Annotated in this window: 63 protein-coding genes and 2 pseudogenes (1 of these 65 running past the window's edge); 37 read left to right on the top strand and 28 right to left on the bottom strand. The window is 29.9% G+C overall.

Going from position 1 to position 56852, the window contains the following annotated elements:
- Positions 1 to 2344: the 3' portion of a DNA translocase FtsK gene (locus FBF15_RS07535; protein ID WP_038816708.1), read on the top strand. The gene continues 497 nt to the left of window position 1, outside the view; the window shows 2344 of its 2841 coding nt (coding positions 498-2841); the start codon falls outside the window, past its left edge; it ends in the stop codon at positions 2342 to 2344.
- 85 nt (positions 2345 to 2429) lie between these two features.
- On the opposite strand, the gene rpsO is transcribed toward FBF15_RS07535, so the two are convergent.
- Entirely contained in the window at positions 2430 to 2702 is a 273-nt protein-coding gene (gene rpsO, locus FBF15_RS07530; protein WP_002852579.1) for a 30S ribosomal protein S15, read from the bottom strand.
- Between the two features lie 174 nt (positions 2703 to 2876).
- Between rpsO and FBF15_RS07525 the strand changes: the two genes are divergently transcribed.
- From FBF15_RS07525 to FBF15_RS07505, 5 genes are read left to right on the top strand one after another with little or no spacing between them, the layout of a single operon-like run.
- A complete protein-coding gene (locus FBF15_RS07525; RefSeq protein ID WP_002852609.1) occupies positions 2877 to 3287 on the top strand; it encodes an RrF2 family transcriptional regulator in 411 nt (136 codons plus the stop codon).
- On the top strand, positions 3274 to 5448 hold the full coding sequence (flhA, locus tag FBF15_RS07520) for a flagellar biosynthesis protein FlhA (protein ID WP_002872165.1): 2175 nt from the start codon (positions 3274 to 3276) through the stop codon (positions 5446 to 5448). The genes FBF15_RS07525 and flhA overlap by 14 nt, the downstream gene beginning before the upstream one ends.
- Positions 5449 to 5456: 8 nt before the next feature.
- Positions 5457 to 6503, top strand: a complete 1047-nt coding sequence (locus FBF15_RS07515) for a DHH family phosphoesterase (RefSeq protein WP_002859543.1) — start codon at positions 5457 to 5459, stop codon at positions 6501 to 6503.
- Positions 6487 to 6729, top strand: coding sequence for a hypothetical protein (locus tag FBF15_RS07510; protein ID WP_002852415.1), 243 nt, complete (start codon positions 6487 to 6489; stop codon positions 6727 to 6729). The genes FBF15_RS07515 and FBF15_RS07510 overlap by 17 nt, the downstream gene beginning before the upstream one ends.
- Positions 6726 to 7358: a hypothetical protein gene (locus FBF15_RS07505; protein ID WP_002852437.1), complete on the top strand. Its 633-nt coding sequence runs from the start codon at positions 6726 to 6728 to the stop codon at positions 7356 to 7358. Before FBF15_RS07510 ends, FBF15_RS07505 begins: the two co-directional genes overlap by 4 nt.
- Here FBF15_RS07505 and FBF15_RS07500 read toward each other — a convergent pair.
- Positions 7336 to 7486, bottom strand: a pseudogene (locus FBF15_RS07500) (hypothetical protein). The gene FBF15_RS07505 and the pseudogene FBF15_RS07500 overlap by 23 nt on opposite strands.
- A 207-nt stretch (positions 7487 to 7693) precedes the next feature.
- Here FBF15_RS07500 and FBF15_RS09735 point away from each other — a divergent pair.
- On the top strand, positions 7694 to 8155 hold the full coding sequence (locus FBF15_RS09735; protein ID WP_242633119.1) for a cytochrome C: 462 nt from the start codon (positions 7694 to 7696) through the stop codon (positions 8153 to 8155).
- 149 nt (positions 8156 to 8304) lie between these two features.
- Complete coding sequence (locus FBF15_RS09730; protein WP_002868140.1) at positions 8305 to 8682, top strand: c-type cytochrome; 378 nt, start codon at positions 8305 to 8307, stop codon at positions 8680 to 8682.
- Positions 8683 to 8716: 34 nt separating this feature from the next.
- On the opposite strand, the gene FBF15_RS07480 is transcribed toward FBF15_RS09730, so the two are convergent.
- From FBF15_RS07480 to FBF15_RS07465, 9 genes are all read right to left on the bottom strand, one after another.
- Entirely contained in the window at positions 8717 to 9358 is a 642-nt protein-coding gene (locus FBF15_RS07480) for a thiol:disulfide interchange protein DsbA/DsbL (RefSeq protein ID WP_002867467.1), read from the bottom strand.
- Positions 9359 to 9441: 83 nt separating this feature from the next.
- The gene (locus tag FBF15_RS09725) at positions 9442 to 9612 is read right to left on the bottom strand and encodes a hypothetical protein (RefSeq protein ID WP_020246986.1); all 171 of its coding nucleotides are present in this window, start codon (positions 9610 to 9612) and stop codon (positions 9442 to 9444) included.
- Positions 9585 to 9719, bottom strand: a complete 135-nt coding sequence (locus FBF15_RS09925; protein WP_257406546.1) for a hypothetical protein — start codon at positions 9717 to 9719, stop codon at positions 9585 to 9587. The genes FBF15_RS09725 and FBF15_RS09925 overlap by 28 nt, the downstream gene beginning before the upstream one ends.
- The gene (locus FBF15_RS09720) at positions 9707 to 10072 is read right to left on the bottom strand and encodes an aryl-sulfate sulfotransferase (protein ID WP_198508586.1); all 366 of its coding nucleotides are present in this window, start codon (positions 10070 to 10072) and stop codon (positions 9707 to 9709) included. The genes FBF15_RS09925 and FBF15_RS09720 overlap by 13 nt, the downstream gene beginning before the upstream one ends.
- 10 nt (positions 10073 to 10082) lie before the next feature.
- On the bottom strand, positions 10083 to 10235 hold the full coding sequence (locus FBF15_RS09920) for a hypothetical protein (RefSeq protein ID WP_002864840.1): 153 nt from the start codon (positions 10233 to 10235) through the stop codon (positions 10083 to 10085).
- A 227-nt stretch (positions 10236 to 10462) separates the two neighbouring features.
- Positions 10463 to 10594 (bottom strand): hypothetical protein, encoded by a 132-nt coding sequence (locus FBF15_RS09915; RefSeq protein WP_002852428.1) that lies wholly within the window; start codon positions 10592 to 10594, stop codon positions 10463 to 10465.
- 47 nt (positions 10595 to 10641) lie between these two features.
- A complete protein-coding gene (locus FBF15_RS09715; protein WP_032596526.1) occupies positions 10642 to 10878 on the bottom strand; it encodes an aryl-sulfate sulfotransferase N-terminal domain-containing protein in 237 nt (78 codons plus the stop codon).
- A gap of 35 nt (positions 10879 to 10913) precedes the next feature.
- Positions 10914 to 11714 carry a protein-disulfide oxidoreductase DsbI gene (dsbI, locus tag FBF15_RS07470; RefSeq protein WP_002867468.1) on the bottom strand — a complete coding sequence of 267 codons (801 nt, stop codon included), beginning with the start codon at positions 11712 to 11714 and terminating at the stop codon, positions 10914 to 10916.
- Positions 11711 to 12373 carry a thiol:disulfide interchange protein DsbA/DsbL gene (locus FBF15_RS07465; protein WP_052773682.1) on the bottom strand — a complete coding sequence of 221 codons (663 nt, stop codon included), beginning with the start codon at positions 12371 to 12373 and terminating at the stop codon, positions 11711 to 11713. Before FBF15_RS07465 ends, dsbI begins: the two co-directional genes overlap by 4 nt.
- Before the next feature lie 627 nt (positions 12374 to 13000).
- Here FBF15_RS07465 and FBF15_RS07460 point away from each other — a divergent pair.
- The 3 genes from FBF15_RS07460 to FBF15_RS07450 are packed head-to-tail and all read left to right on the top strand — an operon-like array spanning position 13001 to position 16402.
- Entirely contained in the window at positions 13001 to 14065 is a 1065-nt protein-coding gene (locus FBF15_RS07460; protein WP_002860519.1) for a tyrosine-type recombinase/integrase, read from the top strand.
- Positions 14055 to 15839: a bifunctional anthranilate synthase component I family protein/aminotransferase class IV gene (locus FBF15_RS07455; RefSeq protein ID WP_032592108.1), complete on the top strand. Its 1785-nt coding sequence runs from the start codon at positions 14055 to 14057 to the stop codon at positions 15837 to 15839. Before FBF15_RS07460 ends, FBF15_RS07455 begins: the two co-directional genes overlap by 11 nt.
- Complete coding sequence (locus FBF15_RS07450) at positions 15836 to 16402, top strand: aminodeoxychorismate/anthranilate synthase component II (RefSeq protein WP_032592110.1); 567 nt, start codon at positions 15836 to 15838, stop codon at positions 16400 to 16402. The genes FBF15_RS07455 and FBF15_RS07450 overlap by 4 nt, the downstream gene beginning before the upstream one ends.
- Here the strand turns inward: FBF15_RS07450 and FBF15_RS07445 are convergent.
- Positions 16389 to 17262, bottom strand: a pseudogene (locus FBF15_RS07445) (DMT family transporter). The gene FBF15_RS07450 and the pseudogene FBF15_RS07445 overlap by 14 nt on opposite strands.
- Positions 17263 to 17356: 94 nt before the next feature.
- Between FBF15_RS07445 and fspA1 the strand changes: the two are divergent.
- The 3 genes from fspA1 (at position 17357) to FBF15_RS07430 (ending at position 20264) form a co-directional block, all read left to right on the top strand.
- Positions 17357 to 17785 (top strand): flagellum-secreted nonflagellar protein FspA1, encoded by a 429-nt coding sequence (gene fspA1, locus FBF15_RS07440; protein WP_002860516.1) that lies wholly within the window; start codon positions 17357 to 17359, stop codon positions 17783 to 17785.
- A gap of 65 nt (positions 17786 to 17850) precedes the next feature.
- Complete coding sequence (murA, locus tag FBF15_RS07435; protein ID WP_002857102.1) at positions 17851 to 19107, top strand: UDP-N-acetylglucosamine 1-carboxyvinyltransferase; 1257 nt, start codon at positions 17851 to 17853, stop codon at positions 19105 to 19107.
- The gene (locus FBF15_RS07430; protein WP_002860515.1) at positions 19104 to 20264 is read left to right on the top strand and encodes a molybdopterin molybdotransferase MoeA; all 1161 of its coding nucleotides are present in this window, start codon (positions 19104 to 19106) and stop codon (positions 20262 to 20264) included. The genes murA and FBF15_RS07430 overlap by 4 nt, the downstream gene beginning before the upstream one ends.
- A 21-nt stretch (positions 20265 to 20285) precedes the next feature.
- Here the strand turns inward: FBF15_RS07430 and lepB are convergent, their stop codons facing one another.
- Entirely contained in the window at positions 20286 to 21134 is an 849-nt protein-coding gene (lepB, locus tag FBF15_RS07425) for a signal peptidase I (protein ID WP_002860514.1), read from the bottom strand.
- Between the two features lie 9 nt (positions 21135 to 21143).
- The gene (folD, locus tag FBF15_RS07420; protein ID WP_002860513.1) at positions 21144 to 21992 is read right to left on the bottom strand and encodes a bifunctional methylenetetrahydrofolate dehydrogenase/methenyltetrahydrofolate cyclohydrolase FolD; all 849 of its coding nucleotides are present in this window, start codon (positions 21990 to 21992) and stop codon (positions 21144 to 21146) included.
- Positions 21993 to 22071: 79 nt separating this feature from the next.
- Here folD and FBF15_RS07415 point away from each other — a divergent pair, with 79 nt between their 5' ends.
- The 7 genes from FBF15_RS07415 to FBF15_RS07385 are packed head-to-tail and all read left to right on the top strand — an operon-like array spanning position 22072 to position 28051.
- Positions 22072 to 22419, top strand: coding sequence for a c-type cytochrome (locus FBF15_RS07415; RefSeq protein WP_002852485.1), 348 nt, complete (start codon positions 22072 to 22074; stop codon positions 22417 to 22419).
- A complete protein-coding gene (hemL, locus tag FBF15_RS07410) occupies positions 22416 to 23690 on the top strand; it encodes a glutamate-1-semialdehyde 2,1-aminomutase (protein WP_002866940.1) in 1275 nt (424 codons plus the stop codon). The genes FBF15_RS07415 and hemL overlap by 4 nt, the downstream gene beginning before the upstream one ends.
- Complete coding sequence (locus FBF15_RS07405; RefSeq protein ID WP_002852414.1) at positions 23687 to 24016, top strand: AtpZ/AtpI family protein; 330 nt, start codon at positions 23687 to 23689, stop codon at positions 24014 to 24016. The genes hemL and FBF15_RS07405 overlap by 4 nt, the downstream gene beginning before the upstream one ends.
- Positions 24016 to 24519 (top strand): hypothetical protein, encoded by a 504-nt coding sequence (locus tag FBF15_RS07400; RefSeq protein ID WP_052773683.1) that lies wholly within the window; start codon positions 24016 to 24018, stop codon positions 24517 to 24519. The genes FBF15_RS07405 and FBF15_RS07400 overlap by 1 nt, the downstream gene beginning before the upstream one ends.
- Positions 24497 to 25684 carry an MFS transporter gene (locus FBF15_RS07395; protein ID WP_052773684.1) on the top strand — a complete coding sequence of 396 codons (1188 nt, stop codon included), beginning with the start codon at positions 24497 to 24499 and terminating at the stop codon, positions 25682 to 25684. The genes FBF15_RS07400 and FBF15_RS07395 overlap by 23 nt, the downstream gene beginning before the upstream one ends.
- Positions 25677 to 27773, top strand: a complete 2097-nt coding sequence (locus tag FBF15_RS07390) for a flagellar hook-length control protein FliK (protein WP_002888648.1) — start codon at positions 25677 to 25679, stop codon at positions 27771 to 27773. The genes FBF15_RS07395 and FBF15_RS07390 overlap by 8 nt, the downstream gene beginning before the upstream one ends.
- Positions 27770 to 28051: a FlhB-like flagellar biosynthesis protein gene (locus FBF15_RS07385; RefSeq protein ID WP_002852641.1), complete on the top strand. Its 282-nt coding sequence runs from the start codon at positions 27770 to 27772 to the stop codon at positions 28049 to 28051. Before FBF15_RS07390 ends, FBF15_RS07385 begins: the two co-directional genes overlap by 4 nt.
- On the opposite strand, the gene FBF15_RS07380 is transcribed toward FBF15_RS07385, so the two are convergent.
- Entirely contained in the window at positions 28048 to 28848 is an 801-nt protein-coding gene (locus tag FBF15_RS07380; RefSeq protein ID WP_002859524.1) for a phosphatidylserine decarboxylase, read from the bottom strand. The genes FBF15_RS07385 and FBF15_RS07380 overlap by 4 nt on opposite strands.
- Positions 28845 to 29969 carry a metallophosphoesterase gene (locus tag FBF15_RS07375; protein WP_002859523.1) on the bottom strand — a complete coding sequence of 375 codons (1125 nt, stop codon included), beginning with the start codon at positions 29967 to 29969 and terminating at the stop codon, positions 28845 to 28847. Before FBF15_RS07375 ends, FBF15_RS07380 begins: the two co-directional genes overlap by 4 nt.
- Before the next feature lie 86 nt (positions 29970 to 30055).
- Between FBF15_RS07375 and gltX the strand changes: the two genes are divergently transcribed.
- From gltX to FBF15_RS07360, 3 genes are read left to right on the top strand one after another with little or no spacing between them, the layout of a single operon-like run.
- Positions 30056 to 31351, top strand: coding sequence for a glutamate--tRNA ligase (gene gltX, locus FBF15_RS07370; RefSeq protein ID WP_038816991.1), 1296 nt, complete (start codon positions 30056 to 30058; stop codon positions 31349 to 31351).
- Positions 31352 to 31353: 2 nt separating this feature from the next.
- Positions 31354 to 31635 (top strand): YggT family protein, encoded by a 282-nt coding sequence (locus FBF15_RS07365; RefSeq protein ID WP_002852501.1) that lies wholly within the window; start codon positions 31354 to 31356, stop codon positions 31633 to 31635.
- Complete coding sequence (locus FBF15_RS07360) at positions 31632 to 33257, top strand: lytic transglycosylase domain-containing protein (protein ID WP_002902999.1); 1626 nt, start codon at positions 31632 to 31634, stop codon at positions 33255 to 33257. Before FBF15_RS07365 ends, FBF15_RS07360 begins: the two co-directional genes overlap by 4 nt.
- On the opposite strand, the gene FBF15_RS07355 is transcribed toward FBF15_RS07360, so the two are convergent.
- A complete protein-coding gene (locus FBF15_RS07355; RefSeq protein WP_002868152.1) occupies positions 33154 to 33639 on the bottom strand; it encodes a hypothetical protein in 486 nt (161 codons plus the stop codon). The genes FBF15_RS07360 and FBF15_RS07355 overlap by 104 nt on opposite strands.
- Positions 33640 to 33734: 95 nt before the next feature.
- On the opposite strand from FBF15_RS07355, the gene mobB reads away from it, so the two are divergent.
- Genes mobB through FBF15_RS07330 form a run of 5 tightly spaced genes read left to right on the top strand, consistent with a single transcriptional unit; the run spans position 33735 to position 38101 of the window.
- Complete coding sequence (mobB, locus tag FBF15_RS07350; RefSeq protein ID WP_002852644.1) at positions 33735 to 34226, top strand: molybdopterin-guanine dinucleotide biosynthesis protein B; 492 nt, start codon at positions 33735 to 33737, stop codon at positions 34224 to 34226.
- A 1-nt stretch (position 34227) separates the two neighbouring features.
- Positions 34228 to 35070 carry a class 1 fructose-bisphosphatase gene (locus FBF15_RS07345; protein WP_002868153.1) on the top strand — a complete coding sequence of 281 codons (843 nt, stop codon included), beginning with the start codon at positions 34228 to 34230 and terminating at the stop codon, positions 35068 to 35070.
- Positions 35063 to 35260, top strand: a complete 198-nt coding sequence (locus FBF15_RS07340; RefSeq protein ID WP_165434623.1) for a hypothetical protein — start codon at positions 35063 to 35065, stop codon at positions 35258 to 35260. The genes FBF15_RS07345 and FBF15_RS07340 overlap by 8 nt, the downstream gene beginning before the upstream one ends.
- Before the next feature lie 9 nt (positions 35261 to 35269).
- Entirely contained in the window at positions 35270 to 37156 is a 1887-nt protein-coding gene (metG, locus tag FBF15_RS07335) for a methionine--tRNA ligase (protein WP_002868154.1), read from the top strand.
- Positions 37157 to 37159: 3 nt separating this feature from the next.
- On the top strand, positions 37160 to 38101 hold the full coding sequence (locus tag FBF15_RS07330; protein WP_052773685.1) for a hypothetical protein: 942 nt from the start codon (positions 37160 to 37162) through the stop codon (positions 38099 to 38101).
- Here the strand turns inward: FBF15_RS07330 and FBF15_RS07325 are convergent.
- Positions 38093 to 38545, bottom strand: coding sequence for a methylated-DNA--[protein]-cysteine S-methyltransferase (locus FBF15_RS07325; protein ID WP_038816682.1), 453 nt, complete (start codon positions 38543 to 38545; stop codon positions 38093 to 38095). The two genes, FBF15_RS07330 and FBF15_RS07325, sit on opposite strands and share 9 nt — an antisense overlap.
- Before the next feature lie 54 nt (positions 38546 to 38599).
- Here FBF15_RS07325 and FBF15_RS07320 point away from each other — a divergent pair, with 54 nt between their 5' ends.
- The 5 genes from FBF15_RS07320 to trmA are packed head-to-tail and all read left to right on the top strand — an operon-like array spanning position 38600 to position 45990.
- Complete coding sequence (locus FBF15_RS07320; protein WP_165434622.1) at positions 38600 to 41146, top strand: bifunctional aconitate hydratase 2/2-methylisocitrate dehydratase; 2547 nt, start codon at positions 38600 to 38602, stop codon at positions 41144 to 41146.
- Positions 41147 to 41205: 59 nt separating this feature from the next.
- Complete coding sequence (locus FBF15_RS07315) at positions 41206 to 42444, top strand: ankyrin repeat domain-containing protein (RefSeq protein WP_038816684.1); 1239 nt, start codon at positions 41206 to 41208, stop codon at positions 42442 to 42444.
- On the top strand, positions 42441 to 43190 hold the full coding sequence (locus FBF15_RS07310; protein ID WP_038816685.1) for an SDR family NAD(P)-dependent oxidoreductase: 750 nt from the start codon (positions 42441 to 42443) through the stop codon (positions 43188 to 43190). Before FBF15_RS07315 ends, FBF15_RS07310 begins: the two co-directional genes overlap by 4 nt.
- The gene (locus FBF15_RS07305) at positions 43187 to 44920 is read left to right on the top strand and encodes a Na+/H+ antiporter NhaC family protein (RefSeq protein WP_038816686.1); all 1734 of its coding nucleotides are present in this window, start codon (positions 43187 to 43189) and stop codon (positions 44918 to 44920) included. Before FBF15_RS07310 ends, FBF15_RS07305 begins: the two co-directional genes overlap by 4 nt.
- The gene (gene trmA / locus FBF15_RS07300) at positions 44917 to 45990 is read left to right on the top strand and encodes a tRNA (uridine(54)-C5)-methyltransferase TrmA (protein WP_002856892.1); all 1074 of its coding nucleotides are present in this window, start codon (positions 44917 to 44919) and stop codon (positions 45988 to 45990) included. The genes FBF15_RS07305 and trmA overlap by 4 nt, the downstream gene beginning before the upstream one ends.
- On the opposite strand, the gene FBF15_RS07295 is transcribed toward trmA, so the two are convergent.
- Positions 45977 to 46393 (bottom strand): membrane protein, encoded by a 417-nt coding sequence (locus tag FBF15_RS07295; protein WP_002856751.1) that lies wholly within the window; start codon positions 46391 to 46393, stop codon positions 45977 to 45979. The genes trmA and FBF15_RS07295 overlap by 14 nt on opposite strands.
- A gap of 118 nt (positions 46394 to 46511) precedes the next feature.
- On the opposite strand from FBF15_RS07295, the gene FBF15_RS07290 reads away from it, so the two are divergent.
- Together FBF15_RS07290 and ilvA are read left to right on the top strand one after the other, a co-directional pair.
- Positions 46512 to 46925, top strand: coding sequence for a CoA-binding protein (locus FBF15_RS07290; protein WP_002856772.1), 414 nt, complete (start codon positions 46512 to 46514; stop codon positions 46923 to 46925).
- Positions 46925 to 48136 (top strand): threonine ammonia-lyase, encoded by a 1212-nt coding sequence (gene ilvA / locus FBF15_RS07285; protein WP_038816835.1) that lies wholly within the window; start codon positions 46925 to 46927, stop codon positions 48134 to 48136. Before FBF15_RS07290 ends, ilvA begins: the two co-directional genes overlap by 1 nt.
- Here ilvA and truA read toward each other — a convergent pair.
- The 7 genes from truA to glmU are packed head-to-tail and all read right to left on the bottom strand — an operon-like array spanning position 48133 to position 54379.
- Positions 48133 to 48858 carry a tRNA pseudouridine(38-40) synthase TruA gene (gene truA / locus FBF15_RS07280; protein WP_002852636.1) on the bottom strand — a complete coding sequence of 242 codons (726 nt, stop codon included), beginning with the start codon at positions 48856 to 48858 and terminating at the stop codon, positions 48133 to 48135. The two genes, ilvA and truA, sit on opposite strands and share 4 nt — an antisense overlap.
- Complete coding sequence (locus tag FBF15_RS07275; RefSeq protein WP_038816836.1) at positions 48855 to 49880, bottom strand: LptF/LptG family permease; 1026 nt, start codon at positions 49878 to 49880, stop codon at positions 48855 to 48857. Before FBF15_RS07275 ends, truA begins: the two co-directional genes overlap by 4 nt.
- Positions 49880 to 50656 (bottom strand): A24 family peptidase, encoded by a 777-nt coding sequence (locus tag FBF15_RS07270; RefSeq protein ID WP_002859509.1) that lies wholly within the window; start codon positions 50654 to 50656, stop codon positions 49880 to 49882. The genes FBF15_RS07275 and FBF15_RS07270 overlap by 1 nt, the downstream gene beginning before the upstream one ends.
- Positions 50653 to 51321 carry a polyprenyl diphosphate synthase gene (gene uppS / locus FBF15_RS07265; protein ID WP_002852565.1) on the bottom strand — a complete coding sequence of 223 codons (669 nt, stop codon included), beginning with the start codon at positions 51319 to 51321 and terminating at the stop codon, positions 50653 to 50655. Before uppS ends, FBF15_RS07270 begins: the two co-directional genes overlap by 4 nt.
- 3 nt (positions 51322 to 51324) lie before the next feature.
- Positions 51325 to 51942: a hypothetical protein gene (locus tag FBF15_RS07260; RefSeq protein ID WP_002859507.1), complete on the bottom strand. Its 618-nt coding sequence runs from the start codon at positions 51940 to 51942 to the stop codon at positions 51325 to 51327.
- Positions 51939 to 53093, bottom strand: a complete 1155-nt coding sequence (gene coaBC, locus FBF15_RS07255; protein WP_002867492.1) for a bifunctional phosphopantothenoylcysteine decarboxylase/phosphopantothenate--cysteine ligase CoaBC — start codon at positions 53091 to 53093, stop codon at positions 51939 to 51941. The genes FBF15_RS07260 and coaBC overlap by 4 nt, the downstream gene beginning before the upstream one ends.
- Positions 53090 to 54379 carry a bifunctional UDP-N-acetylglucosamine diphosphorylase/glucosamine-1-phosphate N-acetyltransferase GlmU gene (gene glmU, locus FBF15_RS07250; RefSeq protein ID WP_038816837.1) on the bottom strand — a complete coding sequence of 430 codons (1290 nt, stop codon included), beginning with the start codon at positions 54377 to 54379 and terminating at the stop codon, positions 53090 to 53092. The genes coaBC and glmU overlap by 4 nt, the downstream gene beginning before the upstream one ends.
- A 142-nt stretch (positions 54380 to 54521) precedes the next feature.
- On the opposite strand from glmU, the gene fliP reads away from it, so the two are divergent.
- Positions 54522 to 55256, top strand: coding sequence for a flagellar type III secretion system pore protein FliP (gene fliP / locus FBF15_RS07245; protein ID WP_002859504.1), 735 nt, complete (start codon positions 54522 to 54524; stop codon positions 55254 to 55256).
- Positions 55257 to 55271: 15 nt separating this feature from the next.
- Here fliP and FBF15_RS07240 read toward each other — a convergent pair whose 3' ends face one another.
- Both FBF15_RS07240 and FBF15_RS07235 read right to left on the bottom strand, forming a co-directional pair.
- Positions 55272 to 56042, bottom strand: a complete 771-nt coding sequence (locus FBF15_RS07240; RefSeq protein ID WP_038816838.1) for a transporter substrate-binding domain-containing protein — start codon at positions 56040 to 56042, stop codon at positions 55272 to 55274.
- 93 nt (positions 56043 to 56135) lie between these two features.
- Positions 56136 to 56852 (bottom strand): hypothetical protein (locus FBF15_RS07235; RefSeq protein ID WP_207307118.1); only part of this gene is annotated, 717 nt, incomplete at its 5' end.

The following is a 56852-nucleotide window of genomic DNA, read 5'->3' as shown; positions in this document are numbered from 1 at the left end:
TTATGGAAATTTACAAATAAACAAAAAAGGGGAAACCAATAACTTAGAACAGATAATTAAAGATAGCAATATCAATGCAAGTAAAAATTCAATTACCACGGCCAAGGAAAATTTTGAAAAACTAAAAAATCAAATTTTAGATGAAACCATAGAGATTGATAAACAAAGTTTAAAAGAATCAAGAAGTTTTGTTCATGAGCATTCTCAACAAGTGCGAAATTTCGCACAAAAGGCTAGTAAAATGAGCATTAGTCTTGATGAAGATTTTAATTTTATTTCAGAAGAAGAGGTAGATATGATTCCTGAACGTTTTTTAAAACCTAAAAAACTTGAAGATATAAAGCAAATAGATACAAATAAAAATTTAGATGAGCCAAGTTATAAACGTAAAAATATTGAAATTCCAGTTTCTAATCAAGAAGTTAAACCAAAAATTTTTACAAAAGAGCTTGAACTTAGAGAGAATTTGATAAAAAAAGAAAAACTAGAACAAGAATACAAAGCCTATCAAAATGAAATTTTAGAAAATAAAGTAAAACAAGAAATTAAAAAATTAGAAGAATATGATGCGATAAATTCAAGCGATATTATAGAAGGGAATAAATATAGTTTTAATAGCCCAAAAACAATTAAAACAGAAACAGAAGAATCAGACAAAATAAATGAAAATAAAAATCTAGATAAAGCAGACAATATCTTTGAATTTGCTCCCATTGTAGAAGAGTTAAATCATCCTTATATAGAACCTACTCCTATAAAAAATATAAATGAAATAGTTATAGAAGAAAAAAATACACTCGATTTTATCCAAAATACAGAAACTAAAATCGATAATGAAAAAACAAATGATCAAGAAATTAAACTTCAAAAAGCAGTTTTAGCCAAAGAAATTGCTATTAACCAAGCTTTATTGCGTGAAATAGAGCAGGGCGAAGTAGAAAAACCAAAAGATTTCACCTTGCCGCCATTAGATTTTTTAGCTAATCCAAAAGAACACAAACAAGAAATCAATGAAAGTGAAATAGATAAAAAAATTTATAATCTTCTTGAAAAATTGCGTCGTTTTAAAATAGGCGGCGATGTTATAAGCACTTATGTTGGTCCTGTGGTAACTACTTTTGAATTTCGTCCTAGTGCAGATGTGAAAGTAAGTCGTATTTTAAATTTACAAGATGATTTAACTATGGCTTTAATGGCAAAATCAATCCGTATTCAAGCTCCAATACCAGGAAAAGATGTTGTAGGTATAGAAGTTCCAAATGATGAAATTCAAACCATTTATTTAAGAGAAATTTTACAAAGTGAAGTTTTTAAAAACGCTAAAAGTCCTTTAACCATAGCTTTAGGTAAAGATATAGTAGGCAATGCTTTTGTAACCGATCTTAAAAAACTTCCGCATTTACTCATCGCAGGAACGACAGGTAGTGGTAAAAGTGTGGGGATAAATTCTATGCTTTTAAGTCTTTTATATCGCAACTCTCCAAAAACCTTGCGTTTGATGATGATAGATCCTAAGATGCTTGAATTTAGCATTTATAATGACATTCCTCATCTTTTAACTCCTGTTATCACAGATCCAAAAAAAGCAGTCAATGCGCTTTCAAATATGGTAGCTGAAATGGAAAGACGCTATCGCTTAATGGCTGATGCAAAAACCAAAAATATAGAAAATTACAATGAAAAAATGAAAGAATTAGGCGGAGAAGAACTTCCTTTTATTGTAGTAATTATCGATGAACTTGCTGATTTGATGATGACTGCGGGTAAAGATGTAGAATTTTATATAGGAAGACTTGCGCAAATGGCAAGAGCAAGTGGAATCCACTTGATTGTAGCTACACAACGACCTTCTGTTGATGTTGTAACAGGACTAATTAAAGCGAATTTACCAAGTAGAATTTCTTATAAAGTAGGGCAAAAAATTGACTCTAAAGTTATTTTAGATGCTATGGGTGCTGAAAGTTTACTTGGAAGAGGGGATTGTTTATTTACTCCTCCTGGAACAAGCTCTATAGTGCGTTTGCATGCGCCTTTTGCAAGCGAATTTGAAATAGAAAAAATCGTGGATTTTCTAAAGGATCAACAAAGCGTAGAATATGATGAAAGCTTTTTAAAGGATCAACAAAGCGTAGGTGTTACAACAAATGAAAGCTTTGATGGGGAAGTAGATGAGCTTTACGAAGAAGCTAAAAGAGTAATCTTAGAAGATGGAAAAACAAGCATTTCTTATTTACAACGCCGTTTAAAAATCGGCTATAACCGCTCTGCAAATATTATTGAACAACTTACGCAAAACGGGATTTTAAGCGAACCTGATGCCAAAGGACAAAGGGAAATCTTGTAAGATTTTTCTTGTGTTTTTGATATATAAAACTGATTACAAAAGAAGAAATTTAAAAGGCAAAAGCCCCGTAAAAAGGGCTTAAAAATTATTTATCTCTAAGATTTAATTCAGTAATTAACTTACTATAAGAATTATAATCTTTTCTTTTAAGATAAGATAAAAGTCTTTTTCTTTGACCTACAAGTTTTAGAAGTCCTAATCTTGATGAAAAGTCTTTTTTGTATATTTTTAAATGTTCTGTAAGTTCTGCAATTCTTGCAGTTAAAAGAGCTACTTGAACTTCTGTTGAACCAGTATCACCTGGTTTTTTAGCGAATTTCGCAACTATTTCTGCTTTTTTGGCCGAATCCAAAGCCATGATAGACCTCCTGATTGGTAAAATAATAAAATTAAAGAACTGTAATTTTATCTTAAAAAGCAAAAAATAAACTGAATTTATCTTTTTTAGAAGGTTTTGTCAAAATTTAAGTCTTTTTCTAAGAATTATTTATTATAATTACAGCTATTTCTGTAGTTATAACAAGGAGAATCTGTGCTATTTACCAAAGCTAGCGAATACGCTTTACTTTCTTTAATTTATATTTCTCAAAAAGAAACACCTCAAGATGTAGATTCTTTAGCTTTAGAGCTTGATATTCCTAAAAGTTTTTTAGCTAAAATTTTACAAACTTTAGCTAAAGATGGCTTGTTAAAATCTTTTAAAGGGGCAAAAGGTGGTTTTGTTTTAATCAAAGAACCAAGTCAATATACTATAAAAGAAATTGTTAATAGTGCTGAAAAAAAGGATATCAGTGTATTTGAATGCAGTGGTGGCACTTGTCCAAATAATAAAGAAGAAAATTGCACCTTAATGCCTATGTTAGTAAATTTACAAAATAAAGTAGATGAATTTTTAGATTCTATTACTTTAGAAGATATTATGAAAAATAATGGCAAAAAATAAAATAGTCGATTTAGTTTTTCCTTTCTTGGGGCCTTTAATCGCTCCTGTTTTAAAAGCTAAAAGCTTGACTATTGTTGGTTTTTTAGTTTGTATTTTAGCTATTATTATAGTTCCTTTACCAAGTCCTATTTTGGACTTTTTCTTGGCTTTAAGTATAGCTTTATCGGTATTAATTATTTTAATTTCTATTTATATACCCAAACCGACAGATTTAACAACTTTTCCAACTTTAATCTTGATTATCACTTTATTTAGGCTTTCATTAAATATAGCTACCACAAGGATGATTTTAAGCGAAGGGCAAAACGGCCCTGAAGCTGTGAGTGAGATTATAGCAGCATTTGGAGAATTTGTTGTTGGTGGAAATATGGTCATTGGCGTGATTGTATTTTGTATTTTAGTATTGATTAATTTCATGGTTGTAACAAAAGGTAGTACAAGGGTTTCTGAAGTACAAGCAAGATTTACACTTGATGCGATGCCGGGTAAACAAATGGCTATTGATGCGGATTTAAATGCAGGACTTATTGATGAACAAACCGCTAGAGCAAGACGTCAAGAAGTTATTGCTGAGGCAAACTTCTATGGTGCAATGGATGGTTCTTCTAAATTTATCAAAGGAGATGCTGTTGCAGGAATTATCATAACTATTATAAATATCATAGGTGGTTTTTTAATAGGATCTTTTCAGCACGATATGGCTTTAAGCGATGCTGCTTCTACCTATACTATTTTAACCATAGGTGATGGACTTGTATCTCAAATTCCAGGGCTTATTACTTCTACTGCAACCGCTATAATTATCACTCGTGCAAGCAAAGATGAGGAAAATTTTGCAGAAGGAACTTTAACTCAACTTTTAAGCGAATATCGCACGCTTTTAATAGTAGGTTTTGTACTTTTTATCTTTGCGTTAGTGCCTGGTTTGCCAACTTTATCCTTGGGCTTTATGGCTTTAGTATTTTTAAGCCTTGGCTATCTTACCAAGCAGGTTAAGGAAGGTAAAATTGATATAACTACAGTTAAAAAAAGCAAACCAAGTGCCGCAGCTGCATCTCAAAGTGGAGCAGGTGGGACAACGGCAACGCCTGCTAAGAAAAGCGAAGAAGAAATTCTCAAAGAAGAAGAGCACAAGATTAACGATATACTCAAAGTTGAAATTTTAGAACTTGAACTTGGATACGGACTTATTAAGCTTGCTGAAAACGAACTTACAGAAAGAATTCGCTCAATGAGAAGAAGTATTGCTGAAAGTTTAGGATTTTTAATGCCAAAAATAAGAATAAGAGATAATTTAAGACTTAAACCAAATGAGTATAGTTTTAAACTCAAGGGCGTGTCTATAGCAAGTGCTGAAATTTATCCGGATAAATATTTAGCCATGGATAGTGGTTTTATCACAGAAGAGATAGAAGGGATTGCTACAAAAGAACCCGCTTTTAACTCTGATGCACTTTGGATTGATGCGAATTTAAAAGATGAAGCAACATTAAATGGCTATATAGTAATAGATCCTGCAAGTGTTATTTCAACACATATGAGCGAACTTATCAAAGCGCACGCAAGCGAACTTCTCACACGCCAAGAGGTACAAAATCTTCTTGATAAGGTTAAAAATGATTATCCAATCATCGTAGAAGGTGCTTTAGGTGTCGCACCTGTAAGTCTTATTCAAAAAATTCTCAAAGACTTGCTTAAGCATCACATACCAATTAAAGATATGCTTACTATTTTAGAATCTGTAAGTGATATAGCAGAAGTAAGCAAGAGTTTTGATATGATTATTGAACATGTAAGGGCGTCCTTAGCTAGGATGATTACAAATATGTATTTAGATGATAAAGGAAATTTGGATATTTTTATCTTAGACTCTGCTAGTTCTGCGGTTTTAATGGAAAATGTACAATTTAGAGATGGAAGTTATCACTTGCCTTTAAGTGTAGCTCAAACAGGTACTTTAGTAGATACTCTAAGGGCTGAAGTTGCCGCAGTAGCAAATGGTCGTATCAAGCCTTTTATACTTTGCGTTGAACCGCAGCTTAGAAAATTCATTGCTGATATTTGTTATAATTTTAGCATTAATATAGTAGTGTTAAGTTTTGCAGAAATTGCAGAAAATACAAATTTTAATACCGAGGGTATTATTAGGATAGAACTTTAAGGAATATAATGAAAATTTATCATCTTTCACATACAGATCTTGATGGCTATGCTTGTCAATTTATAGTAAATTTTTATTTTAAAAATGTGAAATTTTATAATTCTAATTATGGCAAAGAAATTAATGAAAATTTTAACTCTATTATAGGCGATATAGAAAAAGATGAAAATTTCGGAAAAGCTATTATTCTAATAACAGATTTAAATTTAAATTTAAATCAATGCGAAGAATTTGAAAAAATTTGCAAAGAGAAAAATACTAAAATTTTTCTTCTTGATCATCATCAAAGTGGCGAAGAATGTGCTCAAAAATATTCTTGGTATTTACTTGATTCTAAAAGATGTGCAACTAAAATCGTTTATGATTTTTTCTCTAAAATCTGTACTCCTGTTTTAGAACTTTCAAAATTTGTTGATGTGGTTAATGCTGTTGATATTTGGCTAAGCGAGGATGAAAATTTTGAACTTGGAAAGGTTTTTTTAGGCTTGATTGCCAATGCAAAAGAAATAAATCGTGTAATGTTTAAAGAATCTCAAATTGATTATATGTTTTTCTTGCTTGATAAGGCTTGGAAATTTATAGGAAAAGAAAATGCAAATATTTTACTCGATAATGCTACTCATTTTATAAAAAAGGATTATTTTGCCAGAAAAAATGATGATACTCTTTCTAATTTAATTTCTTATTTTGTAGTTGAAAAACTAAGTGAGCTAAAAGAAAATTTCAGCATAGAATATGAAGGCCATAAAGGCATCTTAACTTCAAATATAGGCAATACTTCTGTTATTGGAAATGATTTTTTAGTAAAAAATCCTGATTATGACTTTTTTATTGATGTTAGTTCTAGAAAAACCTTAAGTTTTCGTGCAAATGGAAAAATAGATGTAAGTTTAATGGCTAAAAATTTAGTAGGTGGTGGCGGACATAAAAATGCTAGTGGTGGACTTTTTGCGACATTTAAAGATGGAGCAAATTATAATTATATTAAGGCTCAAATTATTGATTTAATTAAAAGCAAAGAACTTAAAAAGGAAAACAATGAATCAAAACAATAATAAAACCTTAAAAAATGAATTAGAAGATTTACAATATGAGCTTAGCATAGTTTTAGAAGCTATGCTTTTATACGCTGGAGTTAAAAGAGAAAAATTAGAAAATGCAATAGAAGCTTATATTGATAATATAGATAATGTACTCGAAAATTCCAACAAAGAAGGGGTTGATGAAATTTTAGAAGTGGTGGAATTTCTAAAAAATAAATACAAAGATTTTTTTCAATGAAAAAGTGTATTTTAATTTTTTTTAGTTTATATTCTTTAAGTTTTGCTAATATTTATGAAAAATTAAATGATTTTGCTTATGAAAAAAAACCGAATAAAGATTTTAAGATTCAAGAAGTTAAATTAGTGCAATTTTCACAAGAGAATAAAGATTGCCTTGAACTTTTAATAGAAGCCAGTCAAGTTAGAATTTTAAATAGCTATAATTCTTGTCAAAAATTATCTAAAGATGAAAGTTTTCAAAAATTTCTTAATGAAGATTTTTTAAAACTTTATAAAAATAATGGATATTTGATTAATGAAAATTTACAAAATTTGAAAAATACCATGCAGGATATTATGATATATTATAAACTCCGATATTCTTTTAGTAAAGATGTAAAAGATATGAGTAAAAATAAGAATTTGGATATTTTAAATATAGATGAAAAAGATGGTGGCACTTTACTTTATAAAATCAACAATCAAGCTTGTGTTGGAATAGAACTTACAAGACATGACTCAAGAATGGCTATGAAAATATACGGGATAGAAAATTTGGATAAAGAGTGCAAACTATTTATCCAATCACCTTCTTTTAAAGATCTTTCCTACACAAAAAAGGATTTTAAGTGGTATTATTTAGAATAAATAAATGCTTTAATTTTTAAATAAAAATTTTTAAAAACCACACTTAAAGTAAAAGTATCTTGCCTTCCAAGATTTTGAAAAACGCAGTTGTCTAAGTCTTTTTTTTCTTGAATGCTTAAATTTTTCATTAACCTAACCTTTAAAAATATTGCAAGATTTTATTATAGCGAAAAAACTTTATTTTTGCTTTAAATATATAAGTTCTATTTTAAATATAAACGAATATTATTTTAAGGTTTAAAGTTTTTTTCTTAAAATGTAATTAGGTTTTATTGACTTTTTCTAAATAAAGTCTTATACCGAATTTAAATTACGCAAAATAAGGAGGGAAATTGATGAATAAATTTTCTATAGTTTTAACTTTGTTGTTATGTGGAAGTTGTGCTTTAGCCTTAGATCCAAATTTGGAAAAAACTAAGAGTGCAACAGGTATTGATCTGCCTACTGCCAAATGGAATTTACCTAAGGAATTAAATGAAGATGGCACTATAGATGAAACTAAAATGCCAAAAAATTCAGAATATAGCAAAATGGTTATTTTGGGAAATAAAATTCTTAATGAAACAAGCAAATATGTGGGTCCACAAGCCAAAGATCCTAAAAAAAGATTTGCGGGAAATAATCTTTCTTGTTCAAGCTGTCATGCTAATGGTGGAAGTGTGCAAAATCAATCGGGTTTTGTAGGAATTTGGGCAAGATTTCCACAATATAATGCAAGAGGAGATAAAGTAATTACCTTAGCAGATAGGATCAATGGCTGTTTTGAACGCTCTATGAATGGCAAAAGAATGCCTTAGTGATACACCTGAAATGAAAGCCATGCTAACTTATATGCAATGGTTATCTCAAGGAGTTCCAGTAGGAGCTAAGATAGAAGGATAGGGACTTAAGAAGATAGATTTCATCTTAAGAGCAGCTGATCCTAAAAAAAGGTAAGGCAATTTATATGGATAAATGTGCCGTTTGTCATCAAGAAAATGGCTTAGGGCTTAAAAATGAGGATAGCACAGGGGCGTATTATCTTTATCCACCACTTTGGGGTGATGATAGTTATAATACAGGAGCTGGAATGTATCGTCTTATCAAAGCTGCTTCTTATATTAAAGAAAATATGCCTCAAGGTGCGCCTGACTTAAGTCTTGAAGATGCTTATGATGTAGCAGCTTACATGAATTCACAAGCTCGTCCTATTAAAGCAAATAGAAATAAAGACTTTCCAGATAGAAAGGTTAAGCCTTTAGATATGGATGTAGGACCTTATGATGATAGCTTTTCTACAACCCAACATCGCTATGGACCTTATACAAATATGATCAAAAAATAATTTTTAAGGCAATTTTTATTGCCTTAAAAATTTATTATTTCATATTACTTAATTTTTTAACTAGATCTTCTAAATCTTGCATCGAATTGATTGCACTTGGGTTAATTTGATATTTTCCATTAACAACAAAAGCAGGGGTGCCATAGGTTTTAGCTATATCATTAGCTCTTTGAAACTCGCTTAAAATTTCTTTAGCTTTTGGGGTATTTAAAAAATTTAATACTTCATTTTTATTTACATTCATAGCCTTTAAACCTATGTCGTAAAATTCATTTAAATTTGAAAAATTTCTTTGCTTGTTTAAAAAATAAGAAACAAAATAAACATCAGCAAGTTTATAAGATAAACTATCAGAATAACTCGCGTCTTTACCATTTTGCTCATCTTTGTATTGAGCAAAGGCAAAAAGCTCATTCATTTCTTTGGAAAATTCCCCATTCATTAAACTTACAGGATAGAGTTTAAAATGTAAATTTGGAAAAGCTTCTCTCAGTTTTTCAAGGGTTCCAAATTTATGATGATTATAACAATGTATACATTTATAAGAAAATGCTTCTATTACACTATTTTCAGAGCTAGGTAAACTTGGATTAAGAGTAATAAAACTATTATTTGCTAATGCAAAACTTGAACAAAATACAAGCGTTAAAACAAATTTGCAAAAAAATTTACGCATATTATATCCTTGGTTAAATAAAATTTTCAAAGATAATTTTATTTAAAAAAAATAAATAAACCCAAAAATAAATTTGGGCTTATTTATTTTTTAGGATTGAATGCTTGATCAACACTAAAAGGCATTGCTTGATAACCCGTGCCTGAACCGCTGAATTGAATTTGAACCGAAGGCTCCTTAGCGCCCCAGTTAAATTCATCAATTTTAGGTTTTGGTTCTCCAAGACTTACACCTTTACTAAGATTAAAAGCCATTCCAGCGTTGCACTATAAACCATAATAGAATCTTTATCTGGTTCATATTGAGTTAAAGAAGTTACAGGATAAAACCATTCATTGCCATTTTTATCTACAGGTTGCAATAAATATTTTTGAAATTCTTTATTCCACCCTTTATATGCGCCCAATTCCTACCTATACCTGCTATATCTCCAAATTTGTCGCTTTCATCCATTTTGGCAAGCTCTTCATCGCTTAAAGTTTTACCCACTTTACTTGCATCTATATTTAAACACACTGCACTTTGATCTAAAGTTTTGATAATAGTACTTCTATAAGGATCTAAAATCTTATACAATCTCCAATCATCAACAACATTACCATCCTCATCTACTTCTATAATAGTATCACACACTGTGCGTACATGCTTACTATCTTGGACGCAAAGTATTTGTTGAAGAAATAATGCCCATTTTTTGCATATTGTCCATAGCATGAGAAAAAATCTATATAGACAGCAGGTAATTTGCGATTGAAAATTTCTCTTCCCAGACATCGTATTTTACATATCTTTGACCAAATCCCCAAGTTAAAGCTCCATCTTTGTTTTGACGAAAACTTATCATAATTCCACGATTGTAAATATTACCCCAGTTCATTAGTTTATTGTTATCATAATACCATCTGATTTCACCCTTGGTATCTTATAATAAAGACATTTGAATTTTCATCCCATTCCATAGCACCACCTACAAGATTATTCCATACAGATTATGAGTCTTTGCCAGATTATTTTCCAGGAGCATTATTTACTAAATATAGCCTATCTGAAAATTTTGGATCCATTTTTAATACTTTCACATTTTCAAAAAGAGTTCCTCTTTGATCAGTGCCTTCCGCTTGGTTCTATGCTAGCCCATGGAGTTGTAATTTTATAAATCTCATCAATGACTTTTTGACTTTTACCATTTGCGGTTTTAGTATAACTTACCTTTACTATAAGAAGGATAAAGTCCAAAAATAGGAATTCCACCATACGTCTTAGCCATTTTAGAATTCACATTATTAAGAAATAGTTTGACCATTTGATTTTTTTATATCGCTTAAGACATAACCATTATTCATGATAATAGCGGTCAAAGGAGACAATCCATAAGGATTCATTTTAATCATACCCATTTGTCCTTGAATTTGCCAATCTATTTTCACTCCACTAGGACCACCCATGGCCATTAAAGCATTAGGTGCAAGTAGGGTAGAACCCGCCAAAATTGCCATGCAAAGAGTTTTGCTAAGTCTCATGATCAATCCTTTAAAATTATTTAAGACATCCTATTTTAAGAGTATCTTAAAACGACTTGATTTAAACTAGCTATATTTTGATTCGGATTTTTTGATTCGCCTATAAATTTAAGCACCAAAACCAAAGCAACAATCACCAATGCAAAAATTTTAGCATTAGGTTTATTTTTATCTAAAACATAGGCTATAAACATTGCAAAAAGCACGACAAAACAACATAAAAATGCTATAAGACAGCAAATTGCCATATTCATAAACTTTAAACTAGGAATCAAATACCAACCATTACTATAAAGCCCATTTTCAAAATCAGGTGGAGTTCCTATAAAAAATTTTTGAAAAGCATTAAGATGATTATAAGCATTTTCTGGAACTACAGGGGTATCCATCCCGCATTCTCCTGTTGGCAAAAACCAACTAGGAGCCCATTTATACAAAGGTAAATTAAATGGATAAATAGGAATTTCACGACATCCATCTACGCCTGCAAAAGGATTTTCAGAATGAACCACTTCATGGATATGATTTAAAGTTAGACAATGCTCCAAGCCAAGCCAAATTCCATAAAAAGCTAAGCTATAAGAAAAAATTTTTATAATATTATTTGCAGGGTTGATTAATGCAATCATACCACCTATAGCCATAACAAGCATATCAAATCTTATATACACACATTGTTCACAAGGTTTCATAAAAAGATATTCTTGAAATAAAAAATGTGCTATACAAGTAAGTCCTATAGTAACTATAATCAAAATCAACCAAGGTTTGCGCGTATCTTGCCATTTGGAAAGTGAAAAATTTCTGCAATTATCTTTCATTTTTATATAACTCATTTTTGCTTGCTAAGTTCTTTAGTAATTTCAATCAAAGCCTCTGGAGAGTTGATTGCACTTGGAACGATTTGATATTTTCCATTAACAACAAAAGCAGGGGTGCCATAATTTTGCGAAATAGGATTGGCAATTTCATAACTTTTTAAAAGCTCTGCAGTCTCTGGAGTTTTTAAGAAATTTTCAAAATCAGCTTTACTTACATTCATTGCTTTTAAACCGACACTATAAAAAGCTTCAGGATTTTTACCATTTTCCCATCTTTGTTTTTTCTTAAAATATGCATTAAAATAAGCTTCAGCAACTTTATGAGTTAAGCTATTTTTATCCGTAGGATCAATTTTATTTACACCATCCTTAAATGTCGCAAAAGCAAAAATTTCATTAGCTTGCCTTCCATAATCTCCCATAGAACTTACAGGATAAAATTTATAAGTTAAATTAGGTAATTTTTCTTTAACTTTACCCATGGTATTAAATTTGTGATGATCATAACAATGAGTACAGTGATAAGAAAAAATTTCAATCAATGAATTATCAGCGTTAGCAATAGGATTTTTAAGAATTACATATTCTTTACCTTCACTTAATGCGCTAGCACTTATACCTGCTAAAAAAGCACATACAACAATAGATCTTGCTAATTTTACTGGAAATTTCATTACCCTCTCCTTGAAATTTGGTTTTGATAAAACTTTTTATTAAGTTTTTATGTAATAACTATTATAAAACTATTAAAATAAAAATATTCTTAAAAAATTTTATAACTAAGAATATTTACTTTAACTAAAAATCAAGAATAGGGGATTAAAAAATTTAATGCACAAGTTATCATTTTTATGTATATTTTGATAATAATATAAAATAATTTAATTTTTAAATATTCTTTATAGTTTTCAAGAAAAGTAAAATATAATTTTAATTTACGAAATAAAATTATCAATTTTTTACATTATATTTTATGGATAAGTTTATTTCACTCAAAAGGTAAAATCATAAAAGTATGTAAAAATAGTAGTTTAATCTATATCAAAGTAGAATAATCTAGGTGTATATAAAAAAGTTTGAAAATTAAAGTTTTCAATATAAAATTATAAATTTTATATATTTTTACCTTTTATCATATCTTTTTATGATTGATATAAGATTTATTTAATAAAAATATTTCAATCTTTTTGCCTTGCATATAAAAACAAACTTTTTCCTAAAAAAGCTTTTTTTTACTAAGTTAATACTAAAATACCTTTTCTAGTTAAAAAGCTAAAATTTTAGATTTAGGAAAAGTTTTTATGAAATACCCTTTAGATTGTGAAGAAAATTTTGAAAAATCATTCTTATTTTGGTTAGCAAAATATGTAAAATTTAAACTCAACTCACTATCTAACAAAGAGTTAAAAAATCCACAAGCTTTAGCAGAAGTTAATTTTGCTCTTACAAAAGGTGTAAAAAATATTGATGAACTTGACGCTCTAGCAAAAAAAGCAAGAAATGCTGGTTTAAGTGGAGTTAATACTTATTTTAATCCTTTAAAAAAAGTATTTGAATATTTAAATTTTTATAAGCTTTACTCTTTAAAACAGATTGATGAAGAACTCATTGTAGAAGTTTTAGCAAGTATAACAGGTGCTTTATCAGATGCAAGCAAAAAAAATTACCGTATTGCTGTGATTAATTTTTTTGATTTTTTAGACAAGCAAAATGAAGAAGATGAAAAAGCACATATTTTCGATATCAATCTTAAAAACTGGGCAGGTATAGCAGGTTCTAAAGGGGTAAAATTACCTGAATTTATGAGTGAAGAAGAGCTTAAAAAATTTCTTGATGCTATTGAAAATGCAGATTTTAAAAACAATACCATACGCAATAAACTTATTATTAAAATCATCATTTTTACAGGCATACGGGTAAGTGAAGCTATCAATATCAAAATGGGTGATATTAGCGAAGAAAACGATCTTTATATCATAAGAATAAGAGCTAAAGGCAATAAATATCGTGTTGTAATGATAAAAAAAGAACTTATTTACGATTTGCTTAAAAATGTAAGTATTAATTATATGAGTAAAGACGCCCTACTTTTTGTCAATAAAAAAGGCACTCCACTGACTCAATCTTATGTTAGTCGCATAGTAGAACAGCTTTTATTTCGTGCAGGAATTCGCAAACAAAAAAATGGTGCTCATATGTTGCGTCATACTTTTGCCACCCTGCTTTATAAAAAGCAAAAAGATTTAGTTTTAGTTCAAGAAGCTTTAGGGCATGCAAGTTTAAATACCTCAAGAATTTACACTCATTTTGATAATGATAAATTAAAACTTGCCGCACAGGTTGCAAAGGAATTAAGTGACTCTTGAAAACTATGCTATTTTTGGTAAATATTTTTACCATGATTTAAAACACACTTTAAAAGCCTTTAACCACAAAGAAAGTAAAAAATGCTTTAAATTTATAGAAAAATATAAAAATGATTTTTATATTTTAATGCTTACTGATTATGAACTATATAGATATTTTCAAGATAAAAATTTCACAAGCAAAAAGGCTTATTTGTCTGTATTTGCTTTTAAAAAAAGAAAAAAATTTCAAAAAGAAGATATCGATGAAGAAAAATTTATTCCTGAATTTATAAATTTTTTAGATCAAGATAATTACAAAGAAAATTTCATCAAGGTTAAAGAGGCAATCTCCAAAGGAAGAGTTTATCAAATCAACCTTACTCAAAATTTTAAATTTCATAGCAAAATGGATTCTTTTGAACTTTTTAAACTTTTGCTTTCTAGACAAGATACTGAATTTAAAGCTTTTATAAAAGATGAAACAAGAGAAATTTTATCCTTTTCTCCTGAACTTTTCTTCAAAACCAAAAAAAGAAAAATATTTACAAAACCTATGAAAGGCACAATTAAGCGTGATAAAGATCCTATAAAAGATGAAGAAAATAAAATTTTCTTGCAAAATGATACAAAAAATCTGAGTGAAAATGTTATGATTTGTGATCTTTTACGCAACGATCTTTCAAAAATCATCACAAAAAAAAGCTTAAAAACAAAACTTTTTGAAATTCAAAGTCACCCTACTTTACATCAAATGACTTCAAGCGTACAAGGAAAACTTAAAAAAAATATTTCTTTATATCAAATTTTTAAAGCTCTCTTTCCTTGTGGTTCTATTACAGGTGCTCCAAAGCTTGAAAGTATTAAATTTATTGAAGAATTAGAACAAAGAGATCGTGGTATTTACTGCGGAACTATAGGTTTAATACACAAAAATAAAAATAAATTTAGCGTAGCCATACGCACCTTAGAAAAACAAGATGAAATTTATACTTATAGCACCGGTAGTGGCTTGGTTTGGGACTCAAAATTCAAAGATGAATTCGAAGAATTAAAACTTAAAAGCGCGATCTTAAATCCTTGTGATTTTCATCTTTTTGAAACCATGTATTTTAAAAATTCTCAAATTTTATTTTTAAAAGAACATTTATTAAGGCTTATAAATTCAGCTCTTAAATTTAATTTTAATACTCACAAGCTCTTTAAAGATTTTTATAATGTTTTAAATCAAAAAAGTTCTTATAAAGAATATCAAAATTTTACACTTTTTAAACTCGATGAAAAAATTTTCCACAAAAAACACTCTTTATTTTATAATTTTCCCCTACCCTTTAAAAATCCACATAAAGAAGGAATTTTAAAGCTTATTTTATACAAAGACGGAAGATACGAATTTCAACAAAGTGCCTTAAAGCAAAATTCAAACGATATTTTGCTTTTAAGTGATGATAAAATTAACTCAAAAAGTGACAATCTCTATCACAAAAGCTCTTTGCGTACTTTTTATAATCAACACTCATACAAATGGCAGCAAAACTTGTGTTATGACATAGCTTTTTTTAACGAAAAAGATGAACTTTGCGAAGGCTCAAGAACCAATCTCATCTTAGAAAAAAACTCTCAATTTTATACTCCACAAATTCAAAGCGGTATGTTAAATGGAGTATATAGAAATTTCTTAATCAATCTTGGTTTGATAAAAGAAAAAGCATTATTTAAACAAGATTTATTTGAAGCAGAAAATATTTATTGTATTAATTCCGTGCGTGGTTTAAAAAAGGTAAAATTACAATGAAGAAAATTTTATTTATAGATAATTATGATTCTTTTAGTTATACCATCATCTATTATCTTAAAGAACTTGGTTTTGAATGTAAAGTGATAAAAAATGATGCCTTTAAAAAAGCTAAAGAATTAGAAAAATTTGATTTCACTCATCTTATCATCTCTCCTGGCCCTCATTCTCCTAAGGAATCTAAATTAAGCTTAAAAGCAATCAAATATTTTAAAAAAAATAAAAAAATTTTAGGTATATGTTTAGGACATCAGTGTATAGCTGAAATTTTTGGCGGTAGGGTTTCTAAAATGCAAAATCCCATGCATGGTAAAATTTCTAAACTTTATTTTAAAAAAGATCCTATTTTTAAGGGTATTAAAAAAGAAATTGAAATTTGCTTATATCATTCTTTACACATTAGTTCCATGTCTGAAAAATGCAAAATTTTAGCTCATAATTCAGAAAATATTATTATGGCAATTAAACATAAAAAATATCCTATTTATGGATTGCAATTTCACCCCGAAGCGGTTTTAACTCAAAAAGGCAAAAAAATACTTAAAAACTTTATGAAACTTTAGTCTTTTTTGCATTTAAAATAACACTCAATATAATCAAAACAAAAGCAAAAATATCAAGCAAGCTATAACGGGTTTTTAAAAATAAAAAACTCATCAAAGCAGCTGCTACAGGCTCTATAGAGGCAATCATACTAGCCCTTAGAGCACCTATATATTCCACTCCTTTTAAATACAAACAAAAAGCCCCTATAGTTCCGATAAAGACAATCCCGCCCATAGAAAAAAATGCTTTTAAGTTAAAAGCATAGTGAATTAAACCCTTATCAAATTGCAAGATTAATAAAAATACAAAAGAAGCAAAAAGACTCGCCCAGCCCATTATCCAAAAAAGACCATATTTTAATATCACTTCTCTAGCACTTAAAGAATAAAAAGCAACTCCAAAAGCTCCTATAACAGCCCAAAAAATACCCCAATAATTTAAAACCACCGCTTCAATATCTCCTTTAGTTGCAAGCAAAAACAAAGCAAAAATAATCAAAATCAAAGCAAAAATTTCTATCAATTTAGGAAATTTTTTATTTTTAAAGCACAAATAAAGCATTATAATCAAAGGTGCACAATATTGTATCATTGTTGCAGTTCCAGCATCGGTATAATAAATAGCCTTAAAATAACCAAATTGTGTTAGCAAAAGCCCAAAAAATCCAAACATACAAATACTTAAGCTTTCTTTTAAATTTGTAAAAACTAAAATCTTTTGAGCTTTAAAACTTAAAAAAATCAAAATCAACCCTGTAGATAAAAGCCTATAAAAACAAACCCAATCTACGCTATAATTATTTTTAAAAAGGTATTCAGCTAAAACACCGCTAATAGCCCAAAAAAATACCTCCCAAAAGAACTAAAAATACGCCCATTGCAAACCTTAATAAAAATTATTTTAAATTATAGTATATTTTTTTAAAATAATGTCGATTTAGTGTAATATATATTATAAATTAAGGAGAAAATATGCAAATTAACAATTCCTTAAATAGCTTAAGTCAATATGTTAAAGTCAACTCAAACGAAGAAAATCAAAACTCTAAAAATCAAGAACAAAACGCTTTAGCGCAAGATCCAGCTGTAGAGGTAAATATCAGCAAAGAAGCCAAAGAAAAATCAAATACTTCTAATCAAAACAATTCTCAAGCTCCAGCTCAAGCTTTAAACGCACAAAACAACACGCAACAAGATAGTAGCAGCAATAGTGAAGATAAACTTACAGAATTAACACAAAAGCTTGCAGAAATTCAAGCAAAAATTGTTGAACTAACTGCGAAAATGTCTAAAGCTAATGAGGATCAAATCAAAAGTATTGAAAGTCAAATAGCAACATTAAATGCCCAAGCTTCAACTATTCAAGCTCAAATTCAAGAACTCCAAAGCCAACAAGCTTGATTATATTTTTTCAAAAGTTTAAGAATGCTATAATGATGCATTTTTAAACTTTTTCAAGGAAAAATATGACTTATCTAGAAATCGAAGGCACAAATCATCTAAGCGGAAATGTTACAATAAGCGGAGCAAAAAATGCTGCCCTACCCTTGATCGTTTCAAGTATACTTGCTAAAAATGAAGTAAAAATCAACAATGTTCCTAATGTTGCTGATATAAAAACTCTTATATCTTTGCTAGAAAATTTAGGAGCTAAAGTCAATTTTCAAAACAATAGTGCTTTATTAAACACAAACACTCTTAATCAAACCATAGCTAAATATGACATTGTGCGTAAAATGCGTGCTTCTATACTTACTCTAGGGCCTTTGCTTGCTCGTTTTGGGCATTGTGAAGTATCTTTGCCTGGTGGATGTGCCATAGGACAAAGACCTATTGATTTACATCTTTTAGCCTTAGAAAAAATGGGGGCAAATATACAAATCAAACAAGGCTATGTCGTAGCTAGTGGAAATTTAAAAGGCAATGAAATTCTTTTTGATAAAATCACGGTTACAGGTAGTGAAAACATCATCATGGCAGCAGCTCTAGCTAAAGGTAAAACCAAACTCTTAAATGTTGCAAAAGAACCCGAAGTAGTTCAACTTTGCGAAGTTTTAAAAGACGCAGGACTTGAAATTAAAGGCATAGGTACAGATGAACTTGAAATTTATGGTAGCGATGGAGAACTTTTAGAATTTAAAGAATTTAGCGTTATACCTGATAGAATTGAGGCAGGAACTTATCTTTGTGCAGGGGCTATTACAAATTCTAAAATTACTTTAGATAAAGTTAACGCCACTCATCTTAGTGCAGTTTTAGCAAAACTTCATCAAATGGGTTTTGAAACTTTGATTACAGAAGATAGTATCACCCTACTTCCTGCTAAAGAAATTAAACCTGTAGAAATCATGACAAGTGAATATCCAGGCTTTCCAACCGATATGCAAGCGCAGTTTATGGCACTAGCTTTAAAAGCTAATGGAACTAGTATTATTGATGAAAGACTATTTGAAAATCGTTTCATGCATGTAAGTGAACTTTTAAGAATGGGTGCGGATATTAAACTCAATGGTCATATTGCTACTATAGTAGGCGGAAAAGAACTTAACGCTGCTGATGTCATGGCTACAGATTTGCGCGCTTCTTCAGCCCTTATCTTAGCAGCTCTTGCAGCTAAAGGTACAAGCAAAGTCCATAGAATTTACCATCTTGATAGGGGTTATGAAAATTTAGAAGAAAAATTTAAAGATTTGGGTGCGAAAATCACAAGGCTTGAAGAATGAAAAATATCTTTGAAACCTTAAAAGACTTAGAAAATCAAATTTCATGTTTAGATGAAAGTGAGCTTATTAGCCTTGAAAAAGCAAAGGATAGAATTTTAGCTAAAGATTTATACGCTAGAAAAAATCTACCTAGTTTTGACAATGCTGCTCTTGATGGCTATGCTTTTAATTATACTGATATCAATGAGGCTTTGGAGATTAAAGGGACTATTTTTGCAGGAGATAAAAATTTTTATACAGTTGCTAAAAATGAATGCTATAAAATCATGACAGGGGCTAAAATGCCCAAAAATGCTGATACTATCTTAATGCTAGAAGATGAGTATATAGAAGAAAATAAACTCATCATTAAAAAAGCTCCTAAACAATACAATGCCTATCGCTATAAAGGTGAAGAATTAAAAAAAGGTGAAATTTTACTTCAAAAAGGTACCAAACTTAATGATAAACATATCGCCCTGCTTGCTTCTCAAGGGCTTTATAAAATAGAAGTCATAAGAAAAATTCGCATAGGTATTTTTTCAAGTGGAAATGAGCTAAAAGAACCTTGGCAAGAATGCGATGAAGAAAGTATTTATAATGCCAATGCTTTGCCTTTACTAACTATGCTTCAAAATGCTTCTTATTTGGGTATTATCAAAGATGATTTTAAAAGCACTAAAGAGGCTTTAGAAAATACAAATTTTGATCTTTTAATCACTTCAGGAGGTGCAAGCGTTGGCGAGGCTGATTTTATGGAAAAAGCTTTAGATGAATTAGGCTTTACTCCGCTTTTTAAAGGTTTAAAAGCACGCCCTGCAAGACCTACTAAGCTTTATAGAAAAGGTGAAAATTTCGTATTGATTTTACCAGGAAACCCTATGGCAGCTTATCTTTCTTGTTTTATTTTTGCTAAAAAAATCATTAATTTATTAAGTGGAAACCTAGACAATCCTTTAACATTTTATGGCAAAATGGGTATGGATTTAAAGCTTAAAAGCGGAAGAAATAATCTCATTTTAGGAAATTTAGAAAAAGGTATTTTTACACCATTTAACGAAAACAAATTTGGCTCTGGTATGATACTTCCACTTATTAAAAGTGAGTTTTTGCTTATAAGCGAAGAAAATACGAGTGAATTAAAAAAAGGTGATGAAATCACGCTTTTAAAAATATAATGTTTGTGTTTTTCACAAACATTAGCTTAATTTATCCTCATCATCATGATCATGGATATATTGCTCATCATTTTCCAAGGTATCAACAAAACGCCCTATCCTTTCCCAGCGAACATTTTTATCTTTATCCCAAGAGAAATATACAAACCAAGGTTTACCTACTATCAACCTATAAGGAACAGAACCCCAAAAACGACTATCATAAGAATAATCGCGATTATCACCCATCATGAAATACTCATTTTCAGGTACATCAAAAACATAAGCATTTCCGCCGCTAAAACCTATATGATTTCCAAGTTCTTTAATATAAGCTGGAGACATGGCAAAATCACCTATGCTAAGAAAGCGTAAAATATCGCTTTCTATATCTTTTTTTGGATCATAATGAATACCTTTTTGTTTATAAGGTTCTTTTACATAAATTTGCCCTCCAAGAGTAACAAGATCATTCGGATAATGTTCTTTCATAAATTTATCACCCTCATGCATTCTTACATAAAGTGTTTTATTTGCATAAACTATCCTATCTCCTCCTGTGCCTACACAACGCTTTACAAAGTGTTCTTTTTCATTTCTAGGATTTCTAAAAACAACTATATCTCCTCTTTGTGGCCCTTGTGCTTTTATCAAATGCCCATCTTTATTAAAATCCGGCAAAACAGGAATTTCCAACCAAGGAATATGAGGAGTTGGGATACCATAGCTAAATTTTTTAACAAATAAAAAATCCCCTACTAATAAGGTGTTTTTCATAGAACCAGAAGGAATAACAAAAGCTTGTATAAAGAAAAAAATCACCAAAAGAACAATAACTACAGTTCCAGTCCAAGACTGTGAAAATTTATATAATTTCTTTAAAATTTCCATAGATTTTCCCTAATTAAGTCTATTTTTAGCAGATTTAACTGTGTTTTCTAAAAGCATGGCTATAGTCATAGGACCTACTCCACCTGGAACAGGAGTTATATAACTAGATTTTTTAGATACCTCTTCAAAATCTACATCTCCAACTATCTTTCCACTTTCAAGACGATTGATTCCAACATCAACAACAATCACTCCTTCTTTTACCATATCCGATCGAAGTAAATTCACACAACCTGCTGCTACTATAATCAAATCAGCTTGCCTAGTATAAAGGCTCAAATCTTTGGTTTTAATATGACAAACGCTTACTGTAGCTCCAGCATTTAAAAGCATAGTAGCCATAGGACGACCTACTATATTTGAAGCACCTATAATAACAGCGTCTTTTCCTTCTAAATCAATTTCATAAGCCTTCAAAAGCTTCATAGCTCCAAGTGGAGTACAAGGCAAAAACCCACTTTCTAAGCCTAAATTTAAATATCCTACATTAATAGGATGAAAGCCATCAACATCTTTACTACTTATAATACTTTCAAGTATTAAATCTTTACAAATATGATCAGGTAAGGGAAGCTGAACCAAAATTCCATGAACACTATCATCGTGATTTAAGGTATTAATCAATGCCAAAAGTTCATTTTGTGTAGTATTTTCATTAAGATGATAAACTAAAGATTTAATTCCACATTCTTCACAGGCTTTAGCCTTAGATTTTACATAAGTTTGACTTGCAGGATTATCTCCAACCAAGATAACAGCTAAACAGCTTTCAATCCCTTTGCTTTTCAAAAATTGATTTTTTTCTTTTAATTCTTCTTTGATTTTTGCGCTTAAAGCTTTACCATCAAGCAAAGTCATTATTTTCCTTCTATAAATTTAATCACTTTTTTAAAGTAAAAATTGTATCATATTAAAACTTCATTAACAAGGTGAAACTTTGAAAATTGTTTTAATGTTTTTTTTATTTAGTATTAGTCTTTTTGGTGCTGATTTTATCACTCTTAAAGAATACTCTAAAATGCTTTATGAAAATCCAAGGGGCATTAGTTGTAAAGAATGTCATGGAGCAGATGGAAGCGAACAAATTTTAGGATATTATATGAAAAATGGTATTAAAACAGCTTATAAAGTTCCAAGTATACAAAATCTTAGTTTTGAAAATTTTAAAAATTCTCTTAATCAGAGTAAAGACGCAAAATCAATCATGCCAAATTACTCTTTAACAAATGATGAAATTGTAACTTTATATAATTACATCAAGCAATTTAGCAAGGAAGAAAAATGACAAACAAAAAAGCTTTTAAAGAAGCGTGTAAATTCATCGCAGGTGGTGTAAATTCTCCAGTTCGTGCTTTTGCAAATGTTCAAAGTGAGCCAAAATTTATTTCTCATGGAAAAGGTGCTTATATTTTCGATATAGATGGAAATTCTTATATAGACTATGTTCAAAGCTGGGGGCCTTTGCTTTTTGGACATTGCGATAAAGATATACAAAAAGCTTGTCAAAAAGCACTTCATAAAGGTTCAAGTTTTGGAGCTCCAACTTTATTAGAAACTGAACTTGCCAAGCTTGTTTTATCTGATTTTCCTCATTTAGAAAAGATCCGCTTTGTAAGCAGTGGAACAGAAGCAACCATGAGTGCTATTCGTCTTGCCCGTGGTTTTACTAAAAAAGATAAAATTTTAAAATTTGAAGGATGTTATCACGGGCATTCTGATTCATTATTAGTGAGTGCAGGAAGTGGTGCTGCTACTTTTAACTCTCCTAGTTCTTTGGGTGTTTTAGAAGATGTAGCTAAACACACTTTAGTAGCTAAATATAATGATATAAATAGCGTTAAAGAGCTTTTTGAAAAAAATAAAGATATTGCATGTGTTATCATTGAGCCTATTGCTGGAAATATGGGGTTAGTTCCAGCTAAACAAGATTTTTTAGAAGAACTTGCTAAGATCTGTAAAAACAATCAAACTCTGCTGATTTTTGATGAAGTAATGAGTGGATATAGAGCATCTTACCTTGGTTCCTATGGAATCAATCATATCCAAGCAGATATAATTACTTTTGGTAAGGTAATAGGAGGCGGTCTACCTGCAGCAGCATTTGCTTCTAGAGCTGAAATTATGGATATTTTAAGTCCTTTGGGTGGAGTTTATCAAGCAGGAACTTTAAGTGGAAATCCTTTGGCAATGGCTGCAGGTATAGCAAGTCTTACAAAAGCCAAAAAGAAAACCAAGCTTTATGACAAACTTGGAAAATTAGCAAAAAAACTTACACAAGGAATGAAAAAATTAGCAGATGAAAAAGGACTTCCGCTGCAAGCTTGTCATGTAGGTTCTATGTTTGGATACTTTTTCACCAAAGATCCTGTATCAAACTACCAAGATGCATTAAAATCTGATCTAGCATTATTTTCAAAATTTCACAAAAATATGCTTGAAAATGGAATTTATTTAGCACCTTCTCAATTTGAAACAGGCTTTATATGTTCAAAAATGGATGATAAAATTATAGATACAACATTAGAGGCTGTTAGGGAAAGCTTTAAAAGAATATGAGCAATATTTTAAAAGAAGAAAAAAATCACTTAGAAAATTCCAACAGCAAAAGACAAAAAATCATTCGCAAAACTCTTGAAGCTGCGGATGGTTTAAGTCTTGGCATCTCTATGGTTGTTGCTGTATTTATAGGTGTGGGAATAGGATATTTACTTAAAAAATTTACTCCTTATCCTTGGCTTTTTTGGCTTGGAGTTTTTTGGGGGATCAGTGCTGCTATACTTAATGTTTACAAAGCTTATAAAGTTCAAGTAAAAAGCTATGAAGAATTTAAAGAAAGAGATGAGTTGATCAAAGAAAAAATTCAAAAAGAAAAGAACAAATAATGGAACATAAAAAAGCTCTATTTTGTATTTTTGCCATTATTCATTTATTTTTTTGGATCATATTTTCATTGTTAAATCATTTTAAATTAGATATATTTTTAAGCTATGAAATAGCTTTTTTTAGTGTTTTATTGATTATTTTTGCTTCTTATTTAAATTATAAAAAAGTCATTATAAAAAAATCAAAAAATTATGAAAAAGATTTTAATTTCATTTCATCACTTTTTATCAAAAAAAAACAAAATTTATCAAAAATTATTCATTTTAAAGTTCTAAAAGACGATTTAAAGCCAAATGTTAAAGAGAAAATCCATTTTTTTGCTATGTTTTTTACTCTCTTTAAATTGATGGCTTATGTAATATTGGTTGCTGGATTTTTATTTTTACATCGCCAAGATAAATTAGATATCTTTGCTTATATTTGTGGAATTTCATCCTTGCTAGTTTGTGTGTTTATTTTTATTTTATATATAAAAAAGTATGAGTCCAAAAAAAATTATTAAATCAATGACAGCACTTTTTGCTGGTATGGCATTTTTATTTGCAGGTAATGCCTTGATAGTAAGCTCTATAGGTGTTATATTAAAAGAAAACGGAGAAAGTTCTTTAGCTGTTGGAGTGGTAAGTTCTTGTTTTTTTATAGGCGCTCTTGTTGGAACCATCAGTGCTCATAAAATTATTTCTCGTATAGGTCATATACGCTCTTTTGGGCTATTTGGTGCTATTTTTGGAATTTCAGCTATGCTTCATACAGTAAGCGAAAATCTTATTTTTTGGGCTGTTTTAAGATTTTTCATAGGAATTTGCTACTATGGACTTTTAATGGTCATAGAATCATGGCTTAATGAAAAAAGCAAAAATGCCATTCGATCTAGAATTTTAGGTTTTTATGAAATTGTTTTTTATCTTGCGTTTGGTATTGGAGTTTTAATCATAGCGTTAAATTTAAGCAAACATAGTGTATTTATCCTCAGTGCAACTTTAATTTTACTTTCATCTTTACCTTTAAATCTAATTAAAATCAAAGAACCTGTTTTACCCGCATCAAGTCCTATTTCTATACCTAAAATTTTTGATATAGCTCCTTTAGCTATCGTCACAAGCTTTATAGCCGGAATGCTTATAAATGGCTTTTTTTCTATGACATCTTTATTTATACTTTTGCAAGGTTTTGATACAAAAGCGGTTTCTTATTTTATATTTTGTGGGGTTTTAGGTGGTTTTATTGCACAAACCATCATAGGAACTATTTCAGACAAACTTGGTCGCAAATTTGCCATTATCACTTGTGCAAGTATAGGATTTATCACTATGCTTATATTTATCTTTTTTAAACTTCATTTATATATGCAATATTTTTTAGGAATTACTCTTGGTATAGGAATATTTTGCTTATATGCTTTAGCACTTGCTAGAGCAAATGATGTTTTAGTAAGCAAAAATAAAGGTGTAGAGTTAGGTCGTGGGGTTCTTTTTTGTTATTCTTTGGGCTCTTTGTTTGGCCCTTTAATTTTAGGTTTTTTAATGCAATATTTTGAAATCAAAGGTTTTATATGGTTTTATATAGTTTCTTTAGCATTTTTAATTCTTTTTGCTATCAATAAACCAAATATTTTAAATAAAAAATTTAAGAAAAAGCCTGGAAATATGGTGATATTTGATGATTAATACTCAACTAGCAAGTCAAATTGCCAATACGCAAAAAAATGATTTAAAAGTAGATAACTCTGCTTCAAAAGATAAAACAAATTTAAAAGACAATCCAAAAGAAGCACTTGCACAAGCTTTAAAGCAAAATTTAGGTTTAAGCAAGGACGCTAGTAGCGAGGAAATACTAGCAAAATTTGTTCAAAATGAAACAGGTACCAAATTAAAAGAACTTGTTAATAAACTTTTAGATCAAATCAATGCTCAAAAAAATCCCGATTCCCCTGTACTTAAACAAGGAAAAAATTTAAATTTAGCTCCTAATTTTGCTAATGAATTAAAAATCTTAAGTACAGAACTTGCAAAAAGTGATACTTTTACACAAGTTTTAGACAGATTAAATCAAATTTTAAAACCTGCCAGTGAAATAAAAAACAATAACTTAGCTCCTTTGTTTAAAAATTCAGGCGTATTTTTAGAAGCTAAATTAAAAGATGCCCTAAACGAAGAATTACTACCCAAAAGTTTTCACTCTCTTTTAAGTACAATCAAAGGTCTTAGTAGCGAAAAACTAAGCGTTCAGATAGCCCAGCTTGCAAATACAAATTTAAGCCCAAAAGACACTTTAAAAGAATTAAAAAATATTATTAATTCTAGCAAAAATGAAAATAAGCAAATTTTAAATCAAAGTTCTTTTAAAGCACTTTTAAATTTAAGTTCTAAATTGGAAAATTTTAAAAATTATATAAGTAAAAATCCCAGTCATGCTCAAGAAAAAATCACCCCTATAGCTAATAAAATTTTAAAAGAATTAAATTCCATCAAAAATGATTTTTTCAAAGCTCTTAATAAGCCAGAAAATTTAATGATAAAAGATCCAAACATCCTTAAGCAAACTGCTACCACCTTTGAAAAACTTGAAAATACTTTAAAAAATATACTAGGCAATCAAGCTTCTAAAATACAAGATAAAGAAAATATTTTAGAAAATCTTTTAAGTAACAAAGAAAATATCAAAGAAGAAAAACTTAATCATAACACAAAAAACCAAGATGAAGAAAAATATATAAAAGTATCAAAAGAAGAAACTCTCGCAGATGATGCTAAAACCAATATTAAGCAAGATGTAAAAAACGAAGAAAATTTACCTAAAAAAGAAGTTAATGCAAATTTAGATTCTAGCACAAAAACTCACGAAGAAAATATCAAAGAAAATCCAAAATTTTATGAAACAAAAACAGAAAGCAAAACTTCAATCAATACAAATACTAACACAAACAACACGCAAAATTTAAATAATTCTCAAAATATTCAATCTAACAATAACCAAACTATGCAAAATATTTTTAAAAATCAGGAATTTATAAAACAAAATATTGTAAAAAATTTAGCATTTAATGTAGAAAATTTAGATCTAGAACAAGTGCAAGATTTAAGTAAAAATTTAAGCAATCTTTCTCGTAGACTTAATGAAAGCTTAAAAGAACTTGAACCCTATACTCAAAATGCCAAGCTTAATCAAGCAGAACTTAAAAATCTCGAACACAAACTCAATCTTTCTATCAAAGATCTAGTGCAAATTAAACCAAAAACAGAACAAGATATAGCTGAATCTTTACATCATGATGTAAAATCAACACTTTTGCAAATTTCAAATTTGGCTAAAAATGAAGGCAATGAAGCTGTATACAATCAAGCTAATCGTCTTTTAGCGCAAATTGAAATCAATCAGCTTATGTCTTTAGCTAATGATTCTATCAATACTTATCTGCCTTTTTCTTGGGATGATTTAAATGATTCTAAAATTATGTTTAGACGCGGAAAAAAGGACAAATTTTTTGCTCAGATTAAACTCGAATTTGCAAAACTTGGGGATTTAGAAATTCTTATTTCTTTAAATAATGAAAAATATATAGATATTAATATTATGGCAGAAAATATTGAATTTAGAAAAACCATCTATGAAAATGCCCATGAGCTTAAAAGAAATATCAATAAAGCAGGACTTTTAAGTGCAAATTTCTTTGTAGGTGATATCATAAGAAGTAAATTTGATACTAGAAATATGAAAAATTTAGATCTTGAAATGGGTATGGATAAAAAAGTATGAGCAAAATCAAAAGATCGATTAAAAAAGCTGTAGCTCTAGGCTATCAAAAAGAAAAAAACTCTGCACCAAAAGTGCTTGCAAGTGGCAAAGGCGAAAGTGCTGCTAAAATTATTTCTTTAGCCAAGGAACACGGAGTTCCTATTAAAGAAGATGAAGATTTAATAGAAATTTTAAGCAAGCTTGACTTAGGTGATGAAATTCCACCTAATATGTATAAAGCTGTAGCTGAAGTTTTTGCCTTTATCTATCAAATGGCAAATAAAACTCCTAAAAACTAATCCGCTATTTTTTCTCCAAATTTAATACCCTGCCCTACTTTTAAATTAAAAGTTAAAAGTCCTTTTTGAGAGATTAAAACTATAGTAGAACCTAGCTCAAAATTTCCTAGTTCTTCGCCTTTTTTGAAATTTAAATTTTCATATTTTCTAGTAAAATTATGAGAAATTTTAGCATTGGTTTGTATGCTTGCATCAAAATTAAAACGCATTTTTCCTACATTTTGCGCTCCTACAAAAACAAGCCAAAAAATACCTTTTTCATTTTGACATTTCAAGCTCACTCTTTCATTTTTTACATATAAATTACTAATGCGTTCTAAATGTTTTTCATTTACGCTATAAAGCACTCCACTTGTGTAAGTTGCACTTAAAATTTGCATATCACAAGGGCTGTGATAACGATGATAATCTTTTGGAGAAAGATAAATATTGACATAATCAAGCCCATTTTTAAGCTCATCTTTTTCAAAGCTATCTTTTAAAAGCTCCTCAATGCTATAAGTATGTCCTTTTATAGAAAAAGCAAAATGTTCTTCATTTGCCAAAAAAGTACTTCCACACTCTAAAATTTTACCATCACTTGGACTGATAAAACCTTCTTCAAGCTTTCTTGGAATTTGCAAAGTTCTTGTAAAAAGAGCATTTAAACTCTCGTATTCACAAGGGCTTTTAAATTCACTCATATCGATATTAAAATACTTAACATAATTTTCATTAATAACTTTTTGTATCATTTTAGGAAATTTAATCCCCGCTACAAAACCAAAAAGTCTCGAACTTTCTTTTGAAAAACTCATTTTTTTCCTTTTAAATTTAAAATCACTATTTCACTCGGAGCAAAAACTCTAAGACTTGGCCCCCAAAATCCTGCTCCACTACTCACATAAAGCTTAGTTTTTTCTCCTAAATCATAAAGCCCATGAACAAAACCTTGCTGAAGTTTAACTAAAAACATAAAAGGGAAAATTTGCCCTCCATGTGTATGCCCACTTAAAACAAGATCAAAATCACTTAAATCATAAAGCAAAGCTGTTTTAGGTTGATGTGTGAGTAAAATACTAGCTTTACTTGTATTTAAATCCACTTTTATTCTTGCTAAATCAGGAGCATATAAACCCCTATCAAGTCCGGCTAAATCTCCAAGTCCAGCAATATTTATAAAACCCAAATCTAAATTTTGATTGACTAAAATTTTCATATTAGTATGTTTTCTAAGCAAATCCAAAACTTCATTGATACCATGATAATACTCATGATTTCCCAAAGCATAAAAAGTTCCGTAAGTGGAGTTAAAATCATTAAGTTTTGAGATGTAATTTTTTAAATCTTTAGGATTAGTATCAATCAGATCCCCTACTATTACAACCATATCAGGACTTTGCAAATTCACTTTAGTGATGAGCTTGTCTAAAAAATTTTCATGCAAATTTTTACCCAAATGTATATCAGTAAGCATGACAATTTTTAAATCTTTTTTAAGATTTGGTATTTCAACATCAACACTCTTTACTTCAGGTGTTTTTAGAGCATTATTTATACTTACATAAATTAAAAACACACTTAAAACTATAAGAGAAAGTTCAAAAATCAAACGCAAAATAAGATTATATGTTTTATCTCTTTTACCCATAAGAGCTAAAATCAATTTAACAAAATCCCATGCTAAAGTCATAAAAAACAAACAATAAGTCGGCGCATAAAACATGGCTAAAATTTCATACCAAGTATCACTTAAATATTCATCTCTACGAAATATTAAAAACACAGCTTGAGCTAAAAAAAGCACAATAAAAATAAAGGAAAAAATTTTATAAAAATACTTAAAAAGAGTAATTTTCTTGATTAATCTTTTATAAATATAAACATTTGCTAAGCCAAAAATTAATAACACAATGAAAGAAAAAATTAAAAATATCATACAAAGTATTATAACCAAGTAAAATTAAATATCCGTATAAATTTTTCTGTTATAATAAGCTTTTAAATAATTTTAAAGGCTATAAGATGTACCGTTTTGCACCTTCTCCCACAGGTGATATGCACATAGGAAATTTACGCGCAGCAATTTTTAATTATATCTGTGCAAGACAAAAAAATATGGATTTTATCTTACGTATTGAAGATACTGATAAGGCTAGAAATATAGCAGGAAAAGAAGAAGAAATCAAAGAAATTTTAAATCTTTTTAGTATTTCATGGCAGCATTACTATATACAAAGTGAAAATTTAAAATTCCATCGCCAAATGGCTTTAAAACTTGTAAGCGAAAAAAAAGCTTTTGCTTGTTTTTGCAGCGAAGAAGAACTTGAAGCAAAAAAAGAGCTGGCTAAAAAACAAGGTAAAGCTTATCGCTACGATGGCACTTGTGAAAAACTAGCCGATATTGATGTTTTAGAATGTGAAAAACCCTTTGTTATCCGTCTTAAAAAACCTACTCATACTATGAAATTTACTGATTTTATCAAAGGCGAGCTTAGTTTTGAGCCTGAAAACATAGACTCTTTTGTGATTATGAGAACGGATAAAACTCCAACTTATAATTTTGCTTGTGCGGTTGATGATATGCTTGAAAATGTCACTTGTATTATACGCGGAGAAGATCATGTTTCAAACACTCCAAAACAAGAACATATCCGCGCAAGCTTAGGTTATAATAAAGCCATGACTTATGCACACTTGCCTATCATTTTAAACGAAGAAGGTGTTAAAATGAGTAAAAGAGAAGCACATTCTTCTGTAAAATGGCTACTTGAAAGTGGAATTTTACCTAGCGCAATCGCAAATTATCTTGTCATACTAGGCAATAAAACTCCTTGTGAAATTTTTACCTTAGAAGAGGCTATAAAATGGTTTGATATTTCTAAAGTTTCAAAAGCTCCCGCAAGATTTGATCTTAAAAAACTTTTGCAAATTAATCGCGAACATATCAAAATGATAAAAGATGATGAGCTTAATAAAATTTTAGATTTAAACAAAGATCTTGCACCACTTGCTAAATTTTACACTCAAGAAGCAAGTACTATAAAAGAACTTAAAGAAAAAATGCAAGCTATTTTTAACGCAAAAAATTTTGGCGAGTTTGAAACAGAATGTAAAATTTTAAAAGAACTCTTAAAAGATATTGAACTTTTTGAAAATTATGAAGATTTTAAAAATGAACTTTTAAACAAAAGCAACTTAAAAGGTAAAAAATTTTTCATGCCTTTAAGGATAATTTTAACAGGAAATATCCACGGACCTGAGCTTAGCGATCTTTATCCTTATATTAAAAATTTTATTCACGAATTAGCAAGGATTTAACTATGGTTATAGACTCTTTTATTATTTCTATTTTTCAAGTACTACAAATTGTCATTAACATTTATACTTGGATTATTATCATCACAGCACTTCTAAGCTGGGTAAACCCTGATCCTTATAATCCTATAGTGCAAATTTTATATAAACTAAGCTACCCTGCTTACGCCTTAGTTAGAAAAATTCCAACACGCATTGGTAATATTGATCTTGCGCCTTTGATTATAGTCTTAGCATTGCAGTTTCTTGGCATTTTTCTTGGGAATATCTTAAGGAGTATATTGTGATAAAAAAAATACTCGTTTTTTTATTTATTTTTTCAAGTTTAAATGCTACACAATATAGTATAGAAAAACTCAAAAAGGAAGAAAATTCACTTGCTAAGGATTATTATATTTATAGGCTTTTAGAAAAAAATAAAATCAGTAAAAAAGATGCACAGGATTTAAATTCTCATATTTTTCGCTATATAGGAAAAATTAAATCTGAACTTGAAAAAATCATCCCTTTAAAGCCTTATATCAACCCAAAATATGCTAAATGCTATACCTATACAGCAAATACTATCTTAGATGCAAATTTAACTTGTCAAAGTGTGCGCTTAAATTCATTAGTTTTTATAGCGAGTCTAAATTCCAAAGACCGAACTACTTTAGTTCAAACCTTTAAAAATCAAAGACCTGATTTGACAAATTTATTGCTAGCTTTTAATACTTCTGATCCTATGAGCTATATAGTACAAAAAGAAGATATTAATGGTTTTTTTAAACTTTATAATTATTCTAAAAAATACGACTTAGATTTAAATACAAGTTTAGTCAATAAACTACCAAACCACATTGGTTTTAAAGATTTTGCACAAAATATTATTATTAAAAAAGAAAATCCAAAATTTAGATATTCTATGCTAGAAATAAATCCTGAAAATGTAAGTGAAGATTCTGCTTTCTATTTAGGAGTCAATGCCTTAACTTATGATAAAACAGAGCTTGCTTATGACTTTTTTAAAAAGGCGGCACAAAGTTTTAAATCGCAAAGTAATAAAGACAATGCTATATTTTGGATGTGGTTGATTAAAAACAATGAAGAAGATTTAAAAACTTTATCGCAAAGTTCTTCTTTAAATATTTATAGTCTTTACGCAAAAGAACTTACCAACACACCTTTTCCAAAGATAGAAAGCCTTAATCCAAGCAAGAAAAAAAATAATTTTAATATGCAAGATCCTTTTGCTTGGCAAAAAATAAACAAACAAATTCGCGATGCTAACGCAAGTCAACTAGATGTCTTGGCAAAAGAATTTGACACACAAGAAACCTTGCCTATTTATGCTTACATATTAGAACGCAAAAATAATTTTAAAAAACATTATTTTATAATGCCTTATTATGACAATATAAAAGACTATAACAAAACAAGACAAGCTTTAATTTTGGCTATTGCCAGACAAGAAAGTCGTTTTATTCCAACTGCTATTTCAGTTTCTTATGCTTTAGGCATGATGCAATTTATGCCATTTTTGGCCAATCACATAGGGGAAAAAGAATTAAAAATTCCAAATTTCGATCAAGATTTTATGTTTAAACCTGAAATAGCATATTACTTTGGAAACTATCATCTAAATTACCTTGAATCACGTTTAAAATCTCCACTTTTTGTCGCTTATGCTTATAATGGCGGTATAGGATTTACTAACCGTATGCTTGCAAGAAATGATATGTTTAAGACAGGCAAATTTGAACCTTTCTTGTCTATGGAACTAGTTCCTTATCAAGAAAGCCGAATTTACGGAAAAAAAGTTCTAGCTAATTATATTGTGTATCGACATCTTCTGAACGATAGTATAAAGATTTCGGATATTTTTGAAAATTTAATTCAAAACAAGGCAAATGATCTAAGCAAATCTTAGCTACAAGCCTAATCTCTTCCTTGACACTAGGAAGAGATGCTTTAAAATAATCAGTATAGTTGTTTTGTATTATATATTTTAAATACTCATCATCCAATTTTTCAATATTGGCTTTTTTATTATTGATAAAAACTTCTAAATTTTGAATTTTTAATGTATTTGGAGTAAAAGATAAAGCTAATACATCATCTTTACTTGTCTTGTCTAGAATTGGGTTTAAATAAGACATAGTTATAATGGCATTAATCTTATCTTGTGTGATTTTGTATTTTTGAGTAAACATTAAAGTTTGAGATTTTAAATTTGTATCCACAATCGCCTGATCTTTTAAAGAACAAGCTCCAAGCAAAAAAGCACCTAAAATTACACTATAAATTTTCATTCTTTTTCCATATTTTTTAGTATTATTGTAGCCTTTTAACCCTATTTTTTGGTTTAAAAAGATATAATTTTGCAAAAAAATTAAGAGTATATTTTATGAAACAACTTATTATAGCTTTTAGCGGGCCTTCAAATTCAGGAAAAACTACACTCATAACCAAAATAGCTGATAATTTTTTGCAACAAAATTTAAAAGTTTTAATCATTAAACATGATCCTGCCGATAAAGCTCAATTTGATTTTAACGGTAAAGATAGTTTTAAATTTTTTCAAAGTGGAGCTGAAGTCATGGTTTTAAGCCCTACAAGAACAACTTTTTTTTCTCATGAAAATAGAGATATTTTAAAAGCTTTAAAATTAAGCCCTGATTTTGACATTTGTTTGGTTGAAGGATTAAAAACTCTTGATTTACCACGCATTAGCGTATTTTGCAAAGAAATTGATGAAAGTTATTTTATTTTTTCAAACGCCATTGCAAGCTATGAAAAAATTTCTCACCCTTATCTTACTTGGCTTGATTTAAACGATATACAAGCTATTTGCCAATACATACTTAAAAATGCTAAAAATTTACAAGGAGAATTATAAAATGCAAGAAGTGATTTCTTATATACAAAAAGCGGTTTTAGAAATTTCTAACGCTTTAAAATTTCCCGATACAAGCTACAGTCAAAATCAAAATTTTACAGGCGATACCCAACTCAAATTTGATGTTTTAAGCGATGAAATCATCACAAAAACTCTAAGTCAATGTTCAAGTATTAAAGCCATCATAAGTGAAGAAAAAGACGAAATTTTAACGCTTAACGAGAGGGCAAATTTTATCGTAGCTTATGATCCTTTAGACGGTTCTAGCTTAATGGATGTTAATTTTGCCATAGGTTCTATTTTTGCTATCTATGAAGAAAAAGCAAGTGCTAAAAATTTAAGAGCTGCGCTTTATAGTATGTATGGAGCGCGATTAGAACTTGTGATTTGCAAAGATCAGCCAAAACTTTATCGCTTAAATGCAAATAATGAATTTATTTTTATAAAAGATCTTAAAATGAATGAAAAAGGCAAGATTAATGCTACAGGCGGAACGCAAAAATTTTGGGAAGAAAAACACGCTAAATTTATCAAAAGTCTTTTTGATGAAGGCTATCGCTTAAGATATTCTGGAGCCATGGTAAGCGATATCAATCAAATTTTATTAAAAGGGGGTGGCATTTTTAGCTATCCTGCAACACAAGATGCGCCTAATGGCAAACTTCGTGCCTTTTTTGAAGTCTTTCCTCTAGCCTTTATCATAGAAAAAGCAGGCGGAAAAACTACAAATGGAAAAAACCGCTCTTTGCTTGAACTTGAATTTGATAAAATCCATGCGACAACTCCTTGTTTTTTTGGCTCAGAATATGAAATTTCAAAACTTTTAAAGGCTTACAATGAATGAAGTTAGAGATGAATTTGAGCAAGATATGGATAAAAAAAAAGAAATTTTACTTTCATGTCAAAACTCAAAAAACCTAAACTCTTGTTATAATTGCGATGAAATTTTTAACTGCCAAGCTAGAAAAAATTATGTTGATGCAGTCTATAACAGTATGTCTAAGGGTAAAACCGAAGGCGGATTTGACTTTTAAAGGAAAAAAATGCGTTATATTACAACACCAATTTATTATGTAAATGATGTACCTCATTTAGGTCATGCTTATACTACCATCATAGCCGATACTTTAGCAAGATTTTATCGTTTGCAAGGACATGAAACAAGATTTCTAACAGGAACAGATGAGCATGGACAAAAAATCGAAGAAGCTGCCAAACTAAGAAATTCCACTCCTCAAGAATACGCTGATAAAATCAGTTTTGAATTTAAAAAATTATGGGATGAATTTGAAATCACCTATGATATTTACGCAAGAACAACTGATACAAGGCATATTGAATTTGTTAAAGCTATGTTTTTAAAAATGTGGCAAAAAGGTGATATTTATAAAGATGAATACGAAGGACACTATTGTATTTCTTGTGAAAGCTTTTTTACTCAAAGTCAGCTTATTAACGATTGTTCTTGCCCAGATTGTGGCAAACAAACTAGAATTTTAAAAGAAGAAAGCTATTTTTTCAAACTTTCAAAATATCAAGATAAAATTTTACAATGGTATGAAGAAAAAGATCCCATCTTGCCAAAAAACAAAAAAAACGAACTTATAAATTTTGTCCAAAACGGCCTTAAAGATCTTTCCATTACAAGAACAAGTTTTGATTGGGGGATTAAACTGCCTCAAGAAATTAATGATGATAAACATATTATTTATGTATGGCTTGATGCACTTTTTATCTATGTAAGCTCACTTGACTTTCAAAACAAGGGGGAAAATGCTAAATTTTGGCCTGCGCATGTGCATTTAGTAGGAAAAGATATCTTGCGTTTTCATGCCATTTATTGGCCAGCTTTTTTAATGAGCGTGGATTTGCCTTTGCCAAAATTTATAGGTGCACATGGCTGGTGGACTAAAGAAGGTGAAAAAATGAGCAAATCTAAAGGCAATGTTGTAAAACCTAAAGAAGTGGTTGATATCTATGGAAGCGAAGCTTTTAGATATTTTTTACTTAGAGAAGTGCCTTTTGGTAACGATGGGGATTTTAGCGAAAATATGCTGATAAATCGTATCAATGCAGAGCTTAGCAATGAATTTGGAAATTTACTTAATCGCATTATAGGTATGAGTACAAAATATTCTCAAGGAAATATTTCAAAAGAAGGTGTTTTAAAATTTCACAATGTTGAATTAAATCAAGCAAAAGAACACTTAAATTTAGCGGTAGAATTTTTAGAAAACTTACAGTGTAATCGTTATTTAGAAGAACTTTTTAAAGCCTTAAGTGTAGCAAATTTAGCTATTAGTAAATACGAACCTTGGAATTTAATCAAAGAAAACAAACACGAACAAGCTAACGCTTTAGTTGCACTTTGTGCAAATATTTTAGCCAAAACAAGCCTTTTATTAAGCCCTACTCTACCAAAGTCTTGTCAAAAGGTGGCCTTAGCTTTAAATTTTGAAATTTCATCTACAAATTATGCAAAAATGATACTTGATAATAAACTTTTAGATTTTAAAGCAAATCCTTGCGAAGCTTTATTTCCAAAAGTAGAAAAAGCTCTTTTAAAACAAGAAATTAAAGAAGAACCTAAAAAAGAAGAAAGTCCTAAAATAAAAATCGATGATTTTGCAAAAATTGAAATCAAAGTCGCTAAAGTGCTTGATTGTCAAAATATAGAAGGGAGTGAAAAACTTTTGAAATTTCAACTCGAACTTGACGATAAAGAAATCCGTCAAGTACTCTCAGGCATAGCAAAATACTATAAAGCCAGTGATTTAATCGGTAAACAAGTTTGCATTATAAGCAATCTTAAAAAAGCTAAAATTTTTGGACATGAAAGCGATGGTATGATACTTTCTGCAAAAAGCGGAGATAAACTTGTTTTAATCACCCCTGAACAACTTGTACAAAACGGTTCTTTAGTGGGTTAAAATATGCAAATTAGCAATTTAGGCGAACTTTTAAACGCGACACTCATTCATGAAGGTAGCGTTTTAAGCGTGGAAGGTTTTGCCATAAATTTAAATGAACTTAAAGCAGGCTTTGCCTTCTTTAATAACGATAAAAAAGAAATTACCCAAGCTGTAAAAAAAGGCGCTTATGCTATAATTACAGAAAATGACATTACTATTGAAGATAAAGACATTTTTTACTTTAGAGTAGAAAATCTAGAACAAGCTCTTGTAAGATTTTTACGCTTTTTTTGCGAAGATAAAGAATGTGAATTTTTGCTTTTTAAATCTTACGAACTAAGTCTTTGTAAGGCTTTTTATTTTAACATTTTAAAAGGAAATATTTTTGCTGATTTTGAAAAACTAATCAAAGCAAAAAAGGGTGAAATTTTTTGCTACTGTGAAGAAAATTACTTAAATAAACTTTGTGCCTATTCTCATAGTCTAAAAGATGCTAATTTTACCTTATTATCGCGATCTAGCTTCTTTTTTACAACTTTGATTTGTGAAAATTTATATTTTAAAAATCTTAATTTGCCTTTTTTTTACGCAAATAGTTTTGCAAAAATTATTTCTTTTTTAAAAGAAAAAAATCAAAAAATAATATTTGACTTTAATAAGATTGATGATTTTAAAATTTATTTTATTGATGATAAATTTGAAATCACTCCTTTTGGTTCAAGCTCTCAAGCGTTTATTGTAAACAACAACCAAAATACCTTTGAATTCTGGAAAGAAAAATTTAAAAACATAAAAGACTTTAAAATTGCTTCTAAAAATTCTTTATTTTGCGATTTTTCCTATAATCAGCTTTCAGATTTAAGAAAATTAAAAAATTTTAAATATTGTTTAATTCTTGAAAATTATGATATTTTTGAACAAGAATTTGAAAACAAAGAAAATCAAACCCCAAGCTTATTTTAAATTCACTCCTTCATTTTCAAGCAAAAATCTTTTTATTTCAAGCCCTCCATTATATCCTCCTATGCCATTGTTTGCAATAACTCTATGACAAGGTATAAAAATAGGAATTTGATTTTTAGAATTTGCATTTCCAACGGCTCTAAAAGCTTTTGGATGATTAATTTTTTCTGCTATATCTTTATAAGTAGCTATTTTGCCATAAGGAATTTTCATTAAAGCCTTATAAACCTTTGATTCAAAATCTGTACCTTGTATCAAAACAGGAATGCTAAATTTTCTAAGCTTATGAGTAAAATATAAATCAAGTTCATATTTTGCTAAGTCAAGCAAACTACAATTTTTTTCTGATCTTTTATTATCACAAAAATCGACTCTAGTTAAAAATTTTCCATCACTATGTAAAGATAGGTAACATAAAGGCATTTTATAATAAACTTTAAACATTTTTTATCCTTCAAAGAGCTACAATTATAATAAAAAATATTTAAGGAGTAGAAAATGTCTTTTATGCAAGAATACAATAAACTTGTTGAAGAAAGAGCCGCTTTGGGTATACCACCCCTTCCTTTAAATGCAAATCAAACTAGAGAACTTTGTAAATTACTTGAAAATGAAAATAATGAAGAGCTTGCAAATCTTTTAGAAAATAGAGTAAATCCTGGTGTTGATGATGCAGCTTTAGTAAAATGTGAATTTTTAGATTCCATACTTAAAGGCAAAATCAGTGCTCCAAATATAGACAAAAAAAGAGCCTTAAGAATGCTTGGAACTATGCTAGGCGGATATAATGTTAAAGTTTTAATCGATGCCTTAAAAGATGAAAACATAGCCAAAGATGCTGCAGAAGTGTTGAAAAATATTATTTTTGTACATGATAATTTCCATACCATAGCTGAACTTAGTAAAAACAATCCACACGCTAAGGAAGTTTTACAAAGCTGGGCAAATGCGGACTGGTTTAATAAAAAAGAAAAACTACCACAAGTGATTAAATGTATAGTTTTTAAAGTAGCAGGCGAAACAAATACCGATGATCTAAGCCCTGCAGGAGATGCTTTTACAAGAAGCGATATTCCTTTACATGCAAATGCCATGCTAAAGGTAAGACAAACAGGATCCTTAGAAAAAATCAAAGAGCTTAAAAAAAGCGGTCGCGAAGTGGTTTATGTAGGTGATGTTGTAGGAACAGGTTCAAGTAGAAAATCGGCAATAAATTCCATACAATGGCACTTAGGAAAAGAAATAGAAGGTGTGCCAAACAAGCACAGCGGTGGTATAGTAATGGGTTCAACCATAGCACCGATTTTCTTTAACACTGCTCAAGATAGCGGGGCTTTACCTATCATCTGTGATGTAACAAACTTAGAAATGGGCGATGAGTTTGAAATTCATCCTTATGATGGAAAAATCATAAAAAATGGCTCTGCAATCGCAGAATTTACACTCAGTCCAAACACTCTCTTAGATGAAGTTAGAGCAGGAGGAAGAATCCCACTTATCATAGGTCGTGGGCTTTATACTAAGGCTAGAGAATTTTTAGGAATGGAAAGCGAAAATATCTTTACCAAACCTGAACAACCTAAATCTTCAAGCGGTGGTTATACCTTGGCTCAAAAAATGCTAGGTCGTGCCTGTGGAGTTGAAGGTGTGCGTCCAGGTATGTATATAGAACCTATAACTTTAACCGTAGGCTCTCAAGATACCACAGGTCCTATGACTAGAGATGAAATTAAAGAACTTGCAAGCCTAGGTTTTAATGCAGACTTTGTTATGCAAAGCTTTTGCCATACAGCTGCGTATCCAAAAGTAAGCGATTCAAATTTACATAAAACCTTGCCCAATTTCATGACAAGTCGTGGTGGGGTAAGTTTAAAACCAGGTGATGGAGTTATCCACTCTTGGCTTAATCGTTTTGTATTACCAGATACTGTAGGAACAGGCGGAGATTCTCATACACGCTTTCCTATAGGAATTTCTTTCCCTGCAGGAAGTGGACTTGTGGCTTTTGCTGCGGTTACTGGTTCTATGCCTTTAAATATCCCTGAAAGTGTTTTAGTGCGTTTTAGCGGGGAATTACAAGCTGGAGTTACCTTAAGAGATTTGGTTAATGCTATACCTTATTATGCAATCAAACAAGGACAACTTACCGTTGAAAAGAAAAATAAGAAAAATATTTTTGCAGGAAAAATTTTAGAAATAGAAGGCTTGCCAAACTTAAAAGTCGAACAAGCTTTTGAACTTAGTGATGCAAGTGCTGAAAGATCTGCAGCTGCTTGCAGTGTGGATTTAAGCATAGAAAGTGTAAGCGAATATATCAAATCCAATATTTCTTTAATTGAAGCTATGATAGAAGCAGGATATGAGAATAAAGCTACCCTTGCTAGAAGGGCTGAAAAAATGAGAGAATGGCTTAAAAACCCTACTCTTTTAAGAGCAGATAAAGATGCAAAATACGCTTATATTATAGATATTAATCTTAATGACATTAAAGAGCCAATCCTAGCTTGTCCAAATGACCCTGATGATGTGGCAACCTTAAGCGAAATTTTAGCCGATGATAAGCGTCCAAAAAATATAGATGAAGTTTTTGTAGGTTCTTGTATGACAAACATAGGACATTATAGAGCTTTGGGAGAAATTTTAAAAGATAAAGGCATACTTAAAACCAGACTTTGGGTAGTGCCTCCAACAAAAATGGATAAAGCACAACTTACCAATGAAGGTTATTACAGCATCTTTGGCGCAGCAGGTGCTAGAATAGAAGTTCCTGGTTGTTCTTTGTGTATGGGTAATCAAGCTAGAGTAAATGATGGAGCTGTAGTTTTCTCAACTTCTACAAGAAATTTTGACAACCGTATGGGAATGGGTGCTAAAGTATATTTAGGCAGTGCAGAACTTGCGGCAGTTTGTGCGATTTTGGGTAAAATTCCAAGCAAGGAAGAATACTTACAAATTGTTAGCGAAAAACTAAGTGATGAGCATAAAGCAAATATCTATAGATATTTAAATTTTAATGAGATTGAAAATTTCAAACTTGAAAATTAATTCAAATTTAATACTTATTTGGATTAAATAACAAAATTAAAATTTTCAAAGGAAAAATATTGAAGTTATTATTCGCTTCCTTTTGTTGTTTTGCAAGTTTAATGGCTAGTGATGCCATTAACTGCGACAACATTAAAAATAATAAAACATTGCTAAATGAAAGTTCAAATTTAGATTATTTAAATATAGCTTCAAGCTGTAAAGAATCTTTAAAAAATCAAGATTTTACAAAAAAACTCTATGCAATTTCCAATGAAATTCGCGGAAGCAATAGCTCTTGTAATGGTGTGACTTATTTGCCAAAATTACAACAATTTGATTTTTTATTATTAAAAATAGCTATCGATCCCATCGCTTATCAAAAAACTTTAGATACACCCGAAAATTTAGAAAAAAAATATGATATTTTAAAATCTTATTTTAGATATTGGGCATATCAAAGTATAGGAAATTTTAGACTTTACAAAGCTTTTTGGAAAGAATACAATAACGCTATAGAACCTTTAGAAAAATATTTTGAAAGTAATTTTAATTTTGATAAAGGTAGTAATATTTACTATACTAGCAATGCCTTAAACGAATTTTTAAATTGGGCTGTTGGTGAAACAAAAATTTACAAAGACATTAGTCCTTTAGCAAAAATCATGTCAAATAAAAATTATTCAGTATCTTATATACAAGATTTTATTTTTTCAAATAATCCAAGCCAAGATAATCTTACTATAGCCTTGCAAGCAGCGCTTCTAAATCAAAGAGAAAAAGAAATTTTAGAACTTTTGATTCGTTTTGGTGCTAGGATTGACGAAGGTTATGAAAGTGCTATTTTTTACGCATTGGAAAATTATGAAAATACAAACTTTTTAATCCAAAATGGAGCAAATGTTAATCAAGCCAATGCCTTTGGTAAAACCCCGCTTTTTTATGCCATAGAGTTTAATCGTCTTGATATCATAAAACTACTTCTTGATAATGGAGCAAATGTTAATCAAAAATATATTAATAACAATGAAAAATTAGCATTAAGTGCGAACATAGGTTCAAATACGCCTTATTTTATTACATTTTGTGCTCTAGAGCACACTTCAAAAAATGTTTTAATGCATGCTGCGGCCTATGGAAATGTTGAAATTTTAAAACTTCTTATTTCAAAAGGAGCAAATTTTAATACTGTTGATGATCTTGGTTTTAATGCACTTGACTTTGCGCTAGCAGCAGGTAAAAAAGAAAATGCTGATTATCTAAAAAGCTTAGGTTTAAAAGCAAACGAAAATCTATTTTACGGAGGTAGTTTAGAATGAAAACCGCATTTATTACAGGAGCTAGTTCAGGTTTTGGTAGAGCTTGCGTTGAAGCTTTTATGCAAGAAGGCTACAAAGTAATCGCCCTTGCTAGACGCAAAGAGCGTCTAGAAGAGTTAAAAAATGCTCACAAAGATAAGATTTACACGCTTTGCATAGATGTAAGAAATCAAAAAGAAATCTTTGAGGCTATTGAAAATTTACCCAAAGAATTTCAAGAAATTGATGTGCTTTTTAATAATGCAGGTTTAGCTTTAGGGGTAGATGAATTTGATAAATTAAACCTTGAAGATATTAACACTATGGTAGATACAAACATCAAAGGATTTTTATATGTTGCAAAAGCTGTTATTCCTACACTTCGCAAACAAAAAAATGCTTATATTTTTAACTTAGGTTCGGTTGCAGGAAGAAATCCTTATTTTGGAGGCAATGTATATTGTGGAACCAAAGCCTTTGTAGGACAATTTTCATTGGCCTTAAGAAATGATCTTAGAGGAAGCAATATCAAAGTAACAAACATTGCTCCAGGACTTTGCAAAACTGAATTTAGTGAAGTGCGTTTTAAAGGAGATATCCAAAAAGCTGATGCAGTGTATGAAAATACGCAATTTATCAGTGCTAATGATATTGCCAAAGTGGTAATGTCTATCATTAACCTACCAAGTCATATTAATGTTAATGAAATCGAGCTTATGCCTGTCACACAAACTTGGAATGGATTTTATATAGAAAGAGATGAATGAATAAATTTTTAGTTTTATTGTTTTTACCTTTAGTTGCATTTGCAAACTCCTCAGAAGCAGCTGCAAATGCTAATTTATTTGGAGCTTTTACACTTATACCACCTTTAGTTGCTATTGCTTTAGCCTTTATCACAAAAGATGTTATTTTGTCACTCTTTGCTGGAGTTTTAAGTGGAACTTTTCTGCTCAGTCTTTCTGCAAATATTTTTAAAGCACAACATTTAACTTTTGTAAATTATTACAATACCGCAGTAGAATCTTTTTCAAAGATTATTTCTTATATCTTAGGTTCAACTTCAGATCCAGTAAATGCAGGAATCATTTTACAAATTCTTTGCATAGGTGGTCTTGTGGCACTCATCACAAAAATGGGTGGTGCAAAAGCTGTAGCATTAAAATTTGCCACAAGAGCCAAATCAGCTGTATCAGCTCAAGTTAACACTTGGTTTTTAGGGCTTTTAATATTTTTTGATGATTATGCTAATTTACTGATCGTAGGTCCAATTATGCGTCCTTTGGCAGATAAATTTAAAATTTCTCGTGAAAAATTTGCCTTTATTATCGACTCTACCGCAGCTCCTGTAGCAGGAATAGCTGTAATTTCTACTTGGATAGGCTTAGAAGTTTCTTTAATTAAAACCGCTTATGAACACATAGGCATTAGCGATATTAGTGCTTTTGGAATTTTTGTCGAAACCATACCTTATCGTTTTTATAATATCTTCATGCTTTTTTTTGTAGTCATGACTGCAATCATGGGACGTGAGTTTGGTTCTATGTACAAGGCTGAAGTGCGTGCAAGAACCACAGGACAAATTGCACCTCTACCTAAATCAGGCGCACTAAATACTGCTGAATTAGAAGATCAGTTTTTAGCGCCAAAAGAAGGTATTAAAATTCGTGCTTTTGATGCTATTGTTCCTATTTTTACTTTAATCATTTTAGCTATATTAGGATTTTATTTTAATGGACTTAGCACTTTAGAAGGCGAAGAACTTGCAAAAGCAAGTGCTAATCCTTTGTCTTTTGAAACTTTTAGGGCTGCTTTTGGAAATGCTGATTCTTCTGTGGTATTATTCCAAGCTGCTTTGTTTGCTGCTATTGTAGCGATTTTTATCGGAGTTCGTCGTAAAATTTTCAATCTTAAAGAAGCGGTAGAAACTTGGATATATGGCTGGAAAACCATGATTTTTACTATAGTCTTACTTTTATTTGCTTGGTCGCTTTCAAGTATAGTAAAAGATCTAGGGACTTCTTTATTTATCACTAGTTTGCTTGCAGATAAATTGCCTGAGTTTATTTTGCCTGCTACTATTTTTGCTTTTGCTTCAGCTATTTCTTTTGCCATAGGAACAAGCTATGGAACTATGGGGATTTTAATGCCTTTGGCTGTGCCTTTAGCTCATGAAATCGCCAAAATCAATGGTATGGATGCAAATGCTATGCATCATTATATGGTCATTAATATAAGCTGCGTTTTAACAGGTGCGATTTTTGGAAACCATTGCTCACCAATTTCAGATAATGTAATCCTTTCATCCATGAGTGCAAAATGCGATCATATGGAGCATGTAAGAACACAAATTCCTTATGCTTTATTTATCTGTGGTATTTCTTTAATCGCTGGATATATTCCTGTATCTTTAGGACTTAGCGTTTGGTTTGTCTTGCCTTTAAATTTCATACTTATTGCGCTTTTACTAAGACTCATCGGAAAGAAAGTTCCATGAGTCTTGAAAATTTTGGAAATTTTCTCACTTTAGATGAAAAACACTCTTTCATAAAAAAATATTTTAAAGAATTTTATACAAAGGATTTTAAACTTTTTACTTCAAAAGATAAGCATTATCGTACAAGAGCTGAACTTTCATTTTACCATGAAAACGATACGCTTTTTTATGCAATGTTTGATCCAAAAAGCAAAAAAAAATACATTATAGAATATTTAGATTTTGCTGATGAAAAAATTTGTGCTTTTATGCCAAAACTTCTAGAATACTTGCATCAAGATAATAAATTAAAAGAAAAACTTTTTGGCGTGGAGTTTTTAACCACAAAGCAAGAACTTAGCGTAACCTTACTCTATCATAAAAATATAGAGGATATAAAGTCAAATTTAGAAAATTTAAGCAATAATCTTCATATCAACCTTATAGCAAGAAGTAAAGGCAAAAAACTTATTTTTAAAACAGAAAATCTAAGACAAACTTTAAATATTCAAGATAGAAAAATATTTTATGAATTTAACAACGATTGTTTTATTCAGCCTAATACTGCTATAAATGAAAAAATGATTACTTGGGTGTGTGAAATTTTAAATACTCAAAAAAGAATGGATTTACTTGAGCTTTACTGTGGATATGGAAATTTTACTTTAGCTTTAGCACCATTCTTTTTTAAAGTTTTGGCCACTGAAATTTCAAAAAGCAATATTAATTTTGCTTTAAAAAATTGCGAGCTTAATAATACAACAAATATCCACTTTGCAAGACTTTCAAGCGAAGAATTAAGTCTTGCTATCAAAAAAGAAAGAGAATTTTTTCGTTTAAAAGATATTCGATTGGATGATTTTAATTTCTCTCATGTTTTAGTTGATCCACCCCGTGCAGGACTTGATAAAAGCGTAATTGACTTAATAAAAAAATATGAAAATATTATTTATATTTCTTGCAATCCTATCACTTTAAAAGAAAATTTAAAAGAATTAAGCCTAACACATAGAGTGGAAGAGTTTGCTCTGTTTGATCAATTTGTCAATACTCCACATCTTGAATGCGGAGTATTTCTTAGCAAGGTATAAAAAAATAATTCATTAATTTAGCGAGTATTACTATCGCGATACAAAGCACAAATACAAAAGGGTGGATAAAAGCACCAAGTGGGTTTTTCTTCTTTAATATAAAATGACAAAATAAAGAAAAAACAACTAAAGATAAAATTCCAAAAGCCAAAATAATTTTTACAGCAAAAAGTAAATTTAAAGGTTTAAAATGAAAACCTGCCAAAGCACCTCCGCTTAAAAAAAGCAAAAGAACCACAAAAGGCATTATTTTAACTCCAGTAGCACTAAAAAGACTTTTGTCAAAATTAGGATTTTTCTTTTTAACTACACCCAAAACAAATACATCAACAAACAAATAACCTATAAACAAAATAGCACAAAGAAGATGGATTGTTAAAGTATATGGATAAAATTCTTCCATTTTTCCCTCCTTATTAAACTTCGGAATTTGCTATATTATAACACTTTTTTCATTTTTTGAATTCACTTTAGTTAATTTTTTAATCATTTAAGATAAAATACCAAAATAAAGGTTAACAATGAACGAAAAAGAAACTATCTCTTATATTATAAATACAAGTAAAAATATTGCCATATTTGCTTTAAGTCCAGATAAGACAAAAGCTTCTTATAGGGTAGCAGAATTTTTACAAAGAAAAAATTATAAAATTTTTCCTATTTATCCTAAAGAAGAGTTTATTTTAAATGAAAAAGTTTATAGAAATTTAGATCAAATAGAAGAAAAAATCGATACACTTATACTTTTTAGAAAAGGCGAAGTGGCACTAGAAATTCTTCCTAAGCTTGTTGAAAAAAATATTAAAAACCTATGGCTTCAACTTGGTATTAGCAATGAAACAGCCAAAAAAGAATGTAAAAAATTAGATATAAATTTTATACAAAATCGTTGCATTATGCTAGAATATCCGTATTTTAAAACAAAGGAAAAATAGTGTTAGAGCTTAATAAAATTTACAAAGCAAAACAACAAATTTCAGGATTTGTAAACAAAACTCCTTTCATATACTCTTCTTTTTTAAGTGATATTTGTCAAAGTGAGATTTATCTTAAAAATGAAAATTTACAAATTACAGGTGCTTATAAAATTCGTGGAGCTTATAATAAAATAGCCAATCTTAGCGCTGAACAAAAACAACACGGAGTCATTGCGGCAAGTGCAGGAAACCATGCTCAAGGCGTGGCCATTAGTGCAAAAAAATTTGGCATTAAAGCAGTTATTGTAATGCCAGAATCCACTCCGCTCTTAAAAGTTTCTGCTACAAAAGCCTTAGGAGCAGAGGTGATACTCAAAGGGGACAATTTTGATGAAGCTTATGTCTTTGCAACCTCTTATGCTAAAGAAAATAATCTTAGTTTTATCCATCCTTTTGAAGATGAATTTGTAATGGCAGGACAAGGAACTTTGATACTTGAAATGCTTGATGAAATAAGCGATCTTGATATGATTATCGCACCTGTTGGAGGTGGAGGACTTATAAGTGGTATCGCAAGTGCAGCTAAACAAATCAATCCAAACATTAAAATCATCGGAGTTGGAGCCAAAGGAGCTCCTGCAATGTATGAAAGTTTTCATGCCAAAAAAATCAAAAATGCAAAAAGCGTACGCACTATAGCCGATGGTATTGCTGTGCGTGATGCAAATCCTATTAATTTTAATATTATTTTAGAATGCGTAGATGATTTTATCCAAGTTGATGATGAAGAAATCGCTAATGCGGTATTGTTTTTACTTGAAAAACATAAAATCATAGTTGAAGGCGCAGGAGCTGCGAGTGTAGCCACCCTACTTCATCAAAAAATAAATACACAAAATCATAAAAAAATTGGCGTAGTTTTAAGCGGAGGCAATATCGATGCACAAATGCTAAATATCATCATAGAAAAAGGTTTATTTAAATCTTACAGAAAAATGCAAATTCATGTTACTTTAGTAGATAAACCTGGGGCATTATTACACCTTACAGACAGCTTAAAAATAGCCAATGCAAATATAGTAAAAATCGACTATGATAGATTTTCTACCAAGCTTGATTATGGCGATGCGATGATTTCAATTACCCTAGAAACCAAAGGTAAAGAACACCAAGAAGAAATAAGAAAAATTTTAACCCAAAAGGCTTTTAATTTCTATGAAAGTTTTTAATAACATATACGGCTTAAATAAAGCCCATTTGGCGGTGCTAAAAAGTGATTGTATTGCTTTTTAGCCTCAATCTGTTCTTTGAGTTCTTTTTCACTCATTTTTCCTTCTAAAACTTTTAAAACGCTTGCTACGCTTAATCTAATTTGCCCTCTTAAAAAACCATTAGCTTTAAAATGAAAAATGCTAAAATCTTTATAAGCATAAGCTCTAGCAATAAAAATTTCTCTTAAAGTCGTTTTATTATCCCCTCCACTTTTGCAAAAAAACTTTAAATCCTTTTTTCCTACAAAAAAACCCAAAAGCTCATTAGCTTTACCTAGGTCAAATTTAGGATAAAAATGTACATAAGAAGCCATAAAAGGACTATAAGAAGCGTGAGAAAATATATAGCGGTATTCTCTACTTTTTACATCAAATCTTACTTCAAAATCATCTTTTACTTTTTCAATTTTTTTGATATGGATAAAAGGATGGGAAAATTTATTAAGTTGTTTTTGAAGATATTCTAAATTTGTAAAATAATCTCCACACTCCACACTAGCTACAGCATAGCTTGCATGTACTCCTTTATCTGTACGAGAAGCCATTAAAAGAGGTGAAAAAATACCCAAATGCGATAAGGCCCCACTTAAAGCATCTTGAACACCTTTTTTATGAGGCTGAGTAGCAGAACCTAAAAAAGCAGAGCCATCATAAGAAAATATAATTTTTATTTTCATCAATATCGACTCAAAATCATTTTCTTAAAACAATAAGCCGAAACAAATAAACTTAAAGAAAAAATTCCAAGACAAGCCAAAATTGGAGGTTGAGAAAAAGAACTTAAAAGTCCAAAATATATAGCAATCACTCCAAACATACCTAAATACACATAGCCTTTTTCATAACGATAAGTAACCAAACCAAAACAAAGCGCAAAAAGCGTACTAGCAAGTGGAAACAAGGCTATAGTTGTATAAATCACAAATTCTCTTGCTCTTTGTGGATTTTCGTTTAAATCATTCCAGTATTCATAAAATTTCTTTGTTTGAAGATTGTCTGTATTAAACTGAGTATTTACTACTAAAGTGTCAAATTCTCCACTAAAAATACTTTGACCTTGCTCAAAATTATACATTTTGCCTTGATTTAAGCTAAAAGCAAAGCTATCATCTTTTCTTTGCACATGCGCTTCTTTGGCTATGATAAGTTGTTCTTTATCATCTGCTTTATGTTTAGGGCGATACATAATTATGTTTTCATACTTATCACCATCTTGTTTTTCTATAAAAATCATCCAGTCTAAAAATTTTTGTCCAAATTCTCCTGTTTTGTAGTTAAATTTCACTTGAGTGCTTTTATAGTTTACAAAGTTATCCTGAAGTTCAAATACTATAGGTATCATTACCAAAGCCACAACAAGCATAAAAGCACTAATCAAGCTTGCAATTTTAAGGAAAAATTTTGCCAAAATCATTGGTGAAAATCCCAAAGTAAAAAGCACTATGCTTTCATTTTCCTTAGAAAGCCTAAACAAAGCCAAAGTTAAAGAAATAAAAAAAGATATAGGCAAGGTAAAAATTAAAATTCTAGGCAACATAAACCCATAAAGCTTTAAAAGATCCAAAAAACTAATCTCTATACTTGAAGTAAGTTTTGCAAGTTGAATAAAAAACACCATAGATACAATAGCAAAAAGTACGAAAAATATAGACAAATTCGTACTTAAAAATTGATTTAAAACATATCTTAAACTAAGCTTCATTAGAATAATCCTAAGTTTTTATAAAATAAAACTGCCACAAAAGCGATATTTAAAAAGGGTATCATAGCAAGTTCTTGCTCTTTTATTGCTTTAATTCTAAAAAAAATAAAAAAAGGCAAAGTCAAAATAGAAGCTATAAATAATACTAAAAATCCATACTCAAAACCTAAAATTCCACCTATACAAGACATAATAATAATATCAGCATCACCCAAATTTTCTAAAATTTCATCTTTTTTTTGGAAATTCATTAGAAAAAAAACCAAACTTTTTAATAAAAAAACAAATCCTCCAAAACTAAAAGCATTTAGTAAAAAACCTCCACTAAACTCTTTAAAAATCAAAAAATGTAAAATTTCACTCTCCCTAAAGGCGTAAAAAAAAGCAAATAAAAAAGCACTCCAAAGTAAAATTTGTGGTACGGCTTTGAGTTTAATATCAATTAAAGAAAGTAAGAAAAGATTAAATAAAAATAGAGATAAAAATAAAAAATCATAAAAATTTTGACTTAAAGAATAAACCAAAATAAGCAAAATTGCGCCTAAAATTTCATTAATTAACAAAGAAATAGGCAAATGACATTTACAAGTTTGACATTTTGCCTTTAAAAAAATATAAGAAAAAATAGGAATAATTTCATAGTATTTTAATTTTGTATCACAAGAAAAACAAAAAGAGCGCGAGATAAAAAAGGGCTTTTTTTCAATTATCCTACTTGCCAAACTTGTGCAAAAAGAACCCAAACAAGCCCCTAGAATTATTATGAAAAATATCATTTTCCAAAAGTTCTTTCTCTATTTCTAAATTCTTTAATAATCCTTTTAAATTCTCTCTTGGTAAGAGATGGAAATAAAGTTTCACTAAAATAAATTTCAGCATATGAACACTGCCAAAGTAAGAAATTTGAAAGTCTTTTAGCGTTTCCAACGCGAAGCATCAAATCCACATCTAAAGGTAAATCTAAATTTTGCGTTAAATTTTCTTCATTTAGCTCAAGTTTTTTTTCAATCACACGCTTAGCAGCTCTTATAATCTCATCTCTTGCACCATAACTTATAGCCAAATTAACACAAAGTGCGTCACAATGCTTTGTTTTTTCTTCAACTAAGGTAATTTTTTCTCTTACTTTATCTTCCAAGCGCGATAAATCACCTATAGCTCTTAAACGCACATTATTTTTTTCAAATTTTTCTAAAGCTTCATCTAAACAACGATCTAAAAGTTCAAAAATAAAATCAATTTCATCTTTAGGACGCTTCCAATTTTCCGTACTAAAAGCAAAAAGGCTTAAATTTGAAATATTTTCTTCCATGCAAACTTCCATCAATTTTTGCATAGTTTTAACTCCTTGGGAATATCCAAGTTTTGCCAAAAAACCCTTAGCCCTAGCCCAGCGCCTATTGCCATCCATAACAACAGCAAGGTGTTTTAATTCATTCATTTTTCATCCTTTAAAATCAAAAAGCCTTTTGAAAACAAACAAAGGTTCAATCTTGTTTTCTTGCGATACATTAAAATCTAAATGTTCGTTTAAAAATTTTTGCACCTTAGCAAAAGGTGTAAAAATACTAACACCTTGTGAATCTATTAAAATTTTCAAAGCTCCAAAAACACTAAAATATAAGTAAATTTCTAAATATTTTGCTCTTTTACGCATTTGAAACAAGCAAGATTTATTTTCAAAGATAAAAGGAATATGATAAATATTTTCAAAACTTGCAAAAAGCATTTCTTTTAATATCTGATAACGCTCTATATCTTTACAATCTAAAAGATTTTGTATGATGAATTTTTTATAAGAAATTTTATCCTCTAAAATAGCGATTATCAAAGCCAATCCCTCTTCAAAAGGTTTAAAATTAGGACGCTTTGAAAGATGTTTAAATTGTATAACTCCACCATTTTGCATATAAAGTTCAGCTAAATATTCAGCACCAATTTCAAGCTCTATCATGCTTTTGGTTTGAATCTTTTTATGATTTAATAAAAGCGTATAATGTCCATAACCTGATTTAGCTAAAACTTTCATTTGTATAGGTAAGGTAGAATTAATCATACTCATAATTTTTCACACCATTTTACTAATTCAAATGCCAATTTTTCTTTGCTTTGCAAAGTGCTTTTATTTTCATTGTTTAAAGTGATAAAATAAAGCTCATTTTGATCGCTTCCAAAATAATTTTTTTGATCAATGATATTAAGACAAACCATATCAAGTTGCTTATCTTTTAAAGATTTTTTCGCATTTTCTAAGGCATTTTGAGAATCAAATTCCATCTTAAAACCTATCTTTTTGCCTTGAAATTTGCAAGTTTTAAGCAAATCTTCATTTAAAGATAGATGCAAATTTAAACCCTGTAAATGCTCATTTTTTTTAATTTTCCCTTTTACACTTTGAGGGATAAAATCACTCACCGCAGCCGTCATAATCAAAAAGTCATGATTTAAATTTTTATCCAAAAGCTCCTTTAGATCCTTAGAACTTTCAAATTTGCAAAGCTCATAAGGCGTATCAAATTCCACAGAGCTTAAAAGTTTTACCCTAGCTCCTAAAAAATAAAAAGCGTCAGCTATGGCCTTTGCCATTTTTCCACTTGAAAAATTACTCACACAACGCACATCATCGATCTTTTCTTTTGTGCCGCCACCTGTGATAACTACACTTTTATCGCACCAAAACTTTTCTTTTAAAAGTTCTCTTTTGACGATATTAAAAATATTCTTAACTTCAGCTAAGGCTCCTACGCCTTCATCTTTACAAGCTAAAACTTTACAAATAGGCTCTATAATCAAAGCTTTATTTTCTTTAAGCATCTTTAAAGAATTTTGCGTGCTAAAATGATGAAACATATTTGTATTTGCCGCAGGAGCTATGATAAGAGATTTATTTGCTGCGATTAAGGTTTGGATAAAAAGATTATCCGCTATACCAAAAGCAAGTTTATTGATAGAATTAACACTTGCAGGGGCAAACAAAACAAGGTCTACATCCTTGCTAAAAGCTATGTGATTGTTTGAATTTTGCCAACTTTCATTTTCCTCACATAAAACTTCATCAACCAAGGCTTCAAAACTCATTTTGCTAGCAAATTTTAACAAACCATTAGAAAGCAAAACTTTTACCCTAAAGCCTTCTTTTTTAAACAAGGAAATAAGCTCATAAGATTTATAAAAAGCTATACTACCGCTAATGGCTAAAAGTATGGTTTTCATTTTTGAAATTTCTTATAATAATAATCTTTTATCATTTTATGCCCTGCTCTATTGATAAACAAAGTACCCTTTTCTACATTGACACTTACTGTGCTTCCTGCTGCTATGATCACTTCATCTTCGATTTTTACAGGTGCGATAAATTGCGTATCAGAACCTACAAAAACATTTTTTCCTATGATGGTTTTATGCTTTTTTACCCCATCATAATTACAAGTGATAGTCCCACAGCCTATATTGGTTCCACTATCTATCTCACAATCTCCTAAATAGCTCAAATGCCCTGCTTTTACGGTATTTAACTTTGCATTTTTGCATTCTACAAAATTTCCTATATGAGTGTTTTTTAACTCACAATTTGGACGCAAATGTGCCAAAGGCCCTACATCGCTATTTTCTACGATGGAATTTTCTATCACGCTTGAACTTTTAATGATAGAGTTTATAATCTTACTTTTGCCCTCTATCCTTACATTTTCATATACTTCACATTCACCTACAAATTCAACATCTGCACCTATAAAAGTGCTTTGCGGTAAATGAAAAATCACACCCTGTTGCATCCAGTATTTTTTAATTTTTTTTTGCATGAAATTTTCAGCTATACTGAGTTCAAATTTATCATTAATCCCCATAAATTCATCTTCATCTACAAAAACTGCTTTAATCATCACATCTTTTTCTTTTGCTAGTTTTACAATGTCGGTTAAATAATACTCTTTTGCCGCATTATTGTTATCAATCAAAGGTAAAAGCTCTTTTAAAAGCCTCGAGTCAATCACATAAACCCCAGCATTGCAAGTATTTATCTCTTTTTCTTGCGTATTTGCATCTTTAAATTCAACAATTTTTTCAACGCTATCGTTTTTTATCACCACCCTACCATAACTTTTAGGATCTCTTGCTTTAAAAACTGCTAGATTTAATTTTGCATTATTACCCAACAAAGCTTCCAAACTTGTTTGCTCAACCAAAGGCATATCACCACAAAGAATCAACACTCTTTCATTTTTAGGCTCAAACCCACTTAAAGCTCCCGCAGTTCCTGGATAATTTTGCAAATCTTGCTCTAAAATTTGTGTTTTTGGAAAATATTCTAAAATTTCTTTTTCAACGCGTTCTTTTTGATGCGATAAAACTACACTTACATCATCACTTAAAGCAAAAGCCTTTTTTAAAATGTGTAAAATCATACTTTTTTGACAAAGCTCTTGCAAAACCTTTGGCTTTTGTGATTTTATTCTAGTGCCTAATCCTGCCGCTAAAATCAAAATAGAAGTTTTCATTTTTTACCTTTGTTATTAAGAAGTCTAAAAGACTATTTTAGCAGTTTAAAGTTAAAATCCTAATACCCTTAAACTAGTTTTTAGTCATCAAAAGATAAAATTTAAATTTCTTTAATAAAAAACAAAAAAAGGTTTTTAAATTTTGAAAAAAATATTATTATTTTTACTTTTAAGCATGAGCTTATTTGCTGCTGAAGTAACTATCCCTACAGTAAATTTAAGCTTAAGTGCACCCAATACACCTAATCAGCTTGTTACTACTTTAAATATAGTGATTGTTTTAACCATACTTGCGCTCGCTCCAAGTATAGTTTTTGTTATGACTTCTTTCTTGCGTCTTATTGTAGTATTTTCATTTTTACGACAAGCTATGGGGACGCAAAGTATGCCACCTAACACTATTTTGGTAACCTTGGCTTTAATTTTAACTTTTTTTATCATGGAACCTGTAGCTACAAAATCCTATAATGAAGGTATAAAACCTTATTTAGCAGAAAAAATAGGCTATGAAGAGGCTTTTATAAAAGGAGCAAAGCCTTTTAAAGATTTTATGCTTAAAAATACTCGCGAAAAAGATTTAGCCCTTTTTTATCGCATACGCAATCTACCCAATCCCAAAACCATAGATGATGTTCCCCTTACGGTTTTAGTTCCTGCTTTTATGATTTCAGAGCTTAAAACCGCTTTTGAAATAGGGTTTTTAATCTACCTACCCTTTTTAGTCATAGATATGGTTGTAAGCTCAGTTTTAATGGCTATGGGTATGATGATGCTACCTCCTACTATGATCTCTCTACCTTTTAAACTCTTAATTTTTGTATTAGTGGATGGATGGAATTTGCTAGTGCAAAGGCTTGTGGAAAGCTTTGTAACCTAAGAAGGAAAATCCTTCTTAGAAAAAGAATTCTAAATTATTCTTTTTAAAAGTATCTTTAACATCTTTAAGATATTTCTCTCCTAAAGAATCAAAAAGCCCATCTTTTTTGCTTTCTGCAATAAATTCATCAAGCTCTTTTTTAAGTTCTGCATTGCCTTTTTGTACTGCTATACCCCAAAACTCAGGATTTTCTTGAAAAGGCGCCAAAATGGCTCTAGTTGCATCTTGATGTTTTTGCCAAGTGCGATAAATCGTAAGTTGATCATAAAAAAATCCATCAGCCTTACCTTGAATCACTTCCAAAATAGCAGCATTTTCTTTATCAAATAAATTAATAGTTGTATTTTTTAAATTTTTAACCGCATATAAATGTCCTGTAGAGCCACGCTTTAAAGCCAAAACTTTGCCCTTTTTATCTAAATCTTTGATATTTGTAATATCAGAGTTCAAAGGAGTTAAAATAGCCAAATTTGCCTTAGCATAAGGAATGCTAAAATCCACCACTTTCTTTCTCTCATCGGTAATTGTCATAGAGGACATAATAAGATCTATCTTGGCTGTTTTTAAAGCAGGTATTAAACCATCCCAAGCGATATTTTTTACTACAAGTTTATAGCCGTTTTTCTTTGCAAAAGCTTCTAAAAAATCCACGCTAATTCCACTTGCTTTGCCTGTTTTATCGCTCATTTCAAAAGGCGGATATCCAAGCTCCATTCCTACAACCAAATCTTTTGCACTCAAATTTAAAGCAAAAAAAGAGATAAAAATCAAAATAATTTTTTTCATAATTTCCTTTCAAAATTTTTTGTAAAAAAATTATACTAATTTTATCTTATTTTGTTATTAGCAATTTGTTTCAAACTTAAAAAATTAAAACTTCTAAACCCTAGTTTGCCCCATAAGATTATTTAATCTATCCATTATAGAATCAGCAAAAGAATTTATACTTTCACTGCTTGCTTTCCAACCATTAGCTTTTGCTTGATGAAATTCTCTATCAAAAGAGATTCCACTGCCTACGTATACATTTTGCCATTTAACTCCTTTTTCCATTACATAAATACCTGCATCAAGCCAGCCATCTTGTGCATAACCTTTTAATAAACTTGCAAAATCAACTTTTCCTGTCATGATGTCGTCTAAGGAAACGCTAAAAGAAGGATTTGCTTTCATTTCTAGCTCAAGTTTTGCTTCACGAACTTTTGCTTCAGGGCTCAAAACAACTTGATTTGAAGATGGAATAGGCGAATAAGACTTTAAAAAACTCATAAATAAAGCTTCTTTAGAATAACTTCCATCTTCATTTTGTGGATAAACTGACATATCAGGATTAAATTGCCAATCTTCACCTTTAGAAACATTTTTGATTTCTTCCAAAGATAAACCAAAACTATGTCCATTTATGCCATCTATTAAAGATCCTGATTGTATATATAAACTTTCAGCTTCTTTCATTTGTTCAGGGGTTTGATAAATATTTGTAATAGAAGAATTTGAAAAATCTCTTAGGTGAGTGATATTCATTCTATTGCTTGGATCATTAAAATCCATCGATTTTATTCCATTTATAGCATACCCCTTAGGCATAGAATTTAT

Source organism: Campylobacter sp. CFSAN093233, assembly GCF_011068165.1.
Classification (GTDB): domain Bacteria; phylum Campylobacterota; class Campylobacteria; order Campylobacterales; family Campylobacteraceae; genus Campylobacter_D; species Campylobacter_D jejuni.
Note: the sequence above shows the minus strand (reverse complement) of the source record. Positions and strands in the feature narration are given on the sequence as shown.

Bases quoted from the DNA above. Each gene is read 5' to 3' on its own strand.
- rpsO (WP_002852579.1), bottom strand. From the start codon at position 2,702: ATGGCTTTGGATTCGGCCAAAAAAGCAGAAATAGTTGCGAAATTCGCT.
- flhA (WP_002872165.1), top strand. From the start codon at position 3,274: ATGGCAAAAAATAAAATAGTCGATTTAGTTTTTCCTTTCTTGGGGCCT.
- FBF15_RS07515 (WP_002859543.1), top strand. From the start codon at position 5,457: ATGAAAATTTATCATCTTTCACATACAGATCTTGATGGCTATGCTTGT.
- FBF15_RS07510 (WP_002852415.1), top strand. From the start codon at position 6,487: ATGAATCAAAACAATAATAAAACCTTAAAAAATGAATTAGAAGATTTA.
- FBF15_RS07505 (WP_002852437.1), top strand. From the start codon at position 6,726: ATGAAAAAGTGTATTTTAATTTTTTTTAGTTTATATTCTTTAAGTTTT.
- FBF15_RS09735 (WP_242633119.1), top strand. From the start codon at position 7,694: ATGAATAAATTTTCTATAGTTTTAACTTTGTTGTTATGTGGAAGTTGT.
- FBF15_RS09730 (WP_002868140.1), top strand. From the start codon at position 8,305: ATGGATAAATGTGCCGTTTGTCATCAAGAAAATGGCTTAGGGCTTAAA.
- FBF15_RS07480 (WP_002867467.1), bottom strand. From the start codon at position 9,358: ATGCGTAAATTTTTTTGCAAATTTGTTTTAACGCTTGTATTTTGTTCA.
- FBF15_RS09725 (WP_020246986.1), bottom strand. From the start codon at position 9,612: ATGGCTTTTAATCTTAGTAAAGGTGTAAGTCTTGGAGAACCAAAACCT.
- FBF15_RS09720 (WP_198508586.1), bottom strand. From the start codon at position 10,072: ATGCTATGGACAATATGCAAAAAATGGGCATTATTTCTTCAACAAATA.
- FBF15_RS09920 (WP_002864840.1), bottom strand. From the start codon at position 10,235: ATGAACTGGGGTAATATTTACAATCGTGGAATTATGATAAGTTTTCGT.
- FBF15_RS09715 (WP_032596526.1), bottom strand. From the start codon at position 10,878: ATGAGACTTAGCAAAACTCTTTGCATGGCAATTTTGGCGGGTTCTACC.
- dsbI (WP_002867468.1), bottom strand. From the start codon at position 11,714: ATGAGTTATATAAAAATGAAAGATAATTGCAGAAATTTTTCACTTTCC.
- FBF15_RS07465 (WP_052773682.1), bottom strand. From the start codon at position 12,373: ATGAAATTTCCAGTAAAATTAGCAAGATCTATTGTTGTATGTGCTTTT.
- FBF15_RS07460 (WP_002860519.1), top strand. From the start codon at position 13,001: ATGAAATACCCTTTAGATTGTGAAGAAAATTTTGAAAAATCATTCTTA.
- FBF15_RS07450 (WP_032592110.1), top strand. From the start codon at position 15,836: ATGAAGAAAATTTTATTTATAGATAATTATGATTCTTTTAGTTATACC.
- fspA1 (WP_002860516.1), top strand. From the start codon at position 17,357: ATGCAAATTAACAATTCCTTAAATAGCTTAAGTCAATATGTTAAAGTC.
- murA (WP_002857102.1), top strand. From the start codon at position 17,851: ATGACTTATCTAGAAATCGAAGGCACAAATCATCTAAGCGGAAATGTT.
- FBF15_RS07430 (WP_002860515.1), top strand. From the start codon at position 19,104: ATGAAAAATATCTTTGAAACCTTAAAAGACTTAGAAAATCAAATTTCA.
- lepB (WP_002860514.1), bottom strand. From the start codon at position 21,134: ATGGAAATTTTAAAGAAATTATATAAATTTTCACAGTCTTGGACTGGA.
- folD (WP_002860513.1), bottom strand. From the start codon at position 21,992: ATGACTTTGCTTGATGGTAAAGCTTTAAGCGCAAAAATCAAAGAAGAA.
- hemL (WP_002866940.1), top strand. From the start codon at position 22,416: ATGACAAACAAAAAAGCTTTTAAAGAAGCGTGTAAATTCATCGCAGGT.
- FBF15_RS07405 (WP_002852414.1), top strand. From the start codon at position 23,687: ATGAGCAATATTTTAAAAGAAGAAAAAAATCACTTAGAAAATTCCAAC.
- FBF15_RS07400 (WP_052773683.1), top strand. From the start codon at position 24,016: ATGGAACATAAAAAAGCTCTATTTTGTATTTTTGCCATTATTCATTTA.
- FBF15_RS07395 (WP_052773684.1), top strand. From the start codon at position 24,497: ATGAGTCCAAAAAAAATTATTAAATCAATGACAGCACTTTTTGCTGGT.
- FBF15_RS07390 (WP_002888648.1), top strand. From the start codon at position 25,677: ATGATTAATACTCAACTAGCAAGTCAAATTGCCAATACGCAAAAAAAT.
- FBF15_RS07385 (WP_002852641.1), top strand. From the start codon at position 27,770: ATGAGCAAAATCAAAAGATCGATTAAAAAAGCTGTAGCTCTAGGCTAT.
- FBF15_RS07380 (WP_002859524.1), bottom strand. From the start codon at position 28,848: ATGAGTTTTTCAAAAGAAAGTTCGAGACTTTTTGGTTTTGTAGCGGGG.
- FBF15_RS07375 (WP_002859523.1), bottom strand. From the start codon at position 29,969: ATGATATTTTTAATTTTTTCTTTCATTGTGTTATTAATTTTTGGCTTA.
- gltX (WP_038816991.1), top strand. From the start codon at position 30,056: ATGTACCGTTTTGCACCTTCTCCCACAGGTGATATGCACATAGGAAAT.
- FBF15_RS07365 (WP_002852501.1), top strand. From the start codon at position 31,354: ATGGTTATAGACTCTTTTATTATTTCTATTTTTCAAGTACTACAAATT.
- FBF15_RS07355 (WP_002868152.1), bottom strand. From the start codon at position 33,639: ATGAAAATTTATAGTGTAATTTTAGGTGCTTTTTTGCTTGGAGCTTGT.
- mobB (WP_002852644.1), top strand. From the start codon at position 33,735: ATGAAACAACTTATTATAGCTTTTAGCGGGCCTTCAAATTCAGGAAAA.
- FBF15_RS07345 (WP_002868153.1), top strand. From the start codon at position 34,228: ATGCAAGAAGTGATTTCTTATATACAAAAAGCGGTTTTAGAAATTTCT.
- FBF15_RS07340 (WP_165434623.1), top strand. From the start codon at position 35,063: ATGAATGAAGTTAGAGATGAATTTGAGCAAGATATGGATAAAAAAAAA.
- metG (WP_002868154.1), top strand. From the start codon at position 35,270: ATGCGTTATATTACAACACCAATTTATTATGTAAATGATGTACCTCAT.
- FBF15_RS07330 (WP_052773685.1), top strand. From the start codon at position 37,160: ATGCAAATTAGCAATTTAGGCGAACTTTTAAACGCGACACTCATTCAT.
- FBF15_RS07325 (WP_038816682.1), bottom strand. From the start codon at position 38,545: ATGTTTAAAGTTTATTATAAAATGCCTTTATGTTACCTATCTTTACAT.
- FBF15_RS07320 (WP_165434622.1), top strand. From the start codon at position 38,600: ATGTCTTTTATGCAAGAATACAATAAACTTGTTGAAGAAAGAGCCGCT.
- FBF15_RS07310 (WP_038816685.1), top strand. From the start codon at position 42,441: ATGAAAACCGCATTTATTACAGGAGCTAGTTCAGGTTTTGGTAGAGCT.
- FBF15_RS07305 (WP_038816686.1), top strand. From the start codon at position 43,187: ATGAATAAATTTTTAGTTTTATTGTTTTTACCTTTAGTTGCATTTGCA.
- trmA (WP_002856892.1), top strand. From the start codon at position 44,917: ATGAGTCTTGAAAATTTTGGAAATTTTCTCACTTTAGATGAAAAACAC.
- FBF15_RS07295 (WP_002856751.1), bottom strand. From the start codon at position 46,393: ATGGAAGAATTTTATCCATATACTTTAACAATCCATCTTCTTTGTGCT.
- FBF15_RS07290 (WP_002856772.1), top strand. From the start codon at position 46,512: ATGAACGAAAAAGAAACTATCTCTTATATTATAAATACAAGTAAAAAT.
- FBF15_RS07275 (WP_038816836.1), bottom strand. From the start codon at position 49,880: ATGAAGCTTAGTTTAAGATATGTTTTAAATCAATTTTTAAGTACGAAT.
- FBF15_RS07270 (WP_002859509.1), bottom strand. From the start codon at position 50,656: ATGATATTTTTCATAATAATTCTAGGGGCTTGTTTGGGTTCTTTTTGC.
- uppS (WP_002852565.1), bottom strand. From the start codon at position 51,321: ATGAATGAATTAAAACACCTTGCTGTTGTTATGGATGGCAATAGGCGC.
- FBF15_RS07260 (WP_002859507.1), bottom strand. From the start codon at position 51,942: ATGAGTATGATTAATTCTACCTTACCTATACAAATGAAAGTTTTAGCT.
- coaBC (WP_002867492.1), bottom strand. From the start codon at position 53,093: ATGAAAACCATACTTTTAGCCATTAGCGGTAGTATAGCTTTTTATAAA.
- glmU (WP_038816837.1), bottom strand. From the start codon at position 54,379: ATGAAAACTTCTATTTTGATTTTAGCGGCAGGATTAGGCACTAGAATA.
- FBF15_RS07240 (WP_038816838.1), bottom strand. From the start codon at position 56,042: ATGAAAAAAATTATTTTGATTTTTATCTCTTTTTTTGCTTTAAATTTG.